This is a genomic window from Streptomyces sp. NPDC052687, from assembly GCF_040678395.1.
Classification (GTDB): Bacteria; Actinomycetota; Actinomycetes; order Streptomycetales; family Streptomycetaceae; genus Streptomyces.
This window is the reverse complement of the sequence record NZ_JBFATR010000038.1, coordinates 1-56,613: the sequence shown is the minus strand read 5'-3', so window position 1 is coordinate 56,613 and position 56,613 is coordinate 1. Positions and strand designations below refer to the sequence as shown.

The 56,613-nt window shown below is 72.6% G+C and carries 50 protein-coding genes (1 of these 50 only partly in view); 17 read left to right on the top strand and 33 right to left on the bottom strand.

The features are described 5' to 3' along the window. Positions 1 to 1,456: the 3' portion of a SpoIIE family protein phosphatase gene (locus AB0K92_RS25340; protein WP_365926418.1), read on the top strand. Its footprint begins 263 nt before the window's first position; the window shows 1,456 of its 1,719 coding nt (coding positions 264–1,719); the start codon falls outside the window, past its left edge; the stop codon is at positions 1,454 to 1,456. Positions 1,457 to 1,571: 115 nt separating this feature from the next. On the opposite strand, the gene AB0K92_RS25335 is transcribed toward AB0K92_RS25340, so the two are convergent. From AB0K92_RS25335 to AB0K92_RS25290, 10 genes are all read right to left on the bottom strand, one after another. Further along, positions 1,572 to 2,801, bottom strand: coding sequence for a cytochrome P450 (locus tag AB0K92_RS25335; protein ID WP_365926416.1), 1,230 nt, complete (start codon positions 2,799 to 2,801; stop codon positions 1,572 to 1,574). Further along, positions 2,785 to 4,020 (bottom strand): cytochrome P450, encoded by a 1,236-nt coding sequence (locus AB0K92_RS25330; RefSeq protein WP_365926414.1) that lies wholly within the window; start codon positions 4,018 to 4,020, stop codon positions 2,785 to 2,787. The genes AB0K92_RS25335 and AB0K92_RS25330 overlap by 17 nt, the downstream gene beginning before the upstream one ends. Beyond that, positions 4,017 to 4,637, bottom strand: a complete 621-nt coding sequence (locus tag AB0K92_RS25325) for an ATP/GTP-binding protein (protein WP_365926412.1) — start codon at positions 4,635 to 4,637, stop codon at positions 4,017 to 4,019. Before AB0K92_RS25325 ends, AB0K92_RS25330 begins: the two co-directional genes overlap by 4 nt. Continuing rightward, positions 4,618 to 4,974 (bottom strand): DUF742 domain-containing protein, encoded by a 357-nt coding sequence (locus AB0K92_RS25320; protein ID WP_165995083.1) that lies wholly within the window; start codon positions 4,972 to 4,974, stop codon positions 4,618 to 4,620. Before AB0K92_RS25320 ends, AB0K92_RS25325 begins: the two co-directional genes overlap by 20 nt. After that, positions 4,971 to 5,375: a roadblock/LC7 domain-containing protein gene (locus tag AB0K92_RS25315; RefSeq protein ID WP_165995085.1), complete on the bottom strand. Its 405-nt coding sequence runs from the start codon at positions 5,373 to 5,375 to the stop codon at positions 4,971 to 4,973. The genes AB0K92_RS25320 and AB0K92_RS25315 overlap by 4 nt, the downstream gene beginning before the upstream one ends. A 141-nt stretch (positions 5,376 to 5,516) precedes the next feature. Then, a complete protein-coding gene (locus AB0K92_RS25310) occupies positions 5,517 to 7,145 on the bottom strand; it encodes an ATP-binding protein (RefSeq protein WP_365926409.1) in 1,629 nt (542 codons plus the stop codon). A gap of 272 nt (positions 7,146 to 7,417) precedes the next feature. Continuing rightward, positions 7,418 to 9,217, bottom strand: coding sequence for a lectin (locus AB0K92_RS25305; RefSeq protein ID WP_365926407.1), 1,800 nt, complete (start codon positions 9,215 to 9,217; stop codon positions 7,418 to 7,420). 16 nt (positions 9,218 to 9,233) lie between these two features. Then, a complete protein-coding gene (locus AB0K92_RS25300; RefSeq protein ID WP_365926405.1) occupies positions 9,234 to 12,035 on the bottom strand; it encodes a lectin in 2,802 nt (933 codons plus the stop codon). A 318-nt stretch (positions 12,036 to 12,353) separates the two neighbouring features. Then, positions 12,354 to 13,370, bottom strand: coding sequence for an SMP-30/gluconolactonase/LRE family protein (locus AB0K92_RS25295; RefSeq protein ID WP_365926403.1), 1,017 nt, complete (start codon positions 13,368 to 13,370; stop codon positions 12,354 to 12,356). A 407-nt stretch (positions 13,371 to 13,777) separates the two neighbouring features. Continuing rightward, a complete protein-coding gene (locus tag AB0K92_RS25290) occupies positions 13,778 to 13,993 on the bottom strand; it encodes a hypothetical protein (protein ID WP_365926401.1) in 216 nt (71 codons plus the stop codon). 317 nt (positions 13,994 to 14,310) lie between these two features. Between AB0K92_RS25290 and AB0K92_RS25285 the strand changes: the two genes are divergently transcribed. Beyond that, positions 14,311 to 15,786 (top strand): DUF6882 domain-containing protein, encoded by a 1,476-nt coding sequence (locus tag AB0K92_RS25285; RefSeq protein ID WP_365926399.1) that lies wholly within the window; start codon positions 14,311 to 14,313, stop codon positions 15,784 to 15,786. Between the two features lie 131 nt (positions 15,787 to 15,917). Here AB0K92_RS25285 and AB0K92_RS25280 read toward each other — a convergent pair whose 3' ends face one another. From AB0K92_RS25280 to AB0K92_RS25270, 3 genes are all read right to left on the bottom strand, one after another. Continuing rightward, positions 15,918 to 16,799, bottom strand: a complete 882-nt coding sequence (locus tag AB0K92_RS25280; RefSeq protein ID WP_365926397.1) for an SDR family oxidoreductase — start codon at positions 16,797 to 16,799, stop codon at positions 15,918 to 15,920. Positions 16,800 to 17,047: 248 nt separating this feature from the next. Then, entirely contained in the window at positions 17,048 to 17,755 is a 708-nt protein-coding gene (locus AB0K92_RS25275) for a phenylalanine--tRNA ligase beta subunit-related protein (RefSeq protein ID WP_365926395.1), read from the bottom strand. A gap of 41 nt (positions 17,756 to 17,796) precedes the next feature. After that, on the bottom strand, positions 17,797 to 18,447 hold the full coding sequence (locus AB0K92_RS25270; protein ID WP_365926393.1) for an FMN-binding negative transcriptional regulator: 651 nt from the start codon (positions 18,445 to 18,447) through the stop codon (positions 17,797 to 17,799). A 202-nt stretch (positions 18,448 to 18,649) separates the two neighbouring features. On the opposite strand from AB0K92_RS25270, the gene AB0K92_RS25265 reads away from it, so the two are divergent. Next, positions 18,650 to 19,228: an XRE family transcriptional regulator gene (locus AB0K92_RS25265; protein ID WP_365926391.1), complete on the top strand. Its 579-nt coding sequence runs from the start codon at positions 18,650 to 18,652 to the stop codon at positions 19,226 to 19,228. A 265-nt stretch (positions 19,229 to 19,493) separates the two neighbouring features. On the opposite strand, the gene AB0K92_RS25260 is transcribed toward AB0K92_RS25265, so the two are convergent. Together AB0K92_RS25260 and AB0K92_RS25255 are read right to left on the bottom strand one after the other, a co-directional pair. Then, entirely contained in the window at positions 19,494 to 19,622 is a 129-nt protein-coding gene (locus AB0K92_RS25260; protein WP_365926389.1) for a hypothetical protein, read from the bottom strand. 109 nt (positions 19,623 to 19,731) lie between these two features. Then, positions 19,732 to 21,213, bottom strand: coding sequence for a phosphatase PAP2 family protein (locus AB0K92_RS25255; RefSeq protein ID WP_365926387.1), 1,482 nt, complete (start codon positions 21,211 to 21,213; stop codon positions 19,732 to 19,734). A 223-nt stretch (positions 21,214 to 21,436) separates the two neighbouring features. Here AB0K92_RS25255 and AB0K92_RS25250 point away from each other — a divergent pair, with 223 nt between their 5' ends. Next, positions 21,437 to 21,871: a VOC family protein gene (locus AB0K92_RS25250; RefSeq protein ID WP_365926385.1), complete on the top strand. Its 435-nt coding sequence runs from the start codon at positions 21,437 to 21,439 to the stop codon at positions 21,869 to 21,871. A 94-nt stretch (positions 21,872 to 21,965) separates the two neighbouring features. Here the strand turns inward: AB0K92_RS25250 and AB0K92_RS25245 are convergent, their stop codons facing one another. From AB0K92_RS25245 to AB0K92_RS25195, 11 genes are all read right to left on the bottom strand, one after another. After that, positions 21,966 to 23,027 (bottom strand): LLM class F420-dependent oxidoreductase, encoded by a 1,062-nt coding sequence (locus AB0K92_RS25245; RefSeq protein ID WP_365926383.1) that lies wholly within the window; start codon positions 23,025 to 23,027, stop codon positions 21,966 to 21,968. A gap of 76 nt (positions 23,028 to 23,103) precedes the next feature. Further along, entirely contained in the window at positions 23,104 to 23,850 is a 747-nt protein-coding gene (fabG, locus tag AB0K92_RS25240) for a 3-oxoacyl-ACP reductase FabG (protein WP_365926381.1), read from the bottom strand. A gap of 100 nt (positions 23,851 to 23,950) precedes the next feature. After that, complete coding sequence (locus AB0K92_RS25235; RefSeq protein WP_365926379.1) at positions 23,951 to 24,220, bottom strand: acyl carrier protein; 270 nt, start codon at positions 24,218 to 24,220, stop codon at positions 23,951 to 23,953. Between the two features lie 57 nt (positions 24,221 to 24,277). Beyond that, on the bottom strand, positions 24,278 to 25,693 hold the full coding sequence (locus tag AB0K92_RS25230; RefSeq protein WP_365926377.1) for a cytochrome P450: 1,416 nt from the start codon (positions 25,691 to 25,693) through the stop codon (positions 24,278 to 24,280). Between the two features lie 82 nt (positions 25,694 to 25,775). Further along, positions 25,776 to 27,026 (bottom strand): beta-ketoacyl-ACP synthase II, encoded by a 1,251-nt coding sequence (gene fabF, locus AB0K92_RS25225; protein WP_365926375.1) that lies wholly within the window; start codon positions 27,024 to 27,026, stop codon positions 25,776 to 25,778. After that, positions 27,023 to 27,502: an SCP2 sterol-binding domain-containing protein gene (locus AB0K92_RS25220; RefSeq protein WP_365926373.1), complete on the bottom strand. Its 480-nt coding sequence runs from the start codon at positions 27,500 to 27,502 to the stop codon at positions 27,023 to 27,025. Before AB0K92_RS25220 ends, fabF begins: the two co-directional genes overlap by 4 nt. After that, positions 27,499 to 29,193: an FAD-dependent oxidoreductase gene (locus AB0K92_RS25215; protein WP_365926371.1), complete on the bottom strand. Its 1,695-nt coding sequence runs from the start codon at positions 29,191 to 29,193 to the stop codon at positions 27,499 to 27,501. The genes AB0K92_RS25220 and AB0K92_RS25215 overlap by 4 nt, the downstream gene beginning before the upstream one ends. Next, positions 29,190 to 30,305 (bottom strand): hypothetical protein, encoded by a 1,116-nt coding sequence (locus AB0K92_RS25210; RefSeq protein WP_365926369.1) that lies wholly within the window; start codon positions 30,303 to 30,305, stop codon positions 29,190 to 29,192. Before AB0K92_RS25210 ends, AB0K92_RS25215 begins: the two co-directional genes overlap by 4 nt. 4 nt (positions 30,306 to 30,309) lie before the next feature. Then, complete coding sequence (locus AB0K92_RS25205) at positions 30,310 to 31,446, bottom strand: 3-oxoacyl-[acyl-carrier-protein] synthase III C-terminal domain-containing protein (RefSeq protein ID WP_365926367.1); 1,137 nt, start codon at positions 31,444 to 31,446, stop codon at positions 30,310 to 30,312. 20 nt (positions 31,447 to 31,466) lie between these two features. Further along, complete coding sequence (locus AB0K92_RS25200) at positions 31,467 to 31,727, bottom strand: acyl carrier protein (RefSeq protein WP_165995125.1); 261 nt, start codon at positions 31,725 to 31,727, stop codon at positions 31,467 to 31,469. Positions 31,728 to 31,941: 214 nt separating this feature from the next. Further along, on the bottom strand, positions 31,942 to 32,766 hold the full coding sequence (locus tag AB0K92_RS25195; protein WP_365926365.1) for a CAP domain-containing protein: 825 nt from the start codon (positions 32,764 to 32,766) through the stop codon (positions 31,942 to 31,944). A 581-nt stretch (positions 32,767 to 33,347) separates the two neighbouring features. Between AB0K92_RS25195 and AB0K92_RS25190 the strand changes: the two genes are divergently transcribed. After that, positions 33,348 to 33,833 (top strand): ATP-binding protein, encoded by a 486-nt coding sequence (locus tag AB0K92_RS25190; RefSeq protein WP_365926363.1) that lies wholly within the window; start codon positions 33,348 to 33,350, stop codon positions 33,831 to 33,833. Between the two features lie 179 nt (positions 33,834 to 34,012). Here the strand turns inward: AB0K92_RS25190 and AB0K92_RS25185 are convergent, their stop codons facing one another. From AB0K92_RS25185 to AB0K92_RS25175, 3 genes are all read right to left on the bottom strand, one after another. Then, complete coding sequence (locus AB0K92_RS25185) at positions 34,013 to 34,801, bottom strand: restriction endonuclease (protein ID WP_365926361.1); 789 nt, start codon at positions 34,799 to 34,801, stop codon at positions 34,013 to 34,015. Positions 34,802 to 34,947: 146 nt separating this feature from the next. Then, complete coding sequence (locus AB0K92_RS25180) at positions 34,948 to 36,537, bottom strand: TROVE domain-containing protein (protein ID WP_365926359.1); 1,590 nt, start codon at positions 36,535 to 36,537, stop codon at positions 34,948 to 34,950. A 481-nt stretch (positions 36,538 to 37,018) separates the two neighbouring features. Further along, positions 37,019 to 37,210: a hypothetical protein gene (locus AB0K92_RS25175; RefSeq protein ID WP_365926357.1), complete on the bottom strand. Its 192-nt coding sequence runs from the start codon at positions 37,208 to 37,210 to the stop codon at positions 37,019 to 37,021. 97 nt (positions 37,211 to 37,307) lie between these two features. Here AB0K92_RS25175 and AB0K92_RS25170 point away from each other — a divergent pair, with 97 nt between their 5' ends. The 11 genes from AB0K92_RS25170 (at position 37,308) to AB0K92_RS25120 (ending at position 50,080) form a co-directional block, all read left to right on the top strand. Beyond that, on the top strand, positions 37,308 to 38,345 hold the full coding sequence (locus AB0K92_RS25170) for a hypothetical protein (protein ID WP_365926355.1): 1,038 nt from the start codon (positions 37,308 to 37,310) through the stop codon (positions 38,343 to 38,345). A gap of 211 nt (positions 38,346 to 38,556) precedes the next feature. Further along, a complete protein-coding gene (locus AB0K92_RS25165; RefSeq protein ID WP_365926353.1) occupies positions 38,557 to 40,875 on the top strand; it encodes a tetratricopeptide repeat protein in 2,319 nt (772 codons plus the stop codon). Positions 40,876 to 40,919: 44 nt separating this feature from the next. Continuing rightward, positions 40,920 to 42,002 carry a cyclophane-forming radical SAM peptide maturase AmcB gene (gene amcB, locus AB0K92_RS25160; protein WP_365926351.1) on the top strand — a complete coding sequence of 361 codons (1,083 nt, stop codon included), beginning with the start codon at positions 40,920 to 40,922 and terminating at the stop codon, positions 42,000 to 42,002. Then, positions 41,968 to 42,186, top strand: coding sequence for a hypothetical protein (locus tag AB0K92_RS25155; RefSeq protein ID WP_165995135.1), 219 nt, complete (start codon positions 41,968 to 41,970; stop codon positions 42,184 to 42,186). Before amcB ends, AB0K92_RS25155 begins: the two co-directional genes overlap by 35 nt. Positions 42,187 to 42,608: 422 nt before the next feature. Beyond that, positions 42,609 to 43,091 (top strand): Asp23/Gls24 family envelope stress response protein, encoded by a 483-nt coding sequence (locus tag AB0K92_RS25150; protein ID WP_365926349.1) that lies wholly within the window; start codon positions 42,609 to 42,611, stop codon positions 43,089 to 43,091. 85 nt (positions 43,092 to 43,176) lie between these two features. Next, positions 43,177 to 43,332, top strand: a complete 156-nt coding sequence (locus AB0K92_RS25145) for a DUF6131 family protein (protein WP_165995137.1) — start codon at positions 43,177 to 43,179, stop codon at positions 43,330 to 43,332. A gap of 128 nt (positions 43,333 to 43,460) precedes the next feature. Then, on the top strand, positions 43,461 to 46,700 hold the full coding sequence (locus AB0K92_RS25140) for a SpoIIE family protein phosphatase (protein ID WP_365926347.1): 3,240 nt from the start codon (positions 43,461 to 43,463) through the stop codon (positions 46,698 to 46,700). Between the two features lie 126 nt (positions 46,701 to 46,826). Continuing rightward, entirely contained in the window at positions 46,827 to 47,936 is a 1,110-nt protein-coding gene (locus tag AB0K92_RS25135; protein WP_365926345.1) for an AI-2E family transporter, read from the top strand. A 388-nt stretch (positions 47,937 to 48,324) separates the two neighbouring features. Next, positions 48,325 to 48,726, top strand: coding sequence for a hypothetical protein (locus AB0K92_RS25130; protein ID WP_365926343.1), 402 nt, complete (start codon positions 48,325 to 48,327; stop codon positions 48,724 to 48,726). A gap of 211 nt (positions 48,727 to 48,937) precedes the next feature. Next, on the top strand, positions 48,938 to 49,576 hold the full coding sequence (locus tag AB0K92_RS25125) for a helix-turn-helix domain-containing protein (RefSeq protein ID WP_365926341.1): 639 nt from the start codon (positions 48,938 to 48,940) through the stop codon (positions 49,574 to 49,576). A 33-nt stretch (positions 49,577 to 49,609) separates the two neighbouring features. Further along, positions 49,610 to 50,080: a DUF3291 domain-containing protein gene (locus AB0K92_RS25120; protein WP_365926339.1), complete on the top strand. Its 471-nt coding sequence runs from the start codon at positions 49,610 to 49,612 to the stop codon at positions 50,078 to 50,080. A 95-nt stretch (positions 50,081 to 50,175) separates the two neighbouring features. Here AB0K92_RS25120 and AB0K92_RS25115 read toward each other — a convergent pair whose 3' ends face one another. Both AB0K92_RS25115 and AB0K92_RS25110 read right to left on the bottom strand, forming a co-directional pair. Then, entirely contained in the window at positions 50,176 to 52,308 is a 2,133-nt protein-coding gene (locus tag AB0K92_RS25115) for a cellulose binding domain-containing protein (RefSeq protein ID WP_365926337.1), read from the bottom strand. 268 nt (positions 52,309 to 52,576) lie between these two features. Continuing rightward, positions 52,577 to 53,638 carry an N-acetylmuramoyl-L-alanine amidase gene (locus tag AB0K92_RS25110; protein ID WP_365926335.1) on the bottom strand — a complete coding sequence of 354 codons (1,062 nt, stop codon included), beginning with the start codon at positions 53,636 to 53,638 and terminating at the stop codon, positions 52,577 to 52,579. Between the two features lie 604 nt (positions 53,639 to 54,242). Between AB0K92_RS25110 and AB0K92_RS25105 the strand changes: the two genes are divergently transcribed. Further along, positions 54,243 to 54,728, top strand: coding sequence for a DUF6083 domain-containing protein (locus AB0K92_RS25105; RefSeq protein ID WP_365926333.1), 486 nt, complete (start codon positions 54,243 to 54,245; stop codon positions 54,726 to 54,728). Positions 54,729 to 54,814: 86 nt separating this feature from the next. On the opposite strand, the gene AB0K92_RS25100 is transcribed toward AB0K92_RS25105, so the two are convergent. Continuing rightward, a complete protein-coding gene (locus AB0K92_RS25100; protein ID WP_365926331.1) occupies positions 54,815 to 56,020 on the bottom strand; it encodes an MFS transporter in 1,206 nt (401 codons plus the stop codon). A gap of 150 nt (positions 56,021 to 56,170) precedes the next feature. After that, positions 56,171 to 56,449, bottom strand: coding sequence for a hypothetical protein (locus AB0K92_RS25095; protein ID WP_365926329.1), 279 nt, complete (start codon positions 56,447 to 56,449; stop codon positions 56,171 to 56,173). Positions 56,450 to 56,613 lie beyond the last annotated feature (164 nt).

Sequence of the window (56,613 nt, the reverse complement as noted above, 5' to 3'; positions counted from 1 at the left end):
CTTCCACACCGGACGCGCCGCCCAGGGCGAGGCGGACCACTTCGCGCGCGGAGACGGCACCGTACTGCCCATCTCCTGGCTGATCACCCCCTACGACCTCGGCGGCGACAAGGGCACGCTCGTCGTCTTCCACACCTGCGACCACCCGCAGGAAACCGGTCGGAGACCGGGCGCGGCGGCCGCGTCGCTGTCGGAGCTGGAACGGCTCGCGCTGCTGGCCGAGACCACCACGCGGCTCACCTCCACCCTGGATGTCGACGAGGCGCTGCGCCGGCTGGTGACGCTCGTGGTGCCCCGGCTGGCGGACTGGGTCGTCGTCGATCTGATCACCGAGCGCGACGAGGTGTGGCGCGCGCTCGTCGTCCACGCCGACGGCGACACGCTGGTGCACCGCGAGGACCTGCAGGGCCCGATGCCGCCGATCCCGGAGCAGTCCCCGATGCCGCTGTCCAAGGCCCTGCGCGGGGTCGCCTCCGCGGTCGCGGGGCCGGAGACCTACCAGCGGGAGCCGGACTCCGGGATCGCCGTCGAGCAGGGCCGCCTGTTCGAGGCGACCGGCATCCACTCGGCGGCCATCGCCCCCATCCGCAGCACCCGCGAGGTCCTCGGCGCGCTCACCCTGGGCCGCGCCGGGCACCCGGAGAAGTTCACGACCGCCGACCTGCCCCTGATCGAGGACATCGCGCGCCGCGCCGGGCTGGCGGTGGACAACGCGCGTCTGTACGAGCGCCAGCGCAAGGTCGCCGAGACCATGCAGAACCACCTGCTGCCCCAGATGCCGCGCGTGCCCGGGCTGCAGATGACGGTCCGCTACCTGCCCGCGCCCGACGCCTCCCAGGTGGGCGGTGACTGGTACGACGCCTTCTCCCTGGCCGACGGCGCCACCGCGCTGGCGGTCGGGGACGTCGTGGGCCACGACCTGGAGGCCGCGGCCGGCATGGCCCAGGTGCGCAACATGCTCCGCGCCTACGCCTGGGCGCTGCGGGAGCCGCCCAGCCGGATCGTCGACCGGCTCGACGAAGCGGTCATGCACATCACCGAGGTCGCCATGGCCACCATGATCCTCGCCCGCATCGAGGAGACGGACCAGGGCCACTGGAAGCTGACCTGGACCAACGCCGGCCATCCCCCGCCGCTGCTGATCAGCCACGACGGCCTGGCCCGCTACCTCACCGACGGTCACGGCATCCTCCTGGGAACCGGGTCCGGCAGACCGCGCACCGACGCGACGGCCCTGCTGCCGCCCGGATCCACCCTCGTGCTGTACACCGACGGCCTGATCGAAGAACCCGGCCACTCCCTCGACGAGGGCCTGTACCGGCTGCGCCGGCACGCCGCCGCCCTCGCCCACCGCCCCCTGACCTCCTTCACCGACCAGCTGCTGCGCCGGGTCCGCCCGGCCGCCAACGACGACGACGTGGCCCTCCTCGCCCTGCGGACACCCGCCCGGCCGTGACCGCGTCGAGGCGAGCCGCGACGGCCCGGCCGTCCCGGTGGATCCGGACCGAGCGGTGGAGGGAGCCGGCGGGGGCGCCCTCCCTCGGGAGGGCGCCCCGGTGGCGCCGCGGGTTCTACTTGCCGGTCAGGCGCACGGGGAGTTCGTACAGGTCGTTCTGGGTGACCACGGGCTTGTTTCTGAGTTCGGCGGCGGGGACGGCGAGGTCGAGGGCGGGGAAGCGCTCGTACAGGGCGGGGAGGGCCACCCCGGCCTCCAGCCGGGAGAGCGCGGCGCCGGGGCAGACGTGGGGGCCGTGGCCGAAGGAGATGTGCCGGGTGGCGGGGGTGCGGGTGATGTCGAACCGTCCGGCGGTGGGCCCGTGGGCCCGCTCGTCCCGGCCGATGGCGCCGTAGGAGACGATGAGCGCGTCACCGGCGGGCAGGACGCGGTCACCGACCGGGATGTCCTCGGTGGCGAAGCGGATGAGGACGTGCGAGGTGGGGGTCGAGTAGCGCAGGGTCTCCTCGATCACCGCGGACCAGTCCGCCGCGCCCGACAGCACCAGGGCGCGCTGGTCCGGGTGGGTGGACAGGTTGACGACCGCGTTGACGATCAGGGAGATGGTCGTCTCGTGCCCGGCGGCGACCATCAGCTGCAGGGTGGAGACGATCTCCTCGTCGGTGAGCCGGTCACCGCCGTCGGACGCGGCGATCAGCGCGCTGGTGAGGTCGTCGCCCGGCCGCTCCCGTTTGCCGGCGACCGTCTCGGCCATGATCGTGGCCAGTTCGGTGAGGGTGGCGACGACCTCGTGCGGCGGGGTCTGCGTGGAGAAGAACTTCTCGAACAGCACCTTCAGCCGGGGCAGCCGGGCCTCGTCGATGCCCATCAGGTCGGCGATCACGTACATCGGCAGCGGGTACGCGAACTCGGCCTTGAGGTCGACCACGTCACCGCCGGCCGGCAGCCGGTCCAGCAGGGTGCGGGTGAGCTGGGTGATGCGCTCCCGCATCTGTTCCACGCGGCGCGGGGTCAGTGCCTGGGCGACCAGGGTGCGCAGGCGGCGGTGGTCGGCGCCGTCCACGGTGAGCATCGACCGGCCGGGGTTGACCAGCCCGATCAGCGGCCAGTCGGCGGGGATCTCACCGCGCTGCCAGGCACCCCAGACGTTGATGTCCTTCACGACGCGGGGATCGGTCAGCAGCTGCTTGGCCTCGGCGTGGTGCGTGACGGCCCACACCGGCACGCCCCCGGGCAGCTCGACCGCGGCGAGCGGGCCCGCCTCGCGCAGCCGCGCGCTCTCGCCGTCGAGGTCGGTGACGAAGGGGTCGAGGGCGATCCGTGTCTGTTCAGTGCCGGTGGTCATACGGCGTGCCTCCAAGGGCAGGGGTCGGGGTGAACCGCACGGGCAGGGCCGTGAGTCCGCGCAGCCAGGGCGAGGGGCGGCGGGTCAGGGCGTCGGCGGGTACCGCCAGATCGATGTCCGGCAGCCGGTCCAGGACGACCTCGATGGCGGTACGGGCGATGACCTCGGCGATCTCCTGGGCGGGGAAGGGGCACCGGTGCTCGCCGTGGCCGAACGAGAAGTGGGCGTGGTTGCCGCCCGTGAGCGCGGCACCGTGGGTGCGCACCTGCGGGTCGTCGTTGGCGCCCTGGAGTCCGAGCAGCAGCAGGTCGCCGGCGCGGATGGGGCGCCCGCCGAGCCGGGTGTCGCGGGACGCCCAGCGGCCGGCCACGTTCTGGGTGGGGGTGTCCTCCCACAGGACTTCGCTCATCGCCTCGGCGACACTGTTGCGGCCGCCGAACAGCGACGCGGCGAACCGGGCGTCGGTGAGCATCAGCCGCAGGGAGTTGCCGATCCAGTCGGCGGTCGGCTGATGGCCGGCCGCCATCATCACCATGAGGTCCTGGGCGATCTCCTCCTCGGTGAAACCGCTGCTGTCGGCGAGCATCCGGGAGACGACGTCACGGTCGGGTGCGGCCTTGCGCGCGGCCAGCAGGGCGGCCATGGAGGCGGCCAGGTGCTGCTGGCCCGCGATCGCCCGCTCCCGGCCGTCGATCATGTCGTTCAGCGCGGTGACCAGCGCGGGCCCCTCCTCCTCGGAGAAGCCGTAGAGCCGGGCGAGCACGCGTACCGGCAGCAGCATGGCGTAGTCGGCGACCAGGTCCGCCTCCCCCTTGGCGCACACCGCGTCGATCAGTTCGTCCGCGAACCGCTCGCAGTGGCCGCGCAGTTCGAACGGATCGACGGCTTCGAGGGCGTCGCTGATCATCGCGGCGCGCTGCCGGTGCCGTTCGCCGACGGTGTAGAGGATGGACGGCTGCTTGCGGCCGATCATGGGCAGCAGCGGCCAGTCGTCGGGGATGTTCTCCCACTGGTTCCACAGGTCGGAGTCGCGGCTGAAGAGCACCGGGTCGCCGGTGACCTGGTGCAGTTCCCGGTAGCCGACGACGAGCCAGGCCGGGATGTCACCGTCGAGCAGCACCGGCACGACCGGCCCGTGCTCGCGGCGCATCTCCCGGTACAGCCCGGCCGGATCGGTCTGGAACCGGGGCCCGCCCAGGGGGACGGGGGTGGTGTTCACGGGACCAGCTCCTGGAAGGACTCGGCGTGCGGGGCGGCGTACCGGCTGCTGATGTGTTCGACGAGGGCGATCAGCACCTGCTTGCTGGACTCCCGGGAGCGGGCGTCGCAGTACAGCAGCGGGACGTGCGGGTCCAGGTCGAGGGCGGCGCGGACCTCGGCCGGCGGGTGCGCGGTGCCGCCGAAGTCGTTGCACGCCACGACGAACGGGGTGCCGTGGTGTTCCAGACGGTCGATGGCGTACCAGGAGTCGTCGATCCGGCGGGTGTCGACGAGGACGACCGCGCCCAGCGTGCCGGAGAAGAGCCGGTCCCACAGGAACCAGAAGCGCTCCTGGCCCGGCGCTCCGAACAGGTACAGCACGTTGCGCGCGTCCAGGGTGATCCGGCCGAAGTCGAAGGCCACGGTGGTGGCGGTCTTGCCGCGCACCTCGCGGATGTCGTCGACCGCCTCACCGGCCTGGGTCATGGTCTCCTCGGTGTTGAGCGGGCGGATCTCGCTCACCGAACGGACCATGGTCGTCTTGCCGACGCCGAAGCCGCCGACGATCACGATCTTCAGACCGTTGTCGGCGGAGGCACCCAGCGGAGTGCGGGCGTCAGAGATTGCGGAGTCCAACGAGCACCTGTTCCAGGATGTCGGGGTCGGGAAGGCCGGAGGAGGCGGCCGTGCGGGGGTGGCGGGCGCTGACGCGGCCCTGGTCGTGCAGGTCGGTGAGCAGGATCTTGGTGATGCTCACCGGGAGGCGCAGTTCCGCGGCGAGTTCGACCACCGCCGTGGGGCGCTCGGCGAGCCGGAGGATCGCCGCGTGCTCGGACTGCATGCCCGGCACCGGGGCGGACTCGGCCACGACCAGTGTCACCAGGTCGAACGGCGAGTCCGGTGCGGTCCGGCTCCGGCCACCGGTGACGGTGTAGAGCCGGTCGGGGGCATCGTCCCGGCCGGGGCGGCTCATGAGGTCCGCGGCTCGGCGCGCAGGTGGTCGCCGAGCTGCTCCACCAGCTCGTTCATGTGGTGACCGACCAGTCCGGGATCGGCGTCCTCGGTGGTGACGACCGCCAGGTGCGCTCCCTCACCGGCCTCGACGATGAACAGGACGCCGCCGTAGAACTCGGTCATGGCCGAGCGGACGCCCCCGGTGCCGTCGCCGAACTCCACGGAGGCCCCTTGGGACAGCGACTGGATGCCGGCGGCGATCGCGGCGAGCTGGTCGGCCTGATCCGTGGAGAGGCCCGAGGTGCGGCACAGCTTCAGGCCGTCGCGGGAGAGCACGAGCGCGTGGCGTGCGCCGGGGGTGCGCTCCAGCAGGCCCTCGATGAGCCAGGAGAGCTTCTCGTCGGTGGTGGTGCCGGTCATGGGGTGGGATTGCCTTCCGGATACGAGGAGTGATCGGGCCCGCCGGTGGGGTCTCGGATGGGTCTTGAAGGGTCTTGATGGGTCTCGGTGGGTCTGAACGGCTCTCGGGTGAGGGATCAGCCCCGTGGCGGACGTTCCGGTCTATGCGGTGGGAGTGTCGGAGCCGGACTCTTGCGCCGGGGGCGGTGCGGGGTTCGGGCCGCCGTCGGGTCCGGGGCGGGGGGCCTCCCCGCGCACCGCCTGGCGGAAGCTCGTGAACCTGGCGGTCCGGGTCCGGATGTCGGTGGGCGCGGCGCTCGTCCGGTCCGGCTGGGACGACTGCCCCGGCCGGGTGAGCTGGGTCCGGGACCGCTCGGCCGCGGCGAGGGTGTGGCCACGGCGGCGCCGGGGCAGCCCGCCGGCCGTGGTGCCGGTGTGCGGCGCCGCCGACCGGTCGGGGTCCGCCGTGGTGGACCCGGCGCCGGGAGCGTCCGTGCCGCCGGTGGTACGTACGCCCCCGGGCGCCGCATCCTGCTCCGAGCCCGCGGAGGTCGTGGAGGCCGGGGAGGCGGCGGACAGGCTCGACGCGGCGCCCTGCGAGGCGGGCAGGGCCGCGCGCGACGCGGTCCTCTCCGACGCGGACAGGGCCGCACCCGACGCGGACACAGCCGCACCCTCCGGCGCCGACGGCCGCGTGTCGGCGACGGTCAGGATCTCCTGCGGGAGCAGCACGAGAACGCCCGTGCCGCCGCGGGCCGACGGCCGGAAGGACACCTTCAGACCGTGCTTGCGGGAGAGCCGGCCCACGACCGCCAGTCCCAGCCGGGTGCCGGTCAGACCGCCGAGTCCGGTGATGTCGCCGGAGACCGCCCGTTCGGCCCGCCGCAGCTGGACATCGCTCATCACGAGCCCGCTGTCCTCCACGGAGACGAGCACACCGGCCGGTACCTCCTCCACGTACACGTGGACCTCGGACGTCGGCGGGGAGAAGTTCGTGGCGTTGTCGAGGAGTTCGGCCAGGACGTGCATCACGCCCTCGGCGGCGTGTCCGGCGACCGCCGTCTCGCTCGTGGAGTGGACGCGCACCCGCCGGTAGCCGCCGATCCGGCCCATGGCGCCCCGCAGGATCGACTCCATGGGGATGGGGCGGGCCCAGCGCCGGCCCGAGCGGGCCCCGGAGAGCACGGCGATGGAGTCGGCGACGCGGCCGGCCTGGGCGGTGCGGTGGTCGAGGTGGAGCAGGTCGTCCAGGACCTCTTCGTCGCTGTGCTTCTCCTCCATGGCGCGCAGGTCGGCGAGGATGCCGTTGGCCAGGGCCTGCAGTCGGGCGGCGGCGTTGGCGGTGGCGGAGATCGCCGTGGCCCGCTCGGTCTCCGCCTGACGGACCCGCTCGGCCAGCCGTGCGTGGTCACCGCGGAGGCGTTCGAGGTCGTCGGCCAGGACGTGCCGTTCCCGCTCCGCCTCCTGGGCGCGGCGCTCCAGTTCGCGGGCGAACTCCGCCTGCATGCGGGTCTTGTCCTGGAGCAGCCGCCCGATGTCGCCGCCGGCGTCGTCCAGTTTGCCGCGCAGCACGCGGCTGGTGATGCGGTACCGGGCGGCGACGGCCACGGCGGCGCCCAGCAGCACGGCGAGCGTCCCCCCGCCGGAGGCGAACAGCACGCGCGCGTCCGGCGGGACGATCGTCACCGCGGTACCGGCCACGAGCGTCATGGTCGGCACGGCGGCGGCCAGGGCGGGCGGCAGCACCGTACGGAGGCCGGGACGTTCACCCGGCGGACTGGGCGCAGTCATGAAGAGCGATCCTCGACCGTGGCCCAGCCGGGATCGGCGGCGTGCTGCCGACCGGTCGTCAACTGGTTACCACTGTGCATGAGTTGGTGACAGAGGCCGTAAGGATTCTGTGTGGTTGCGATCACTTGTGTCAATCGGCGCCCGCAACCGAGATCATTTCTTCGGGAAGACCCCGTTTTTCCCAGCGCGGCCGGCCCTTGCCCCTCACGGCTGCCGTGAGGGGCAAGGGCCTGTCCGTCCGCGGCGGGACGGAGCGTGCGGTGACCGTCGAATCAGGGCAGGGTCCACTTCTGGTTGGGTCCGGTGTGGCAGGTCCACAGATGGACCGCGGTCCCGTCGTTCCACGTACCGCCCGACGCGTCCAGGCACTTGCCCGACTGCGGATTGCGCACCGTACCGTCGGACTGCGCCGCCCACTTCTGCGCACCCGTCCCGTTGCACGTCCACAACTGGATCCGCGTACCGTCCGCGCTGCCCCCGCCGGAGACGTCCAGGCACTTGCCCAGCGCCTTCAGCGAGCCGTCACCACCGACCGTCCACCGCTGCGCGGCCGAACCGTTGCACGTCCACACCTGCACCTTCGTCCCGTCGGCCGTCTGCCCGCCGTCCACGTCCAGACACTTGCCGTTCACCCCCTTCACCTCGCCCGTGCGGGGCGCGGGCTCCTGGCCGCCGCCGCCCTGTCTGACGCGGATGTTGCGGAAGGACACCTCGTCACCGTCGCCGTGGTTCTGGATGCCGATGTGGCCCTGTGCGAGGCTGCGTGCCGGGTCGGTGTTGGTGAAGTCGTTGATCTTGCGGCCGTTGAGGAAGACCTCCAGGCGTTCGCCGGTGACGCGGAGTTCGTAGGTGTTCCACTCCCCCGGCGGGTTCAGCGCGGCGTCGCGCGCGGCGATGTCGGCGGACTTGAAGCCGTAGACGGAGCCCGTGGTGCGGTCGGCCGCGTCGGTGGCGTCGATCTGGATCTCGTAGCCGTTGTTCACCGCGGACCACGGGTCGTCGGAGGCCGGGAAGCCGAGGAAGACTCCGGAGTTGTCGTCGCCGGCCGCCTTCCAGTCGAGTTTGACGGAGTAGTCGCCGGTGAACTCCTTCGCGGAGTACCAGAGCATGCCCAGCCCGCCGTGGGAGGTGAGGCCGCCGTCGGCGAGGGTGAACCCGCCGGGACCGGCCTGTTTCCAGCCGGTGGTGGACGAGCCGTCGAACAGGGACGTGTAGCCGGTCTCGGGACGGCAGTCGGCGTCGGTCATGCCGGCCGCCCAGCGGATGCCGCCGAGGAGGTGGCGGCGGAAGGCGGGCTCGGTGTACGACTCGTCGGTGTGGCCGCCGCCGGTGTAGAAGGCCCGGCCGCCCTGGTAGTCCTTGCACCAGGCGATCGGGTGGTCGCCGGACATGTTCCCGCCCGAGTAGCTGGACTCGTCGAGCGAGGCGAGGACGTGGGCGCTGGTGCGCGGGTTGGTGCGGTAGTTGTACCACTCGTCGGTGCGCTGCCAGGTGCCGCCCAGGTGGGCGGTGGCGTCGTGCGCCCGGTCCTCCACCTTGACGGTGGCGGACTGGATGGCCGGGTGGGAGTGGAAGAGCGCCCCGGCGAGGCCTTCGTAGAAGGGCCAGTCGTACTCGGTGTCGGCGGCGGCGTGGATGCCGACGTATCCGCCGCCGCCCTTGATGTACTGCTCGAAGGCCGTCTGCTGGGCGGCGTTGAGCACGTCGCCCGTCGTCGACAGGAAGACGACCGCCTTGTACTGGGCGAGGTTGCCGGTCGTGAAGGCCTGCGCGTCCTCGGTGGCGTCGACGGTGAAGTTGTTCGCCGTGCCCAGGCCGCGCAGGGCCGCGATGCCGTCGTCGATCGAGGAGTGCCGGAAGCCGGCCGTCTTGGAGAAGACGAGGATCTTGTACGCCGGGTCGGCGGCCGCGCGGCTCTCCGCGGTGGCGGATGGGCTGCCGGTCGCGGGCTGGGCCGCGGCCTGCGGGGTCAGGCAGAGCACGGCGGCGGCGAACAGGCCGAGGGCCGCTCTCAGAGGTGTGCGCGATGCAAGGCGTGCACGGGGTGTACGGGTTGTCCGGGTGGTACGCATCAGGGTCGCCTCCTTTCTACGGCAGGGTCCACTTCTGGTTGGGTCCGGTGTGGCAGGTCCACAGATGGACCGCGGTCCCGTCGTTCCACGTACCGCCCGACGCGTCCAGGCACTTGCCCGACTGCGGATTGCGCACCGTACCGTCGGACTGCGCCGCCCACTTCTGCGCACCCGTCCCGTTGCACGTCCACAACTGGATCCGCGTACCGTCCGCGCTGCCCCCGCCGGAGACGTCCAGGCACTTGCCCAGCGCCTTCAGCGAGCCGTCACCACCGACCGTCCACCGCTGCGCGGCCGAACCGTTGCACGTCCACACCTGCACCTTCGTCCCGTCGGCCGTCTGCCCGCCGTCCACGTCCAGACACTTGCCGTTCACCCCCTTCACCTCACCGGAGCGGGTTCCCCCGCCGGAGGTGGTGAAGGAGAACTCGTCGACGTCGAACAGCGAGCCGCTGCCGCCCTTGAAGACGAGGTGCAGGGTCGTCGAGCCGCCGGGCTGGTTGGCCAGGTCGGCCGACACGTCCTGGAAGGTCTCCCAGCCGCCGGTCACCGGTACGGTCGCGGTGCCGAGCAGGGTGCCGGCCGGCGATCCGGCGCGTACCTCGATGGTGCCGCCGACGCCCGCGGAGGAGACCCGGGCGGTGAACCTGGTGGCGTTGTCGAGGGCGTACGGCGTGAAGGAGATCCAGTCGCCGTTGTCGATGTGGCCGACGGTCCGGCCGCCGTGCGCGGGGGTGTGGGTGACGACCTGGACACCGGCGGAGCCGCCGTAGTGCTCGGCCTGCCGGTGGCTGGGCTGGGTGATGTGCTGGTCGTGCGTGGTCAGCGCGGGCTGGCCGTTCGCGCCCTTGTCGGTGTACTCGGCGTCGATGACGCCGAAGATGTTGGCGTTGGGGTCGTGCTCGCCGTCCGCCAGGGTCTGGAGCGTGCCCTCGCAGCCGGTGGTGGAGGTCTGCGGGTGGCCGTGGCTGTCGTGTCCGACGATGAAGGTCACCTTCACCTTGGAGCAGTCGACCGTGCCGTCCTCGGGGTCGGTGACCGTCACCTTGAAGGGGATGGCGGCGCCGAAGTCGTAGATCCGTCCGTCCACGGGCAGGTCGAGCCTGACCGTCGGGGCGGTGTTGCCGACGGTGATCTGCACCGACGCCGTCGCGGACTTGCCGGTCGGGTCGGTGACCTTCAGGGTGGCCGTGTACCGGCCGTTGGCGGTGTAGGTGTGCGTGGGGTTGGCGGCGGTGGAGGTGGTGCCGTCGCCGAAGGTCCACGCGTAGCCGAGGGCGCCGCCGTCGGGGTCGGAGCTGCCGGCCGAGGAGAACGCGACGGTCAGGGGCGCCTTCCCGGAGGTGACGTCGGCCTTGGCCTGCGCGAGCGGCGCGAGACCGCCGGTGACGTGCTCGATGCGGTACAGGGCGGAGTTCTCGTCGCCGCTGAAGTAGCCGGTGCCGTAGTCGAGGACGTACAGGGCACCGTCCGGGCCGAAGGCCATGTCCATCACCTGGGTGCCGCTCCAGGGGAAGGAGTTGATGGACTGCACGGTGCCGTCGCCGCCGGACTCGATCCGCTTGATCCAGCGGCGGCCGAACTCGCCGGCGAAGAAGTCGCCGTCGAACTCCTGCGGGAACTTCACCTCGGAGGCCGAGGCGGCGTCGTAGCGGTAGACCGGGCCGCCCATCGGGGACTCCGACCCGGAGCCGAACTCGGGGACGGATCCGCCGTCGTACGGGATCCAGGCGGGCTGCGCGGGAGGCAGGTCGGTCAGGCCGGTGTTGCGGGGCGACGTGTTCTTCGGGGCCGCGCAGCTGAACGCGGACCCCGAGGCGCCGGTGGCGAAGTCGTAGTCGACGTAGGCGTCGTTGTCGCCGGTGCAGTACGGCCAGCCGTAGTTGCCCGCCTTGGTGATCCGGTTGAACTCCACCTGCCCGGCGGGTCCGCGGGTGGGGCTCGCGACGCCGGAGTCGGGTCCGTAGTCGCCGAGGTAGACGATGCCCGTGGCCTTGTCGACGCTCATCCGGAACGGGTTGCGGAAGCCCATGGCGTAGATCTCGGGGCGGGTCTTCGCGGTGCCCGGCGGGAAGAGGTTGCCGCTCGGGATCGAGTACGACCCGTCGGCGTTGACCTTGATCCGCAGGACCTTGCCGCGCAGGTCGTTGGTGTTGCCCGAGGAACGCTGGGCGTCGAAGGCGGGATTGCGGCTCGCACGCTCGTCGATCGGGGTGAAGCCGTCCGAGGCGAACGGGTTGGTGTCGTCGCCGGTGGACAGGTACAGGTTGCCGGCCGCGTCGAAGTCGATGTCGCCGCCGACGTGGCAGCAGGTGCCCCGTGAGGCGGGCACGTCGAGGATCTTCTTCTCGCTGGCGAGGTCCAGGGTGCCGTCCGTCTTCAGGACGAACCGGGACAGCCGGTTGACCCCGTCGAAGGGGGCGAAGTCGGCGGCGGTGCCGTCGGCCGGGGCGTCACCGCCGGGCGTGCTGAGCTTCGGCGCGTAGTAGAGGTAGACGTACCGGTTGGACGAGAAGCCGGGGTCCACGGCGACGCCTTGCAGGCCCTCCTCGTCGTGGCTGTAGACGTCGAGCTTGCCCACGACGCTGGTGGTGCCCGCGGCGTTCGTCAGCCGGAGGGTGCCGTCCCGCGAGGTGTGCAGGACCGAGCGGTCCGGCAGCACGGCCAGGGTCATGGGTTCGCCGGTCTCGGCCACGCCCTTGGCGAGCGTGACTTGCTGGAACTCCGGGGCGGCGGGCGCCTCGGCCCGCCCGGCCGGGGCCGCGGGCGCGGCGGTTGCGGGGGACGCCGGAAGGAGGAAGCCGAGGGCGCAGGCCACGGCGGTCAGTAAGTGGCGGACACGTCTGTGTCCATACGGTCTCGTGCGCACAGAGGTCTCCCGATGTGGGGTGGGATGACGGCAGGCCTCAGCGGACTGCCAAGACGTTCATGGGCCTGTTCACAGGCGCGCGCCGTCGCGCCGTCGAGACCGGCCGACGCTCTATGACCGGTTCATTTCAAGGAAGTTAGCGGGCTTCGTCGAACGGCGTAACCCGTTCGACGCAAGTTCTCGATACTTTTTCCACGACAGAGACAAAGTGGTGAAGCATCGCGGGGCGTCGCACCACGCCGGGGTGTGACGCCCCGCCGGCCCGTCTCAGGAGGCCGGGGGCAGGGGAGCGAGCACGACGATGTCGTCCTCGTGGAGGCTGGCGGCGACCACCGTGCCGCCGTGCTCGGCGACGCTGGTCACGAAGCCGTACGCGCAGTCGTCCGACCGCAGGTCGTGGACGACCCGGCCGTCGAGGTCGAAGGCCATGACCCACGCGAGGGACGCGGGCCTGGGGCGCACGGCCTGCGGCAGGTTCCACAACAGGGTCCGCCACAGGCCCGGCCGGGGCAGCAGGCTGTCCAGCAGGGCGTTGCGGGGAGCGGCGAGCGACACCCACAGGAGCCCGCCGGCGCCGAGGCTCATGTTGTCGGGCAGGCCGGCCAGGTTCTCGGCGAACGGCTCGACCGTCCCGGCTCCGGGGCCGGTGAGCCAGTAGCGGCGCACCCGGTATCCGGCGGTCTCGGCGACGAGCAGATGCGAGGCGTCCGGGGCGAGCACCAGTCCGTTGGCGAACTTGAGGTCGTCGAGCAGCACCGTGACGGTGCCGTCGGTGTCCCGGCGGACGAGCATCCCGGTGCAGGAGTGTTCGAGGATGTCGCCGAGGTAGTGGTCGAGGTCCCAGCGGCGGGTGGAGACGGTGAACCAGATGGTCCCGTCGGGGCCTCGCACCACGTTGCTGGCGAAGGTGAGCGGGCGGCCCGCGAGGGAGTCGACGAGGGTGTGGACCGATCCGTCGGCGCCGATGCGCAGCAGTCCCCGGTCGTGGTCGCAGACCAGGACGCCGCCGTCGGGGCAGGGTTCCAGCCCCAGTGGCCGGCCCCCGGTGCCGGCCAGCACGGTACGGGCGCCGGTGGTCGGGTTCATGCGCACCACGCTGCCGTCACCGAGACCGGTGAGCAGGGCTCCCCGGCGGTCGAAGACCACGTCTTCGGGACCGTGGCCACCGGTCGGCAGGCGACGGGCCACCACGAACCGGCGGGTGGCGTGGGTGCGGCCCTGGTCGGCCGGGGCCGGGGGCGGGGTCCAGCGGCGAGGTGAGATCAGGCGGCGGGTCGAGGTCACGGCGGGCTCCCTGCTCGGGCGTCGGTGCGGTGGACGGGGCCGGCGCCGCACCGCCACGTCCACACGGTCCGCGCCGGCCGCGCGCTCACCGCTCCCCTACCCGCGGTCGGCGCGCAGTGACGCTGCCGCGGCGTCAGGCTGCTCCGCCGCGGGCTCGGGGCAGCCCCGCCGCGGACTCAGGGCAGCCCGCCGCGGACTCGGGCGGCGGACTCGGGCGACGGACCGCGGGGGGCGTGCGTCCGCGGCGGCTTCGGTGACGCTTCAGGGCGATACGTCCGTCCGCACGCGTCGCCGCGCGGACTGCTCCCCCGGCAGCCGTTCGGGCCGTCTCAGCAGCGTCCGGTCAGCTTCAGTGCCGCGTTCAGCGGGCCGCATTGTGCGGTATGCCGGGTCTCCGGCCGCTCGGACTACTCATCGGCCCCGCCTCCGATGGCCCGGTACAGGGCGGTCAGAGCCGCGCACACTCCCACGGTGCCCCCGAACGTGGAACCGGCGCGCTGGAAGACATCGGGCCAGTTGGCTCCCGCGGACCGCGTTCCCCAGGCGACGGCCAGGGCGACCAGGGCGGACAACACCACCACGAGACCGGTCGCCAGCAAACGGACCACCCTTGCGTTACCCATCTTTCACCCCTCTACCGCTCGGCTACCCACTCCCTTGGAAAGGTGATCTGCATCCGATGGAAACAACGACTGAATTCCGGACAGAATATCAATTCCGCCCATAACTCCGCGATGGAACACGTACGTACAATCGCGCCCTTTTATGATCCGGCCAAGGCAAAGGCCCTCCGGCCGAAAGCCGGTGGAGTTCCCTTTTTCTCAGGCCCGAGTGCGCCGCAGGGCTGGAACCGCGGGGCGCCGTGCGGGAGTCATCAGGGCGTACGCAGCGCGGCCGCTCGATCGCGGAGGCCCGCCCGACCGCCTACCGGAAAGCGTTCATGACCGTCTCCTTCAGTGACCAGCTCCTCGCTCTCGCCCGGCCGAACCTCGCCTGGGTGTGCGAGCAGCTCGACCTCTTCGACTCCCTGGTGCCCGCCGGGGTGGTGTCCTTCGACCGGGACGAACCGTCCGTGACACGCTCGGGCATCACCTTGCGCGCCCACGCCATCGGCACCTACGCCCTGGACGGCACCTGGATGTGGGCGTGGGCCAACGAGTCGTACCGGGACAGCGCGATCGCGGCACGTTCGCTGGAGCTGCGTGAGCTGGGTGAGCGGGAGGGTGTGCCGGAGCTGACCGAGCCGATGCCGGATCTCAACCACTTCCCCGACCCCCGGCTGGCGGCCGATCACCTGCTGCTGATGTGCATGGGTCTGCTCGACGCCCGGGGCGGGGTGATCTGCGCGGTGAACGAACGCGGCCGGCTCTTCATGGTCGTCGACGACCCCGCCGTACCGCGGGCCGAGCCGCGCGCCGCCCGGCTCGCCACGGCCCTGCGCAACGGCGTCGCGCTGCTGCCGGGTTCCGCGCTGCAGCCGGTGCGGGGCTGGTTCGCACGGCACGGGATCGAGCCGGCGTACGGGCCCGGCCGGGTGGAGGGCGTGCTGGACGGGGGCGACCGGGTCGTCGTGACCCTGGACGGCGAGGGGGTCACCGGTGTCGAGGTCACCGGACCGGACGGGGGCGCGCCCGCCTGCGGCGCGGCCGGGGAACAGGAGTTGGAGGGGGCGCGCCGCTCCCCCGACGCGCCGCACCGGACGTTCCCGCGGCCGCTGCTGGCCGTGGCGGCGCGGGAGATGGCCTTCTCGATCCTGCGGACGCGGGCGATTGTCCAGTACGCGGACGACCACCTCGACTTCGCCGGTCGCGCGCCGCTGTGGGACGAGCGGGCCGGGGAGCTGCGGTTCCCCGGCGGGGGCCTGAAGGCGCGCCGTCTCGGCTCCTACGACACCGAGGAGGGCTGGTTCCGGTGGGCGCCGGGGACGGAGGACGTCCGGGAGCGGTTCCGGGAGGCGGCCGGGCTCGGCCGGACGGAGGCCGGGAACCTGCCCGAACTGTCGGGCGAGCAGCTGGATCTGCGGGTGTACGGGCCGCGGGAGGCGGTCGCGGTCGCACTGGCCCGCACGGCGGCGAACGTGGCGGGCCACACCTTCACCTCGCTCGGGAACGACTTCTTCGCCGTCACCGACGAGCGCCTGGGCGACACCGGGATCACCGACCTCGACGGGGCCGTCACGGACATCCGCGGGGGCGCGAGCTGGCTCCAGGGCCTGGTGGAGCAGTCGACCCGTGCCGAGACCATGCGGTCGCTCGCCCAGTCGTACTTCGAGCGCGTCGGGTTGCAGGTGTGGCACTACGGGCAGCCGGACTTCATCAGCGGCGTGATCGGGGTGTACGAGGTGCGGGTCCACTTCGCGCCGGACGGGACCATCACCGAGGTCACGCCCGGCATGCTGATGGGAGCGCCCATGTGAGGCGCCCCCGTCCCCGTCGCTCCCCTGAGCGACGGGCCGCGGTCACCGAGGGCCGGGCGGCACACCGATGGTCGCGGTGCGCCGCCCGGCGGCGGTGCGGACCGGCCGTGCTTCGGCTCGGCCTTGGCGTGCTACGGGAGCGGTGTACCGCCCGTCGCGTTGACGATCTCCGCGGTGATGTACGACGCCTCCTGCGAGGCGAGGAAGACGTACGCGGGGGCCATCTCGGCGGGCTGGGCGGGGCGTCCGATCGGCGCCTGCTTGCCGAACTCCTGGGTGTCCGGCATGGTCGCCGGGATCAGCGGTGTCCACACCGGGCCCGGTGCGACGGCGTTGACCCGGATCCCCCGCTCGATCACCATCTGCGCCAGTCCCTGGGTGAAGTTGACGATCGCGCCCTTCGTCATGGCGTAGTCCAGCAGATGCGGACTGGGCTTGTACGCCTGCACCGACGTCGAGTTGATGATGCTGCCGCCCTCCGGCATGTGCCGCAGGGCGAACTTGCACAGCCAGAACATGCCGTACAGGTTGGTCCGCACCACCCGGTCGAACTGCTCGGTGGAGATCGCCTCGATGCCGTCGGGCTGCGACATCTGGTAGGCCGCGTTGTTCACCAGGATGTCGATCCGGCCGAACTCCTGAACGGCGCGGTCCACCAGGGACCGGCAGTTCTCCTCCTCGCGTACGTCGCAGGAGACGGCCACGGCCTGTCGCCCGGCCTCCTCGACCAGCCGTACGGTCTCGGCGGCGTCGTCCTTCTCGTCCTCCAGGTAGGTGAAGAGGACGTCTGCCCCCTCACGGGCGAACGCCAGCGCGACCGCCCGTCCGATGCCCGAGTCGCCGCCGGTGATCACGGCCTTGCGGTCCGTCAGCCGGCCGCTGCCCCGGTACGACTCCTCCCCGTGGTCCGGGGGCGGGTCCATGGGCCCGGTCCAGCCGGGGTGCGGCTGGTTCTGGCCGGGGAAGTCCGGCTGCGGGTGCTGTTCGGTGGGGTCCTGCTGGTGCTCGGTCACGTGGTCAGCCTCCTTGTCGGCAGGTACGACCGGTGCGGTGCCCGGTGCTCTGCGGCCTGCGGCACGGGTACCCACGACAGCGCGATGTCGATCAGGTTCGCCGAGGCCGGTGCGCCGGGTCCGTCCTGTGCCGCCCGGCGCGTGGTGAAGCCAATCACCGCGGGCACGCTTCGCGAGGACCGCCACGCTGGCCGGCGCGGCCGGCCGAGTGAACGGCGCAGTCAGCGGCGAGTGGGCGGCGGATCGCCTCACACCGTGGCTTCGGGCCGCTCCGCGGTGAGGTGGACCACGTGCGTCCGGGCGGCGTGCGGGGTGAGCAGGCCGCGCAGTTCCCCGGCCGCCGTCTTCAGGAGGTGGCCGTCGTGGGAGGCGCGGAGGGTCTCGAGGACGAAGGTGACGCGGGCGGAGTCCTCGGTGACGCGGGTGCGGTGGGCGTCGCGGTGGTTCCAGTGGCGGGTCAGGACGCCGTCGGTGTCGGCGTAGACGACCTCGCCGGGCTTGGGGGTCTCCACGGTGCCGGGTTCGCCGAGCGGTGTGAACTCCTCGCTGCCGTCCGCGTACCGGATGACGACGTCACCGGCGACGTGGTCGAGGTCGAAGGCGCCGGCCGGCAGGCCGTGGCGGACGGAGACGGTGTTGTAGGCGTCGACCGCGGGGTTGACGCGCGGCAGGGTGCCCTTCTTCGCCAGTCTCCGGCCGAGGGCGTCGACGCTGGGACGGATGCGGCGGGGGTTGGTGCCGAAGGAACGGTAGGCGGTGTGCCAGGCCTCGATCCGCGGATCGGTCTCGTCCGCGGGCTGCCAGGTCCCGTCGGCGAGCTGCCGCTCCAGGTCCGCCACGGCGGCGGCGGTCTCCGGCCAGGGCCCGTGGCCGTCGAGGCCGGTGGCGGTGACGAGGGCGATGAGGGTGTCGGGGAAGGCGTCGGCGACGGCGGGGCTGAGACGGAACGTGGTCATGGCTGGGGCTTCCAGGTCTGTCGGGCGGTCGTGGGGCGTGGTCAGGGCTGCTTGTAGGGGCCGATGCGGTCCATGCGGCGGCGCTGCTGGGCCGCGGCGGCGAGGTCCAGGCCCTGGGCGCGTTCTGTCAGGTGGTCCGCGACGGCGGTGCGGTGTCCGACCGGCTTGTGGTCGTCGTACTTGAACTTGGCCCGCACCTCGGTGACGTCCAGGTACAGGCCTCGGATACCGGACAGCATGCGCCCGTAAGGGGGTTGGCCGACGACGATGCCGGCGTGGTCGCCGGCGGGCTGGAAGTGCGCCATCTGGACGCGCAGGAGTTCCGCCTTGGCCTCGGGGTCGTCGACGATCGTGGCGCGGCAGGTGAACTGGACGGCGGTGTAGTAACTGGTGGGGACGCCGTCGGCGGGCGGGGTGTCCGGCTGGGCGCGCCAGGGGCCGGGGACGAAGGTGTAGTCGCCGAAGACGGTGAACAGGACCTTCGGGTCGTTCTCGAGCGCCTTCCAGACGGGGTTCGGCCGGGCGAGGTGGATCAGGAGCCGGCCGCTGCCGCCGGCGAAGTGGGTGGGCACGGCCACGGGCGGCCGGCCTGCCGGGCCGTTGACGCTGAGAAGGCCGAAATCGTGACCGCCGGCGATCCAGGACTGCCATTCGGCTTCGTCCAGACTCGCGTCCCAGGGGTGGATCAGCATGGGGAACTCCTTGCGCGGCGGGGCAGAGCGGGGCGGAGGCGGCGGCCGGGGCGACGCTGGAGGCGGCACGGTGCGTACACCCCTTACGATGTCACTGGAACGACCAGACCGTACATCGAACCGACCAGCCCGTGTCAACCGAACGACCGCGCGGTGCAATGGAGTGGGTCGGGGATCACTCAGGAACGAGGACGGTGATCAGGTGGCCGAGACAGAGGCGGCCCTGCGCACACTCGCGCACAACGTCAGAACCGCCCGCACCCGCGCGGGCCTGTCCCTCGACGAACTCGGCCGACGCGCCGGTGTCAGCAAGGGGGCCCTGGTCGCCCTGGAGAAGGCCCAGGGAAACCCGAACTTCGCCACGCTCGTCCGGCTCGCCGACACCCTCGGCGTCTCCGTGTCCGCCCTCCTGGAAGGGCCGCCCGAGGAGCGCGTCCGCGTCGTGACCGCCGACGCCGTCAAGCCGCTGTGGGTGGGCGAGCGGGGCAGCGAGGCCCGGCTCATGCTGACCACCTCGGGCACCGCGCCCGTCGAGGTCTGGCGCTGGCGGCTTCAGCCCGGCGAGGAATACCCCAGCCACCCCCACCAGGCGGGAGTCGTCGAAACCGTCAGCGTCACCTCGGGGCGGATGGTCCTCGTCGCCGACGGCATCGAGCACCCCCTGCACGCCGGACAGACCGCCACGTTCGACGCCACGGTCCCTCACACCTACCGCGGGGCGGGCGAGCGGACCTGCCACCTCGTCATGACCGTCCACCTGCCACCCGGCCCCACACCCTGACCACCACTCCGGTGACCCTGGTGGCCACCACGGCCGACGGCGCGGCCGGCCGATGCCGGTCCCGGAGCCGGCGGCGTGCTTCAGGGGCGGTACGACACAGCGCGGCGCATCGGAATGGTGTCCGCGCGGTAGTCGAGCTGGATTCGGCCCGGCGGGCCGGTCGTCTCGAGGGGCAGGCTGGACGGGTGTTCCTCGGACGCGACCGGGCCGATCTCCCGCGCGCCTCGGTCGACGACGCGCTCCCAGGCGGCCCGCTGTGCGTCGGTCAGCCGCAGGGGTGGCAGGTCGGCGCGTCGGCGTCGGCGTCGGCGTCGAGATCGGCGTCGAGGTGGTCGAGGGTCTCGTGGAGTGTCAGGCCGGGGCGTACCCGCACCAGGGTGATGTCGTCGGTCACCCGGTGAATCTGCGCAACACACGGAGACGGCTGTGAGATTCGGCGGGAGCGGTCACGCGCGGGGCCCGCAGCCGGTGCTGTCCGGCTGCGGGCCCCTCGGTGTCGGGTGTCACAGGAGGGTGATGGGCTTCTGGTCGTCCGTGGCCGGCGCCGCCGGCGGTTCGGGGACCGGTGGCGGGGGCGTCGGTGCCTCGGTGGGCGTCTGCCGGGCAGCGGGGACTCGCTCGGCCGGGACGGGCGCGGCTTCCGGTTCCCGCGGGGCCGCGGTGCGTACGTAGCCGTAGATCACCGAGGCCATCGCCAGCAGGAGGAGCGGGCCGTACAGCCACGGGTGCCTGGCCATCTGCGTCGGGAGGTAGTAATACGACGCCAGGAGCGCGGCGAAGACGGTCGTACCGTACGCGACCAGCTGGAGTCCCGGCCGGTCCCAGCCGCGGTCGAACGAGCGCAGGGCCGCCTCGATGGTGAGGACGAAGACGACTCCGGCGACGAGGTCGGCGCCGTAGTGGTAGCCGAACCCGAGGGTGGCGCACAGCGTGGCCACCAGCCAGAAGGTGCCTGCGTGGCGCAGGACGCGCGGACCGCGGCGGGTGTGGAGGAAGATCGCGGTGGCCCAGGCGGTGTGGAGGCTGGGCATGCAGTTGCGCGGGGTGATCTCGTCGAAGGGGATGGGGTGGGGGGTGGTGAGCGGCGGTGGTGTGGCCGGCCAGATCTCGGCCACCGCCCACTGGCGGGTGGGCCAGGTGTCCGACCAGATGCTGACCGAGGCCCAGTGTTCGGTGCCGGTGCCGTAGGCGAAGATCGGCCCGACGACGGGGTAGATCATGTACACGGCAGGGCCGAGGAGGCCGATCATCAGGAAGCTGCGCACCAGGTGGTGGCGGGGGAAGCGGCGCGCGGTCGCGACGTGGCGCAGCTGGTAGAGGGCGACGATGACGGCGGCGACGGGGAGCTGGCCGTAGACGAAGTCGAGGAGGTTGTAGCCGAAGGCTCCGGTGGCCTCGACGATCCGGCCCGCCACCCAGGACGGGTTGCCCAGCGCCTGGTCGGCGGTCGCCACGTACGGGTCGAGGACGTCGGGGCGGGTCTCGGCGGTGATCAGCAGCCAGGTGTCGCCCGTCTTGCGGCCGGTGATCAGGAGCAGGCCCAGGCCGACGCCCTTGAGCAGCAGGGCGCGCTCGGGGCCGGTGCGGCGGGTGAGGGCGATGGCCGCGCAGCCCAGCATCACCCACAGCGCGCCGTTGCCGAAGGGGTGGCCTCCGGTGACCTCGGTGTCGGTGGCCCAGCGGACAAAGAGGAAGGTGAGGTCGACGCCGATCGCGGCGGCCAGGGCGAGGAACCGCTGCCGCCAGGTGAGGACCACCATCATCAGCGCCATGCTGGCGTACAGCAGACCACCCGATTTGGGCGGGTATATCACCTCTCGCACTTGGTTGGTGATCGGCCCGGGTACGCCGTAGCGGCGGGCGGCGATCTCCAGGGCGACGAGAAATCCGAGGGTGACCACACCGGCGGCGACCCACAGGAGGGTGCGGGGTCGCCGCGGGGCGGGGAAGGTGTTTCTGCCCTGTCTGCGCGAAAACACCCGCATTGCTCTGGATATCAATTCTTCGGCCAATTTTTTTCCGTTGGGTGAGGGGCAATTGGGGTGTCCTCGCAGGCCCGAACATGTTAACGGAGCGGTGCGTGGAGCGACCCGGCGCGTTACGGTCAACGGTTCGGGCCACCGGGAAAGACGCTTCCTGGCCCTGGAAGGTGCCGTGGTGGGGGAAATCGGAATGCGGCCTGACCGGCTCCCCTGCTACGGTGCGCCGATGTCATCGGTCAGGAAGTTCCAAGTCACCTTCGACTGCGCGGAACCCGAGCGTCTCGCTCGCTTCTGGTGCGAGGTGCTGGGGTACGACCCGGCGCCGCCACCGCGGGGGTTCGCCAGCTGGGACGCATTCGACCGCACTCTGCCGCCCGAGCAGCGGGGAGGGTCGTCCGCCTGCGTCGACCCCTCGGGTGAGGGGCCGCGGCTCTACTTCCAGCGCGTCCCCGAGGGCAAGGTCGTCAAGAACCGGGTCCATCTCTGCGTGCGGGTCGGCACCGGGCTGGTGGGGGAAGAGCGCCTCGCCGCACTCCGGGCCGAGTGCGCGCGGCTGGAGGCGCTCGGCGCCAGGTGCGAGCGCGTGCTGCTCGCCGACGAGCACAACGAGTCGTGCATCGTGATGCAGGACATCGAGGGCAACGAGTTCTGTCTCGACTGAGCGTCGGCGCGCGAGGACCCGGCGTTGGCGCGGCCGGTTCCGCGCCCGTGTCCGCGCCCGTTCCGGGGCGCGTTTCCGGGCGCGTGGCCGGGCCTCAGTCGCCCACTCCGGCCTTGTCCAGGGCCTCCGCCAGGGTGCGCAGCGTCGCGATGCCTTGTTCGGCGTGGTCCGCGAAGATCATGGCCGAGAGGGTTGTGACTCCGGCTTCGGCGTAGGCCTGGAGCCGGTCGGCGATGCGGTCGGTGGGACCGAGCAGGGCGGTGCGGTCGAGGAATTCCCGCGGTACGGCCTCGGAGGCCGCTCGCAGTTCCCCGGCCAGGTAGAGCCGCTGCACCTGTTCGGCCTCGCCGGGGAAGCCGGTGCGGGCCATCAGCCGGTTGTAGAAGTTGTGCTCGCGTGAGCCCATCCCGCCCACGTAGTGGGTGGTGAACGCGCGCACCCGGTCGGCGCAGTCGGCGAGATCGTCCCCGGTCGCGACCGGCACCGCCGCCACCACGTCGAAGCCCCGCAGATCCGCCCCCGTGCGCTCCCGTCCGGCGCGCAGTTCCGTCAGGAACTCCTGTCCGGACTCGGGCTGGAAGAAGACGGAGAGCCAGCCGTCCGCGATCTCGCCCGCCAGGCGGACGTTGGCCGGGCCGATGGCCGCCAGGTAGACCGGCACCTGCCTGCGCCGGGGGCGCATGCCCAGCTGGAGGGCCTTGCCGGGGCCGTCGGGGAGCGGCAGGCGGTAGTGCTCCCCGTCGTAGGTGACGGTCTTGCGCTGCAGGACCATCCGGACGATGTCGACGTACTCGCGGGTGCGTGCCAGCGGTTTCCCGAACCGGGAGCCGTGCCAGCCCTCGGCGACCTGCGGCCCGGACACGCCGAGTCCGAGGCGGAAGCGGCCGTCGGAGAGCAGGTCGAGGGTCGCGGCGGTCATCGCCGTCATGGCGGGGGTGCGGGCGGGGATCTGCATCGCCGCGGTGCCCAGGTCGATGCGCGAGGTCTGCGCGGCGAGCCAGCCGAGCAGCGAGACGGAGTCCGAGCTGAACGCCTCGGCGGTCCAGGCCACCGAGAAGCCCAGGCGCTCGGCCTCGCGGACGTACCGGGCGGATTCCTGCGGGCGGGCTCCGGCGCCCAGGGGGCCGAGGTAGCGGAGGTTGAGTCCGAGTCTCACCGGTCCGGGTGTCCTTCCTCTGTGGTCGAAGAGCGATCGAGGACTACCGAGACTGCCGGATCGCGCGGCGGCGTGCTCAGACGACCAGGCCGCCGTCCACGCCCAGTACCTGGCCGGAGATGTAGCGGGCGCGGTCGGAGACGAGGAAGGAGACCAGGTCGGCGACGTCGTCGGGGGTGCCGAGGCGGCCGAGCGGAACGCGGTCGAGGATGTCCTTCCGGGTCGCCTCGGTCAGGCCGGCGGTCATGTCGGTCTCGATGAGGCCGGGCGCCACGACGTTGGCGCGCACCCCGTACTTCCCGCACTCCTTGGCCAGGGACTTGGTGAAGCCGATGATCGCCGCCTTGGAGGCCGCGTAGTTGGCCTGCGTGGCGTTGCCGTGGACCCCGGCGATGGACGACAGCGTCACCACACAGCCGGCGCGGCGCTTCATGAACGAGAAGATGACCGAGCGGCACATGTGGTAGGTGCCGTCGAGGTTGGTCGCCATCACCTCGCTCCACTCCTCGCCGGTCATTCTCACCAGGGGATTGTCCCGTACGACTCCCGCGGAGGTCACGACGGCGTCGACCGGGCCGAGCCGGCTCTCCGCGGCGTCGGCGAACGCCCGCACCTCCTCCAGAGACCTCACGTCCACGCGGTGGGGGACGACACGGGCTCCGGTGCCGGCGACCGACCTGACGACCTCGTCGGCCGCGGCGGCGTCCGAGCGGTAGCAGAACGCGACATCGAATCCGTCGTGCGCCAGGCGGGACACGACGGCGCGGCCGATGCCGCGGGAGCCGCCCGAGACGAGCGCCACCGGGCGCTGGGTGTCTGGCATGTCTTTCTCCTGAGGGGCCATGGCGAGCGGGGGTGGTGAGGGTGCGGCCGGCCGTGCGCCCACCGGGGGGCAGGGGGCCGGCCGCTGTGCCGCGGGTGCCTCAGGACGCGGCCCGGGCGGCGCGCTTGTCCCCGATCAGCCGGTGGACCTGGGTGAGCGACGAGACCCGCTTGAAGTCGTCCTCCTTCAGCTTGACGCCGTAGTGCCGCTCCAGCCGGGCGACGATCGCCAGCGCCATCAGGGAGTCGACCTCCAGCTCCTGCACGAAGTCGGCGTCGTCCGTGACCTCCTCCACGTCCAGTTCGAGGACGTCGGCGATGAGGAAGCGCAGGTCTTCTTTGTCGAGTGCGATCCGGGTGTGGGTGGACATGTGCGGGTGTTCCCTTCGCAGGTGGGTGTCGGTGATGTCGGCCTCGCGGGGGGGCGCTCAGCGGCGCCTGGCGGTCACCGGCAGGCCGTGGCGCGGCCGGACCGTGATGCGGGCCAGGTGGTCGACCGTGAATCCGGGAACGGGCTCGAACTCCCAGTCGCGGCCCAGGGTGGCCAGCGCCATGACGCCCTCCATCCGCGAGAAGGCGGTACCGATGCACTGCCGCGGGCCGCCGCCGAAGGGGAGGTAGGCGAGGCGCGGCCGTCCGGGTGCCACCGCGTGACCGGTGAGCTCGTCCGCCGCGTCGGCGGGGTGCGGGTCCTTGAGCCAGCGCTGCGGGGCGAAGCGCTCGGGCTGCGGCCACCACTGGGGATCGCGGTGGATCACCCACGGAACGATCCCGACGAAGCTGTCCTTGGGGATGCGGTAGCCGTGGAGTTCGAAGTCCTCCAGGGACCGGCGGGCCATGCCCATGATCGGCGGGTAGAGGCGCATCGCCTCGGAGAACACCGCGTCGGTCCAGGTGAGGCGGGGCAGGTCGGCGATGGTGGGCAGCCGGTCACCGAGCACCTCGTCGATCTCCTCGTGCATCCGCTCCCGCGCCTCGGGGTGGTTGCCGAGCAGGTGGTAGGACCAGGTGAGCGCGTTGGCCGTGGTCTCGTGGCCGACCATGAGCATGCTGATCGCCTCGTCGCGCACCTGGCGGTCCTCCATCGGCTCCCCGGTGTCGGCGTCCCGCGCCGCGAGCAGCATGGAGAGCAGGTCGGCGCCCTGTCCGTCGCCCTGCCTGCGCTCCGCCATGAGGCGGTAGACGATGGCGTCGAGCCGGTCCCGGCCCGCGAAGAAGCGCTTGTTGCCGGGCAGCGGCAGCTTCGCCAGATAGCGGGCGAAGGGCAGGGAGTCCCAGCGCATCGGGCCCTCGTCGCGCGGGATGGCGGTGCGGACGGTGCGGGCCACATCGCTGTCGAGCGAGACGTCGAAGATCGTACGGGCCACGACGGCGAGGGTCAGCTCGGTCATCTCGACCGACAGGTCGAGCCGGTCCCCGTCCTTCCAGCCGGCCTGGATGTCGTCCGACAGCTCGGCGAAGGCACGGCCGTAGCCGGCGATGCGCTCGTGGTGGAACATCGGCTGGATCAGCCTGCGCTGCTTGCGGTGGAGGTCGCCGTCGCTGGTGATCAGGCTGTTGCCGAAGATCACCGACAGCGGGGCCTCCCACGTGCCGCGTCCGGCGCCCATGGTGGCCTTGGTGAAGTGGCGGTGCGAGGTCACCAGGACCTCGTGGACCGCCTCCGGGTCGCTGACCAGGAACATGTCCCGCATGCCGAGCGGGACGCGGACCACAGGACCGTACTGGTCGCGCAGACCGGTGAAGTAGTCCATGGGATCGCCGGACATCGTGAGCAGCGCGCGCAGCCGGCCGGTCGGACCGGGCGCGGCCGTGGCCAGGGGCCGGGTGGAGAGCTGGGTCATCGAGGTGCCTTCCTGGGATGTGGTCACGGGAGACCCCGCGGGCTCGGCCCGGCTCGGCGTGAGCCCGTGCACAGGGGCGGGGTCACTCCCTGACGAAGCGTTGGAGGGCGAGCGCGACGTTCTGCCCGCCGAAGGCGAAGGAGTTGGACAGGGCCGCCCGGACCTCGTACGGCCGGGCGGTGTTCGGCACGTAGTCGAGGTCGCACTCGGGGTCGGCCGCGTCCTGGTTGATGGTGGGCGGGATGACGCCGCGGTCGATGGACAGGGCGCAGAACGCCGTCTCGGTCGCGCCGGACGCGCCCAGCAGATGGCCGGTCATCGACTTGGTGGAGCTGACGGCCAGGTTCCCGCTGTGGCTGCCGAAGGCGGACTTGATCGCCTTCGTCTCGGCGGCGTCGGAGAACGGGGTCGAGGTGCCGTGGGCGTTGACGTGGTCGATCTCGTCGGGCTTGAGGCCGGCCTCGCACAGCGCGGCGAGCATGGCGCGGGCGGCGCCCCGCCCGGTGGGATCGGGGGCGGTGACGTGGTACGCGTCGCTGGTCTGGCCGTAGCCGCAGATCTCGGCGTAGACGTACGCGCCCCGTGCCTCGGCCGACTCCGCGGTCTCCAGGAGCAGCATGGCGGCCCCCTCCCCCATGACGAAGCCGTCCCGGTCCGCGGTGAACGGGCGGGAGGCCCGCTGGGGTTCGTCGTTGCGGCGGGACAGCGCGCGCAGGTTCGCGAAGCCCGCGACGAGCGGTGAGGCGATGCAGGCCTCGGAGCCGCCGGCCAGCGCGGCCCCGGCGTAGCCGTCGCGGACCAGGCGGTAGGCCTGCCCGATCGCGTCGGCCGAGGAGGCGCAGGCGGTGACCGGGGCGGCGCCGGGGCCGCGGAAGCCGAAGCGCTGGGCGACGGTGCCCGCGCCCATGTTGACGATGGAGCTGGGCACGAAGAACGGGGAGACCATGTGGGGCGCCGTCGCGTCCTTCAGCACCCCCGCCCGCATGGTGCCGGCGCCGCCGATGGCGCTGCCGATCACGGTGGCGGCGCCGTCCCGGTCGATGCCGTCGAGGCCCGCGCGCTCCACCGCGAGTTCGGCCGCGGCGATCGCGAAGTGGCAGAACCGGTCGAGGCGTCTGACCTCCTTGCTGGTCAGCCAGTCGGCAGGGTCGAAGTCCGTCACCTCGGCGGCGATGCGCACCGGCAGCCGCCCGGCGTCGAAGGCCTGGATCGGTCCCACTCCGGAGGTTCCGGCGAGCAGCCGCGTCCAGACCGTCTCGGTGCCGGTGCCGAGCGGGTTGACCATGCCGATGCCCGTCACCACCACCCGGTGTCGCCCCGGCAGGGTGGTCATCCGGGCTCACCCGGCTCGGCGAGCCCGAAGAGGGACTCCATGCGCATCGCGAGGTGCACGTCACCCTGGATGTGCAGGCGGCCCTTGAGCAGCAGGTCCAGGCCCTGGGCGGCGGCGGAGGCCATCTCCACGAAGCTGACCGCGTCGAGGGCGAGGGTGACCGCCGGGGCGCCCGAGGTCCCTGTCTCGCGTACGTCGCAGGAGTCCGCGGTCAGGACGAGGTCGTACGCGAGGGTGCCGGCCGGGGGCCTCGCGATCTCCCAGCGGATGGTCCGCGGTCCGCCCGTGAGGCCGCCGGTGTAGCGTTCGGGCATCTGCTCGAAGACCGTGCGCAGCACGTCCGCGCCGTCCGGGGTGGCCAGCCAGGCCGCCAGGTCCTCGCGGGGCAGCCCGGTGAGGGCGGCGCGGACTTCGGAGAGGACGCCGGAGCGCAGTCCCTCGACTCGCTCCGGGGAGAGGACGGGTCCGGCGGTCATGAGGTGCCTTCCGCTCGTGCGGGTGCCAGCCCGCTGTGGGCTATCCGGTCGACGGCCTGCCGCAGTTCCCGCCGTGGTGCCCGTCCGGGCAGCCGGGCGAGGACGTGGCCGTCGGGCCGTACGAGAACCGCTTCCGGCCCGTGCAGGGCGTACGTGTCGGCGAAGGCCCCGTCGGCGTCGCGCAGGCCCGGCCCGTCCGAGGTGATCACCGCCGCGGTGAGGGGCAGGCCGACGACGGTCGGGGTCTCCTGGGCCACTTGCTCCCAGACGGCCCCCTCGGCCCCGGTGAGCAGCGCGAAGCCGGTGCGGGTCAGGTCGATCGCGGAGATCCGGTCGCCGGCCTGGTCGAGCCAGGCGTGCGGGGCCCGGTGGCCGGCCCGGGCGGTCGGCCGGTAGGTCACGATGTCCTGGACCACCGGCTCGCCGGGGCCCGGCTCATAGGTGAACCCCAGTGTCTGCCCTTCGAAGTCGAAGTGGGGCCGGTGCTCTTCGATGTTGCGGGCGAACTCCGCCGGGTCGCCGTCGGACTGGAGCAGCGCCCGCTTCTGGAGGGCGTTGCGCTCACTGTGCCGGGCGTTGAACTCTGCGACCGGGCGCCGCTCACGCTCGTAGGAGTCGAGCAGCGTGTCGGAGGCGCCGCCGCGCAGTACCGCGGCCAGCTTCCAGGCCAGGTTGTGCGCGTCCTGGATGCCGGTGTTCATGCCGAAGCCCCCGGTGGGCGGGAAGGTGTGGGCGGCGTCCCCGGCGGCGAGGACCCGGCCGTCGGCGCTGTGCCAGGAGGCGAGTCCGGTGGAGCCCATCACCCAGTTCCGTACGGAGTGGATGCGCAGCCCCGCGATCGCCTCGCCCGACTCGCCGATGGCGGCCTCGATCAGCTTGTGGTGATCGACTCCCTGCTCGAAGTAGGTGTGTTCCTCGTCGGCGGTGAGGGCGGGGATCTCCAGGAGCCATTCGCCGCGCTTGGGGTCCACGGTGACGAGGACGCCGCGCACGGTGTCGTTGAGCACCCAGTACAGGGCGCTCTCCCGGCCGGCCGTCCAGGGCGAGAGGTCGGCGCTGAAGTGGATGTCGAGGAGCCTGCCGAGCGGTGGGGCCGCGGTCCGCCGCAGGCCCACCGCCTCGCGCAGGGACCCGTGCAGCCCCTCGGCCAGGACGGCGTAGCGGGCGTCGACGACGGTGGGGTGCTCGCCCCCGGCCGTCACCGTGACCCCGGACGGCGTGCGGATCAGTTCCTCGGCCCTGACGCCGCGGATCACCCGCGCGTTCTCGGGGAGCCGGTCGACGAGCAGCGCTTCCACCCGGTTCTGCGAGCAGATGACGGGGAGGGCCGGGCTGTTGACCGCGCGCTGCATCAGGGCGTCCGCCGAGGCGATGATGTCGAGGGCGGCGAGTTCGGTGCCGGCGAGCTGGGTGCACCAGGTGATGCGCGCCGTGTTCTCCAGGGGTACGCCGGCCCGGCGGACCTCGGCGTCGACGCCCAGGTGCCTGAGCAGTTCCATGGTGCGGGAGTTGATCACCGTGGCGCGCGGATGGCCGGACGGTGAGGTGCGCTGTTCGAGGACGACCGTGCGGACGCCGAGTGCGGCGAGGAAGTGGGCCGCGGCGAGGCCGGTGGGCCCGCCGCCGATCACCACGACATCGGTCTCCACCCGCGTGGCGGTCTCCGGCGGCTGCGGTGGGGACGTGGTCATCGGCGCACCTCCCCGAGCCGGGCGACGACCGGTGCCAGGCGCCGGGCCACCGCGGCGTCGAAGCCGGCCTTGAACAGGACGCGGGCGATGACGACGGTGGGCAGCCCGGCCAGGATGGCGCCGGTCAGCCAGAGCACGAACACCCAGGTGAGCGCGGTGCGCCGGACCTCGCCGGGCCGGCCGGCGGCCCGGATGGCCCGGCCCCAGACCCGGAAGGCTTTCCCGGCCAGGAGGTCGGCCGCGGCCAGCGGGGCGTGCACGGGGGCCGCGTCATGGGCGGCGAGGACGTCGCGGACCCGGTCGGCCAGGGTCTCCTCGAGGTCGGTGCGGGACGCGGGGTCGGGCCGGTCCTGGGAGAGTTCGGTCTGCGCCGGGGCGGGGCCGGCTGGCGGCGGGGCGAGTACGGCTGGTTGTGGGGCGAGTTCGGTCTGCGCCGGGGCGGGACCGGCTGGGCTTGAGGCGAGTACGGCTGGCGCTGGGGCGAGTTCGGTCGGCGGTGGGGCGAGTTCGGCGATGCGCTCGCCGAGGAGGGCGAGCCGGTCCAGCTCGTCCGTGCCGACTCCGGCGCGCGGGAACCCCCAAGAGGCCTCTCGCTTGCCGGCGAGCAGCCAGCGCAGTGTGGTGACGAAGGTGATCCCGGCGGAGGCGGTGTCCACCGCGGAGATCGTGCCCAGGTAGCGGCCGCCCGCCGCCTGGATGAGCCGCCGCACTTCGATGGCGGCCGAGTACCACATGTTCCGGCAGGCCACCAGGCCGACGACGGCACGCCCGTCGAACGCCTTGGGCCGGTCCCTGATGAGCGCGCGCATGGGCAGCGCCGGAGCCAGGTACCAGACAGGGAAGGCGAAGACGACCAGGTCCGCGTCGTCGTCCTCGGCCACCGGCGGCCGGGCGGTGATCTCGGGTGCCCCGTCGGGGTCGACGGAGGCGGGGAAGACACCGAAGAAGCGGCGTAAGGGCCAGGGGAAGGGGAAGGCCTGGCGCGGTCTGATCTCGACCTTGCGGATGTCCCACCCCGCCTTCTCCAGCGGGTCGGTGACGGCGGAGACGGCTTCGAGGAGCTGACCGGTCTGCGAGTACCAGTAGACCGTCACTCGGGGCTGTGCGCCCATGGTGTCAGACCTCCCCGGCGGAGACGGCGGTCAGATGTGCGAAGGACACCGCGAACCGACCGGACTCGGGGACCATCACCAGCAGCTTGTCGCCGGCGGACACCAGGCCTTCGCTGAGCATCTCCTCGAGGATCACGTAGATGCTGGCGGAGCCCATGTTCCCGACCCGGGGCAGATTGCTGTACCACTTCTCGGGGGACGGCCCCTTGACCTTCTTCTTGTCGATCTCCTTGAGCACCATGGACTTCATGCGCTCGCTGGAGTAGTGCGCGGGGAACCAGGTGAGCTCGTCCGGGTCGAAGCGGCCCTCGTCGAGCAGTCGCTGGTACTCCTTGACCCCGATGCGTACGAGGTGTGGCAGCAGGCCCAGGTTCTGGCGCAGCGCCAGCGCGCCGTCGGCGGCGGCTTCGGCGGCGGAGGCGTAGTCCCACCAGGTCTGCTCCGCCGAGTTGTCCGCCGAGCCCAGGTACATGCAGGTCTTCTCGGTGTTGGCGTAGGAGGTGAGCGTGATCCAGTCGATCCGCAGGCTCACTCCGTCGGCCGCCGGGCGGTCCTGCACCACGGCGGCGCCGGCTCCGTCCGAGAGCATGTAGCGCAGGAACGCCATCTCCATGGCGATGGCGCCGTCCTCCGAGACGGGCCGGACGTCGGCGAACCGGTCGCTCCTCATGAAACGCGAGGCCAGTTCGGACGCGGAGGCGATCGCGTTCTTCTTCTCCCCGGCCGCCACCTGGAGGTAGGCGTTCTTCAGCGCCATCATCCCGGAGCTGCAGATGCCGTGGGTGGTGACGATCTCGCAGGGCGGGCTGCCCAGTTCGCCGTGGATGCCGCTGGCGATGCCGGGCGCGACGAGATCCGGGACGGCGGTGGCCGCCGCGATGAGGTCGATGTCGTCCAGGGTGATGTCCGAGCGGTCCACCGCCTGGCGAATGGCCGCGACCGCCATGTCGGTGTTGGAGAACAGCGTCTTCTGCTGCTTGTCGATGGCGTAGTGCCGTGACTTGATCCCGCAGTTGGCGAGGATCTGCTCGCGCAGCTCGGAACTCGCCCGGCCCACGCTGCCGATGTAGTCCTCGATCTCCTCGTTGGGCACCGGTTCGCCGGGCAGGAAACGTCCCATGGCGGTGATATAGGCAGGCATTGCAGAATCTCCCCCGTGCTCTAGGCGGTTGCCTTGGCTTCGACCTTCGAGACGGCGAAGTCCAGGACGTCGCCGACGGTGCGGAGCGAACCGATGCGCTCGTCGTCCATCGAGATGCCGTACGCACCCTGAAGGGTCTGCGCCATGGCGACGAGGTCGAGTGAGTCGATGCCGATGTCGTCGTAGAGATCGGATGTCACGGAGAGGTCGTCCGGGTCGGCATCGCACTTGGCCACCAGGAATTCCGCGATATCCGTGTACAGGTCGGTCCTCAGAGACATGTTCACCTCCCGTGCCCCACCCCCTGTGCGGCACGCATTTCACTCTGGCTCACGCCGCGGGAGGGGGGCATCAGAGAGGTTCACGGGGCCGCTCTGAATATTTCCCGGCCCTTAGGGGCCGGCCGGGAGGGGGGTGGCTGCCTGGCACCACCACCCCGTCACCGTGTGGCCGTGTGGCCGTGTGGCCGGAGTGGCCGGGGCTACCGGGCCGGGCTCACCGGGCGGTTCCGAAGTCCTGCGTCCAGTAGTTGCCGGGCTGGGCGAGGCCGACGCCGATCTCCTTGAAACCGCAGTTCAGGATGTTGGCCTTGTGTCCGGGGCTGGACATCCAGCCCGCCATGACCTGCTCGGGAGTGGAGTAGCCGTAGGCGACGTTCTCGCCGTAGGTGCTCCAGTTGTAGCCGGCGCGCGTGATGCGGTCGCCCGGGGAGGATCCGTCGGAGCCGGTGTGCGACATGGTGCGGTGGCTCGCCATGTCCTCGCTGTGCGCCTGCGCGGCCTTGGTCAGGATCGCGTTCGACTTCACGGGCGAGCAGCCGGCCTTGGCGCGCTCGGCGTTGACGAGTTCCACGACGCGCGCGACGGCCCCGGACGCCGTGGGCGTGGACTGCGGGGTGGGGGCGGTGGAGGGGGTCGCCGAGGCGGTGGGCTTGGGGGTGCTGGGGGCGGCGCTGGTCTTCGAAGCGCTGGGGGCGGCGCTGATCTTCGGAGCGCTGGGGGCGGCGGTCGCGGTGGACTTCGGCGCCGTGGGGCGGGTGGTGCTCGCGGAGGGGGCCGGGGACTGCGACGGCGTGGCGGTGGGCTCGCCGTCGTGCTGGTGGCCCGTCCAGCGGCCGTCCCGGTCGCTGTCCTTCCGCCAGGTGTCGCCGGCGTGGTTCCACTCGCCGGCCGTGGTCCTCGCGGCGCTGCGGAGCGCGTTCTCCTCACTGCTCTGCCAGTCGCCGCAAGCCACGGCCACCGACGGAACGGCCACAGCGCCCATGGCGACGACGCCGATCAGTATTCGCCGGTTGTGCCTCTTCTTGCGATGCTTGCCCATGCGAGACCTCACTCGGTATTCGCGGAGCGCCCCCGGTGCGGTGACCGGGCCGCTCACGCTTGCGCCGACTCCGCTCCTGAGCTGCGGAGACGTCCTGCGGGTCGTCATTCTTAGGAGGGCTGCTTCGCTAGGGCAAAGGACCGTTCTCCTATCCGACGTCGTAGTCACGGCCGCCCTTGCCTGGCGTGCGACGGTGTGCTGGCGCCGCCGCCGCGGCCGTACCGCCGTCCGGACGCCCCGTCAGAAGCCTTTCTGCGCCCGTTGGCGACTGGGAATCACGGGGGTGCACCGCGTCCGCCCCGACCGGCGCGGACCAGGTCGGCATCAAGACGGACAAGTCCCTTATGTCGCACCGAGCGGTATCTACTATCGGACGGGGTCATTACCCCGGAGTCATGTGACGGATGTCACGGAACCATCTGTCTCGCCGCCCGGAACCGCCCGCCCTCTCGGCCGTCGCCGCCGCGGCACTCCTTGGCCGGTCACCCCGACGACTTCTGTTTCCGATGTCCGACGTACGTATGAAAGGTATGTGAATCGGGCGACGGGGCAGACGCAGGGTCAGGAACGGGGAGTGTGCGATGAACGCAGCGGAATCAGTCCCGGACGGTCAAGGCGTCACCTTCGGCGCCGCGCCGATACAGCTCACGGTCGCCCTCGACGGCGACGGATCCTGCATCGCCGAGGCGCGTCGGCACGCGGTCTGCTTCCTCACGCGGGTCCAGGCCGAGCACGGTCTGCCCGTCTCGGCCCGTGCGATGGACCTGACCCAGCTGGTGGTGAGCGAACTGGTCACCAACGCCCGCAAGTACGCGCCCGGCCCGGTCCTCATGGAACTGCGCGTGGCCGGGGACCTGGTGGAAGTGACCGTCTGGGACAGCGATCCGGTCCTGCCGATCGCCCGCGCCGCCGATCCGGGGCGGGTGGGCCAGCACGGCCTGGAGATCGTCATGGCCGTCGCTCAGGGCTTCCAGGTGCAGCGCGAGCCGGTCGGCAAACGCGTCACCGCCCGCATCGCGCTGCCCGACGACCCCGGCGGAGCGCCCTCCGGCCGCCGGCCCCAGTAGGACACCGCACCGGGGGTCGGCGCGTCCGGCATCGGCGATCGCCCCGGCCGCGATGGCCGGACCGGTAGGACTCGACCGTGACGGCCCGCCCGTGACGGCTCGACCGCGACGGCTCCGCCCCGGTGGCTCGACCGGCTCAGAGGCGCAGGCACGCGGATCACGCACGCGGTGCGCGGTACTCAGAGGGCGGCCTGGTCGGTGTCGACGGCCGGTCCGGGCGCCCAGGGCGGTGCCAGCAGGCCGCCGCTCCAGGCGCGCAGAAGCTCGTGGTTCACGCACACGATGCCGCACTGCGCGGCGTATTCCTCGGCCGGTGCGGTGAAGTCGCTGGTCGTGACGATGACGGCCACATCGGCCTCGTGAACGGTGTAACAGGTGCCGCCGAAGCGCTGGAGTTCCTGCGAGCCGACCTTGTTGTCGTCCCCGTACCTCTTGCACTGGATGACGACGCGCCGCCCGTCGGGGGCGAGCGCCAGCACGTCGGCGCCCAGGTCACCCGCCCCGCCCACCACGCGTACCTGGGAGCAGCCGTCCCGTATGCACAGGTCCGCTATGGCCTGTTCGAAGTCGTCGGCGCTCAGGGCGGCGTAGTCGAGGACGACGGTCGCCTCGCCGCCGCCGGACACGTCGACGCGGCGGTCCTCCTCCACGGCCTCGAGCGTGGCCGCCGTGGCTTCCTCCAGCGCTTCGGTGGTACGGCGTGCGAGGCGTGACACCGTCATGCCTCTCCTCTTGCGCCACCAGGCCGGCAACAGCGCGACGGCTAGCAGGGACAGGACGACCACCCAGGCGGGCCTGCGTTCGGCCACGTCCATGGCCGTACGGGCCAGCAGCCCCACGATGACCAGGAGCAGAGCGGTCAGGCCGAAGAAGACGGCGGTCGCTCGCAGGTCGAAGGGGCGCTCACGGTAGGAAAAGCGCCTGGGGCGCTCGGACAGGGCCACCGACCTCAGTCCTCCCTCGAACATCGGAACGAACCAACCACTCCCGGCGTGTGCCCGCGATCTGATCGTTTACCGCCGAACGGGTGAACTCGGCTCACGACGCCGCCAGGTGGCGTGCCGTCAGGTGGCGTGCCGTCAGGTCGCGGGCGGGCCCGGCTTCCCGTCCCGTCTCACGTCCATGGCCACGCGGTAGCGCGGCCCGCCTCGATGAGGCCGACCATCCGGAACGCGGCGTCCGTGAGGCCGCCGAAGGTGTGGCGGTGGGGGCCTGTCGGGCCGTGGGCGGGCTGATAGCCCGCCAGGTTCCAGGTGTAGACCGGGATGCGGGGCGGGACCGGTTCCGCCGGCCCACCGGGGCCGTAGGGCGCGGTCTGCTCGTCGGTGACGATCAGGACGCGGTCGTGGTCGCGGTAGTGGGTCCGTACCGCGTGCGCGGTGTGGGTGCCGCCGAGGCTGTGGAACCGTTTCAGCACCTCCAGCACCGGCTCACCCGGCTCGAACGGCACCGCCGCGCTGCGCCAGCCGTACTCCACCAGGTCCGCCCGCTCGGCGCGCAGGGCCAGCGCGGTGCCGAACACGGCGGCGGCGTCCGCCCGGGTCAGCTCGGAGCGCTCGGAGACGGTGTCCCAGAACATGGAGTCGGAGCGGTCGACCAGGATCAGCGTCCGGCCCGTCAGGGACGGGACGTTGGCCAGGGAGTGCCCCAGTGCGCGCTCCAGCGCGGCCGCCCAGCGCGGCGAGGGCGCGTGCTGGTGGGCGGCCAGGTAGCGGAAGGGGAACTGCCGGGACCGGGCGACCTCGGCGGGGTCCGCCAGGCGCGCGGCGACCTGGGCGGCGATCTCGTCCGAGACCCCCGCCTCGTCGAAGTTGCGCAGGTTCCGCAGCAGCGCCATCGGTCCCATCGAGGGGATGACGGCCTCCCACACGGCGGCGTCCATCGGCCCGTGCAGCCAGCCCGCCAGCGCCTCCCACGTCATGCCCGCCGCGGCCAGCCGCTCGGCGCCGCCCGGCCCGGTCACCACGGCGCGCCGCTCCTCGACGGCCGTCTCCATCAGCGCCCGGTGGGCGGTGAGCACGGGGTCGGAGGCCGGCGGAACCGCCCGCTCGGGGTGGTGGCGCCGGTCCAGGGCGTACCGGAACAGCGCACCCTGCCAGGGCTTGTCCGGATCGGGCGAGGCATGCACCAGGTTGAGGACGTCGCCGAAGCGCCAGCCCTTGGAGGCGGTGTCGTACTTGAGCAGGGAGCGGGAGGTGTAGAGCCTGCGCACGGCGTCGGCGATGCCCCGCTTGACGGGCTGCGGCACGTTCCGCCCGTACACCGTCATCCAGTAGGCGAGCAGTTCGCCGGGCTCGTCGGCGCGTTGCAGCACCGAGTCGATCACGGACCGGTTGGAGGGGCCTTCGGACACCCCGGCCGCCAGGCGGGCGCGCACGTACGTGGCAGCGCCGACCAGGGACGCCGTGCGCATGTTGCCCTCGGCGCGGAGCCAGCGCAGCAGGCCGGCCGTCCAGGCGGGGTCCTCGACGGCGAGCCGGCCGACGAGCCGCCTGTACCGGTCGTCTCGGTCCTCACCGCTCTCGTAGAAGGTCTGCTGGGTGACGAAGTTCGCGACCGCGAGGAGGAAGAGCTCCTCGCGCGGCTCCCGGACGAAGGCCGGACCGCCCTCGTACGTGAGCGACGCCGGCCGGGCGGGCGCGTGGTGGAGCCGGGGTGGAGGCAGGGAGCGGGCGGCCGCCGAGACGGGCGGGGCCACGAGCATCTCGGACCAGATCTTGGAGACGCGTGGAGCGTGACGAGGCAGCGAATCCCCCGGATGCGAAGGCGAAAGAACGGATGGGCCCCGGCCGGCACGTCCGGCGGGGCGGAGTCGCCCGCGCCTTCCGAGATCGGAAGTGGCGGCGGCGTCACTTGTTGTCGAAGGAAGTAGCCGCAGCCGAGCGCATCGGAAGGCGCGGTCGCGCCGCCAACGTACAAGGGCCGTCGGGGCACGCACCAGCGAATAAACCCCGTCCCCCGGGCGCGGCCGGCTGACCGGCACGGCGACCTCGTGCAGGGACCGCACGCCATGGACCGCAGGGCAAGGACCGCAGGCCAAGGACCGCAGGGCAAGGGCCGCAGGCCAAGGACCGCAGGGCAAGGGCCGCAGGCCAAGGACCGCAGGGCAAGGACCGCAGGGCAAGGGCCGCAGGCCAAGGACCGCAGGGCAGGCGCCGGTCCGGGGGCGCGCAGCGTGCGGACGCCTACTGGCCTCCGCCCGGCGAGGGCCCGCCCTCGCGTGCGGTGAGCAGCCGCCGGATACGGGCCCGGACCTCGGGTGGGAGATCGCGCAGCCCGCCCAGCACCCGGGCCCGGACGGCGTCCTCTTCGCCGGGCGGCAGCTCCGGGGCGCGCCGGCCCGGGGTTCCGCTCGGCGGGTGACCATGGTGGTCCACGCCCACCACGCTCCGCCCCACGCCCCGGCCCTAGGAGCCCCCTGCCCCGAGGAGCCCTCGGCCCGAGGAGCCCCCCTGCCCGAGGAGGACTCAGCCCATGCCCCGCACCACCCCGCCCCGCCCCCTCGACGTGGCAGCGGTCTTGCCGGAACTGACCGCCCTGCGCCGCACCGCGACCCGGCTGCACCCGCGGCGCGGCACGCCCACGGTCCGCGACAGCTCGGTAGGGGGACCGATGCTGTGGCCGGCCGACGAGCCCTGGCCCGTGTGCGCTCACGCGCACAAACGCGGCAGCGGTCATCGGTACGCCGAGGTGTTGCGCGCGCGGGAAATACTGGAGCGGGCCTGGCGGCGTGATCCGCGATCCGGCCCGAACGCCGGAGAGGCCGACGAGCTCTCCCGCCTCAAGCGTGGCCGGCACGCACCGCACCTGGCCGACACCGACCCCATCCCCCTGATCGGCGTGGCCCAGCTGTACCGGCGGGACGTACCCGGTCTGCCCGACACGGGAGCGGGCGACCTGCTCCAGGTGTTCTGGTGCCCCTTCGAACGGCATGGGGAGAGCGGCCACGAGATGCACGTCGAACTCAGGTGGCGACACTCGCGGGGCATCGGCAGGCCGCTCGCGGAGCAGCCGTTTCCCGAGGTCGTCGGCCGCCCGGAACTCGTCCCGTCACCGTGCGTTCTCCACCCCGAAGTAGTCGTCGAGTACCCGTGGTTCGAAGACCTTCCCGAGGATCTGCGGCAGCGCATCGAAGCGATCGAAGCGTGGGAGACGCCGCGGGAGGACGGCCACGACCAGACCGGGGAGGAGGGCGAGGGCGGGGTCGAGCGGTACGTCTTCGACCTGTCCACGGCCCCCGGCTGGAAGGTCGGCGGCTGCATCGCCTGGAACCTCACCGGACCCACGCGCCTGACCTGCCCGGTGTGCGCGGCGCGGCTGACCCCGCTCCTCACCGTGGACCGGCGCGAATGGGACTCCGGCACCACCGGCTGGATACCCGAGCAGGACCGGGACGCCGTCCACGTCATGGATGCCAACGTGCCGACGGGCGTCTCACCGGGCCGGGGCCGGCTGATCATCGCCGTGTGCCCCCGCGACCCGCACCACCCGTTCCGCCTGGTCACCCAATGAGAGCGCCGGGTGCACTCGATGAGAGCGCCGAGTGCTTGCTCGCCCACACCGTGCGGCAGGCACCGCATACCTGTCGGGGCGTCACGATTCAGGGCACGATGGTCGTGTGAGCCGGGACACGTACGGTGGGGATCGGATCGACTTCAGTAACGGGACATTCCGGGGTGAGGCGATCGGGAAGAAGGTGGAGCACCACCACCACTACGGACCCATGCCGCGCGTAGAGGACGCGCTTCCGCCGTCGGCGGTCGGGTTCACCGGGCGGGAGGAGGAACTCGCCTCGCTGCTGGCGGCGTTGGCACCCGCCGGTGCCGGACGGGCCGCGGTCCCGGTCCTCGCGGTGGCCGGGCTGGGGGGTGTGGGGAAGACCGCGCTGGCGGTGCGCGCCGCTCACGTGGCGCGGGAGCGTGGCTGGTTCCCGGGCGGCGCGCTGTTCGTCGACTGTCACGGCTACGACGAGACACCCGCCGGGCCCGAACAGCTGCTGGAGGCCCTGCTGCGTGCCCTGGGGGTGGCGGCCGCGCATGTGCCGGGCACGCTGGACGAGCGGGCGGGGCTGTACCGCTCGGTGCTGGCCGAGCGGGGTCGCACGAGCGGCCCGGTGCTGGTCGTGGTGGACAACGCCTCGCATCCGGGGCAGGTCAGGCCACTGCTGCCCGGCCACACCGCGCACCGGGTACTGGTCACCTCGCGTGACACCATGCCCCAGCTCGGCGCCCACCTGTTCCGTCTGGACGTACTCCGGCCGGAGGCGGCGCGGGACGTCCTGCACCGCGCGCTGCACACGGCCGGTCCCGGTGACCGACGCGTCGCGGACGATCCCGACGCGACCGGGCGGCTGTGCGAACTGTGCGGGCGGCTGCCCCTGGCTCTGCAGATCGCCGCCGCCCTGCTGGTCGCCGATCCGGGGAAGCCGGTGGCGGAACTCGTGTCGGAACTGGTCGGATCCACCACACTGCTCGATCACCTGGACGACGGCGAGCGAGGCGTGCGGGCCGCCTTCGACCTGTCGTACCGCCGCCTGGATCCGCGGGCCGCCCGGCTTTTCCGGCTCCTGGCGCTCGCGCCGGGATCGGAGACGAGCGACGAAGCGATCACCGTGCTCTCCGGAGCCCGAGCTGGAGACGAGGCCGGAGCCGGAGACGAGGCCGGAGCTGGAGACGACGCCGGAGCCGGGGACGAGGCCGGAGCCGGGGACGAGGCCGGGGACGAGGCCGGAGCCGGGGACGGATCGCGACTGACCTCGGAATCGGGCCCGGAACCGGCAGCCGGTGCCGTGCCCCGCCGGGAGCTGAACGTGCTGGTCCACGCGCACCTGGTCGCACCCGGCAGTGTGCGGGGCTGCTGGACCCTGCACGACCTGGTCCGGGCCTACGCGCTGGACCAGGTGTGCCGGCAGGAGTCGCTGCGGGAGGAGGGCAGGAGGGCGCGGGCCCGGCTCCTCGCCCACTACCAGCGGCGGGCCGAGGCGGCCGACTGGTTCCTGCAGGCCCGGGCCGGCCGGGCCCCGACGTCCGGCTTCGGCGGACACGAGGACGCGCTGCGCTGGCTCGACCGCGAGCGCACCGGCCTCGTCTCCGCCGCGCTGAGGGCGGCCGACCCCGCCCACGCCCGGGACGGACTGGAGCTGGCACTGCGCCTGCACGGATACCTCAACTGGCGGCGGTACTTCGACGACGCCGTGACCGTCTTCCGGTGTGCCGCGCGGACGGCGGACGCGCTGCGCGACGGCCTCAGCGCGGGCAAGGCGTGGAACCGTCTCGGTCTGGCACTGCGCAACAACCGCAGAATCGAGGAGGCCGTCGCGGCGCACACGCGAGCCTGCGAGATCCACCGCACGCGCGGCGACCGGCTCGAGGAGGGCCTCTCCTGGGACATGCTGGGGATCGCCCTGACCGAGGCGCGCGCCTACGACGAGGCGCTCGCGGCCCATGACCGCGCCCGTGAGCTGGTGCGCGCGTGCGGGGAGCCCCAGGCGGAGGCGTCGGCCTGGAACAACCTCGGGCGCACCCTGTTCCTGCTAGGCCGCTTCGACGAGTCGATCGTCGCCCTGAGCCGGGCCCGCGACATGTTCCACGCGGTCGGCGACCGGTTGCGCGAGACCACCGCGACGAACAATCTCGGGCGCTCCTTCCGGGAGACGGGGCGCCTGGAGGAGGCCCTCGCGGCGCACACCGCCGCCCGGGCGGTCTTCGAGGAGCTGGGCACCCGTGAACGTCTCGCCACGGCGTGGAACGACTCCGGGACCGCCCTGGCCGCGCTGGGCCGGTACGGCGAGGCCGTCGACGCGCATCTGACCGCCGTACGGGAGTACGAGGACCTGCGCGACCGGCATCGGCAGGCGCAGGCGGACAACGACCTGGGGATCACCCTCCGGCGTGCCGGCCGCCACGCGGAGGCACGCGACGCGCATGTCGAAGCCCTGCGCCTGTTCCGGGAGCTCGCCGACCCGCACGGGGAGAGGGAGACGCTCGAACTTCTCGGCGCCGTGGAGCGCGGCGAACGGCTCGGGACCGCGGAGCACCGGTGAGGCGGCCACCGCACCGGGCGCGGCTGGCGAGGACCAGTTCCCTGGTGCTGCTCCAGCCGACCCCGCTGTGCAACCTCGACTGCCGTTACTGCTACCTGCCCTCCCGAGGGCTCGCCCGCGTCATGTCCCACGAGGTCGCCGACGCCGTCGCGGACACCGTCGGCGCCTGGTCGGAGCACCACCCGGTGACGGTGCTGTGGCACGGTGGCGAGCCGCTCACCGCGGGCGTGTCCCGCCTGCGGGGGCTGCTGGACCGCTTTCCCCCCGGCCGCGAGCACCCCGTGCGGCACTCCGTGCAGACCAATGCCTCGCTCATCGACGAGGCCTGGTGCCGGCTGTTCGCGGAGCGGCGGATCAAGGTCTCCGTCAGTGTCGACGGTCCGGGCCCCGGTTCCGCACGGCGCGACCGCGCGGGGCGGGACGCCACCGGCCGCGCGCTGCGCGGCATCGCGCTGCTCAGGGAACACGGCATCGCGTTCGGTGCCATCGCCGTCGTGAGCGACCCCTCCCCGCACAAGGCGGCCGAGCTGCATGAGTGGTTCGCCGCTCTCGGCTGCCGGGTGCTGGGAGTCAACCTGGTGGAACGCAAGGGCGTGAACGCCTCGGCCGTCCACGACGACGAGAGCGTCGCGGAGTTCTGGGCCACGCTGGCCGCCCGCGGGCGCGCCGACCGCTCCCTGTCCCTGCGCGACCTCGAGCACGCCTGGCGGTACGTCAGGGCGGAGCTGGCCGGCGTGGCCGGGCGGTGGGCCGATCAGCCGCTCGATCCGCTGCCGATGGTCACCTGGGACGGGCAGGTGGTCGTCCTCAGTCCGGACCTCGCGGGTTTCTCCTCCGCGCGCCACGGGCCGTTCACGGTCGGCGACGTACGGGAGCGCGGGCTGGCCGGCTGCCTGGCCCGCGCCGAGGAGACGCCCTGGGTCGCCGAGGCCCTCGACGGGGTCGACGCCTGTCGCGCCGGGTGCGGCCTGTTCGCGTACTGCCGTGGCGGGCAGGCTGCCAACAAGCATTTCGAGACCGGCCGGCTGGACGCCACCGAGACCGTCTTCTGCCGGAACAGCAGGAAGCTCCTCATGGAGGGACTGATACGCGATGCGGAACGAGTCGCCGGAACCGGCCCGTGCTGAGGACCGCGTACGGTCCCCGGGCGCCGGCCTGTTCGCCCTGTTCCCGCTGCCGGACGCCGAGGTCTGCGAGGAGTGCGGCGACACCGCGTGCGCGCACGCCTCCACGCTCTACTCGGGTGCCACCGAACCTCCGATCCGGGGCCACCTCGATGACACCGTGACCGGACAGGACGGGCTGGAGTGACCTGACACCGGGGCATGCGGACGGCCACGCCCCGCCCGGCCGATGCACGCCTGCGCGAACGTCGTCGTACGCGCGGCCGCGCGCCGCCCTTCCGCCCCGGGACCGCGCTCTCGAGCATGAGCCCAGGAAGGGGCCGGGACCAGGTCCGGGGCCTTCCGGCCGGCACGGGCGAACGCATGCGGGCCGACGGAGTTACCGTTAAGGAACCGGGAGTTTTCCGTACGCCGCCTCCCAGGCCGACGTCGGTCCCGGCGCACCACGCAACCGGGCCGCGCACGCTGGCCCGGGGACAGGGGACGCGACATGACGGCGCCCATCGATCCGCCCGGCCGGAGCCGGACGATCCCCCTTCACGACGAGAGCCGCCCGCTGCCTGCGCCGGGTGTCGCGCGGTGTCCGGCCGATCGACCGAGGTGATCGCCATGACGGAGAACAGCACCGGCATCGGCCTGGGCAACCGGTCCGACACCGGCGTGAGCGCGCTGCAGGGGCGCACCGGGGCCGGCGCTCCGGCGGAGACCCGGGGGAAGACCAGCATCGCGGACGGTGTGGTGGCCAAGATCGCGGGCCTGGCCGCCCGCGAGGTGCCGGGCGTCCACAGCCTCGGCGGAGGCATGACCCGCGCTCTGGGAGCCATGCGCGACCGCGTGCCCGGCGGGAGCGGGGGTGTCACCCGGGGCGTGAGCGTGGAGGTCGGGGAGCGGCAGGCCGCCGTCGACCTGGACATGGTCGTCGAGTACGGGGTCTCGATCGTCGACGTGGCCGGTGACGTGCGCTCCAACGTGATCGACGCGGTGGAGCGGATGACGGGCCTGGAGGTCGTCGAGGTGAACATCGCCGTGGGCGACGTGCACCTCCCCGACGAGGAGGAGGAGACCGCACCGGACGAGGGGCGTGTGAGGTGAGCCGCCAGGGTGCGCACCGGGCCCCGCCCGCCTCGTCGATCACCGCTGTCAGTGGGGGAAACCACAGCCCGCAAAGGGAGACATCATGATCATCTTGGGCGTCATTCTGCTCATTGTCGGCTTCGTGACCGGCATCTCGATCCTGTGGACCATAGGCATAGTCCTGGTGGTCATCGGCGCGATCCTGTGGATCCTCGGCGGCATGGGGCACGCCGTCGCCGGCCGCCGCCACTATTGGTGAACGACCACGTCCGGGCCCGCGGCCGTGGAGCGTTCGCTCCCCGCCGCGGGCTGCGCGCCGGTGTGCGCGGGACTCGTGAGCGGCCCACCCCGGAGCAGATGTCCGATTTGCCCGACTATCCTGGTTCTGTGGAGCCGTACCCCCCTCCCTCGGGCAGCGGTCGCGACGACGGGGCGCCGCCGGAGCCCGGCGTGCGCCCGGAAATTCTCGCTTCCTGGCAGCGCTCGCAGTCTCTCGGCATCGACCGGGAGCGGGCCGACCTGCCCATCGAGAGCGACCTGGATCCCGACTCCCGGCTGATCAGGGCCGCGACGCCGGTCCTGGACCACCTCTACGAACGGTTCTCCGGCGTCCCGGTGACCGTGGCGCTGGCCGACTCCCGGGCGAACATCGTCGACCGGTGGGGCGACCCGGCGGGGCTGAGGCTGATGGACGCCGCCTCCCTGGTGCCGGGCGCCAATGTCGATGAGCGGTTCATGGGGACCAGCAGCGTCAGCATGGTGCTGAGCACCAGGGCGCCGTTCGTGGTCGTCGGTCACGAACACTTCCTGCACGAGCTGAAGGAGCTCACCTGTATGGCCGCGCCGGTGCGCGACCCGGTGGGCGGCACCGTGCGCGGTGCGGTCAACCTGTCCGTGCCACGCGAGCTGGCCAACCCCACGATGGCCCTGGTGCTGCAGGACGCCACCGAGCGCATCGAGGAACGTCTGCTGGAGCTGAGCACGGCCCGTGAGCGCCAGCTCATGCACTCCTTCCGCCAGGCCAGGGAGCGCGGCGGACACGCCCGGCTGAAGGTCGGTTCGGGAGAGCTGTCCCGGTCCGGCGGACCGGCGCCCCGGCTGACCCCGCAGGAGCGGCTGATCCTGCTGGAGCGTGCCGTCGAGCTGATCTCCTCCACGGACGAGACGTTCGCCGAGGTGCCCCTCGCGGGCAGCCGCACGGCCGTACTGCGCCGCCGGGAGCTGCACCACGGCGACGCGGAGGGCGCGGCGGTCGAGGTCAGCTTCGAGGACACCCGTGCCAGGGGTTCAGCGGGCGGGGGCACACGGCCGGGGACGGATGCGGGTGCGGGACCGGGCACCGGGCAGCCGGGCCGGGCCACCGCCACCGCTCCCGACGGGCGGCATGTGCCCCTCCTCGGACGTCCCGCCGAGGCGGCCGGGACGAAGGTTTTCGGTACGACGGCGGGACCGCCGGCCGCGGAAGCGCAGGCCACCCATCCGCCCGCCGAGCGCCCGCACGCCGCCGAGCCGCAGACCGCGCATCCGCACACCGCCGAGCCACACACCGCACACCCGCCCACCACCGAACCAGAAGGGCACACCGCACAAGGGCACACCCCGCAAGCGCACACCGCAGAAGGGCAGACCCCGCAGGCACACACCCCGGAGGCCCATGCACCGGCACAACCGGCTGCCGGGGAGTCCGCGGACGCGGAAGCCTCCCTCGCCGCTCCTGCCGACGCCTGGCTGCTGCTCGTCGGTGAGCCCGGCGTCGGCCGGCTCGCCGCCGAGGCGCGCGGGCGGCTGTCCCTGCTGAACGAGGCGGGCGCCCGGCTCGGCACCACCCTGGACATGCGGCGCACCGCCGAGGAACTGGCGGAGATCGCCGTGCCGCGCTTCGCCGACCTGGTCGTCGTCGACCTGGTGGAAGGCGTCCTGGCGGGCGAGGAGCCACCGCGCGGACGGCTGGGCCCGGACGTGGCGCTGCGCCGGGTGGCCGCCCGGACGGACATGGGCCCCCGCCCCTCCCCCACTGCGCTCGGCTCCCCCACTCCGCCCACCTCCCCGTACGCCCCCGGCACCCCGGCCTCCCCCCACACCGCGGCCTCCCCCAACGCCCGAATCGCTTCCGGCACCGCGGTGGACGGCGTGGACGAGCCCGTCGGCTACCCCGCCGGCACGCCCCAGGCCCGGTGCCTGGAGACGGGTGTGCCGGTCACGGACTCGGTGGTGACCGCCGCCCTGGCCGGGCACCCGGCCGAACAGGTGCACCCCGTCGACCTGCTGGGCGAGGGCGAGCACTCGTTCCTGTGCGCTCCGCTGTCCGCGCGCGGGTCGGTCCTGGGCCTGGCGGGGTTCTACCGCCGCGGCAGGTCGAGGCCGTTCGAGCAGGACGACCTGACGCTGGCGGGCGAGCTGGCGGCGCGTGCCGCGATCAGCGTGGACAACGCGCGCCGCTACCGCCGGGAGCACCAGGCCTCGCTCACCCTGCAACGCAGCCTGCTGCCGCGCGCCCTTCCCCGGCTGACCGCGGTCGACCTCGCTTCCCGTTATCTGCCCGCGGACGTCAGGGCCGGTGTGGGCGGGGACTGGTTCGACGTGATCCCGCTGTCCGGGATGCGCGTGGCGCTGGTCGTCGGGGACGTGCCCGGCAACGGCCTCCAGGCGGCGGCCACCATGGGCCGGCTGCGTACGGCGGTGCGGACGCTGGCCGGGCTCGACCTGCTGCCCGAGGAGGTACTGGCGCACCTGGACGACCTGGTCAGCCGTACCCCCGGTGATTCGGCGGACGAGCTGGACCCGGCGACCGGGGCGACCTGCCTGTACGCGATCTTCGACCCGGTGTCCTGCCGGTGCACGGCCGCACGGGCCGGCCATCCGCCGCCCGCTGTGCTGACACCGGACGGGACGGCGCGGCTGATGGACCTTCCGGTCGGTCCCCCGCTCGGGCTCGGCGGGATCCAGCCGTACGAGTCCGCCGGCGTCGACCTGCCCGACGGCAGCCTGCTGACGATGTACACCGACGGCCTGCTCAAGGAGGGCCGCGGGTACGGCGACACCGACGCGCGCACCGGCCGGCTGCTGGCCTCGCTGAGTCAGGCGGGTCCGGAGCTGGAGGACATCTGCGACCGGGTCGCCGGCACCCTCCCGCCGGGCGGTCCGTACGATGACGTGGCTCTGCTGCTGGCCCGGGTGCACGCGTTGCCCGAGGACCGCGTGGCGTCGTGGGAGTTCCCGTCGGAGCCCTCCGCCGTGGCGCGGGCGCGGGAGGTCACGCGTGCCCAACTCGCCGCCTGGGGCATGTCGGAGCTGGACTTCAACACCGGACTGGTGGTCAGCGAGCTGGTCACCAACGCCGTGCGGTACGGCGGTCAGGGGCCGGTGGGCCTGCGGCTGCTGCGCGACGACTCGCTGATCTGCGAGGTCTCGGACCGCAGCAACACCTCCCCGCGGATCCGGCGGGCGGCCACGACCGAGGAGGGCGGGCGCGGCCTGTTCCTCGTCGCGCAGTTCACCAAGAGCTGGGGCGCCCGCTTCATGCCGCAGGGCAAGACGGTGTGGGCCGAGCAGATTCCGCAGCCGGAGCAGGCCGCGCCGGAGCCGGACGAGCAGACGCTGCTGGACATGTTCGACGACCTCGACTGAGCCGTGCGAAGTGCCTGCCATGCCGTGCCGTGCCGTGCCGTGCCGCAAGTGCATGCCGGTGGCCGGATGTTGTCGTACCGGCGGCGCTGAAAGAGTACGAGGGCGGTCCCCCATAGGGTTACCGTCATGTCTGCTTCCCTGAGTTCCACGAAAACCGCCGCAGCGTTGCGCGCATCGGCACGCGTCTCCCTCGACCTGCTGCTGGTCGCCTTGGCCACCTCGGTCGTCCTCTGGCTTCTGGGGCGGATGTGGTCGGTTGTCTGGCCTCTGATAGTGGGCTTGCTCCTCACCACGCTGACCTGGCCGATGGCTCGTTTCCTGCGTCGGCGGGGGTGGCCTCCGGCCCTGGCCGCGTCGGCGGTGACCGTGGCGTTCCTGGTCGTGCTGGTGGGCATCGTGACGCTGATCGCGGTGCCGGTCGCCTCCCAGTCCGGCCAGCTGGCCGACGGCGCGGTCTCCGGCATCCAGAGAATCCGTGAGTGGGTCGCCGGGCCGCCCCTGAACATCGGCGACGAGCAGATCACCGACGGCTTCGACAAGGCCGTGGCCCGCGTCCAGGACAGCGTCGGCAGCCTGCTCACCGCCGTGGTCTCGGGGGTCAGCACGGTGGTCAACGGCCTGGTCACCGGCGTCCTCGCGCTTTTCCTGATGTTCTTCTTCCTCAAGGACGGGCCCCGGTTCCTGCCCTGGCTGACCCGTCAGCTTCCCGGCCGGCTGGCCACGGACATCCCGGTCGTCGCCGAACGCAGCTGGGAGACCCTCGGCGCGTTCGTGCGGTCACAGGCGTTCGTGGGTCTGCTGGACGCCGTGCTCATCGGGATCGGCCTGTGGATCCTGAAGGTTCCGCTGGTCCTGCCGCTCGCGGTGCTGACCTTCGTGTCCGCTTTCGTCCCGATCGTCGGCGCCCTCTTCGCGGGTCTGGTCGCGGTCCTCATCGCCCTGGTCTCGAACGGCCTGACGGACGCCCTGATCGTGCTGGCCATCATCGTGGTGGTGCAGCAGCTGGAGGGCAACGTCTTCCAGCCCATGATCCAGAGCCGCGGGCTCGGCCTGCACGCCGCGGTGGTCCTCCTCGCGGTCACCCTGGGAGGCAGCCTGGCCGGCATCGTGGGCAGCCTGCTGGCGGTACCGGTGGCCGCGCTGATCGCCGTGGTCTGGAACTACGTACGCGAACAGCTGCGGGACCCGGACCCGGAGCCCGACGAGTCGCCGTCCGGGGCAGCCGTACCTTCGTAGATGTGCTCCCGACGCGGTCACCGGCCGACGACCGGTGACCGCTCGGGCGGCGAAAATCAGACCGATGCCCCTGCGGCCGTCCTTTCACTACGTGACATGACGTGCCGGCTGGTCGAGGCCTGCCACCTGCTCGTCGCCGCGCGGCGTGTCCGGGGCGCTTGTAACTGTTCAACCGTCACCTCAGTCCCCCAGCCGCCCAGTTCGCTCATCCTCGCAGGTGGCGGCCGATCCGGTGGCTGACGCGACCCGCCTGACCGGAAGACCGACTGCCGTGTTGCACCATCCGGGACCCCAGTCGATTCTTTCGGTTTGTGAAGGCAGAACGCCACAACGGACGGCATATGCCTTCAGAAATCGACGTGTTGCTCAACGGAAAAGGTGCCCCACCATGCTGACCTTCGGACGACTTCGGAAGCGCGCCCGCGCGGGAGCGGCCGCGGCGCTCCTCCTCTCGGCCGTGACGGCCGGCACGGCCTCCGCCTTCACCGCGGCCTCCGCCTCCACCGCGACCTCCGCGACCTCCTCCTCCGCGGCCGAGCCCGCGCCTTCCTGCGTCACCCTGCACCAGAGCTGGCGGTACACCCAGGCCGGGAACGGCTGCGGCGCCGCGATGACCGTCAAGGTCGTCTACCAGGACGGAGCCGAGGGGCTGTGCCGCACGGCGGCACCCCACGAGATCGTGACCCTCGGGGACGGGTACGCCGGCCCGCACGGGCAGGCCCGGTACATCGCCCTCTGCGACCAGACACAGAGCGGCACCGGCTTCGCTCCGGAGCCCGGGGACGCCTGAGCCAGTGGGTAGTCGTACCGCACGAACCCGTTGAAGCCCGCCACCTTGTCGTACGCCTCGTCCGGTACGGCGGAGCGGTAGAACGCCCTGTGACCACGCGCCGGCACTTCCCAGGCGGCGCGGTCCTCCTCGCGAAGCGAACCTGCGTGGACCATGGTCGCGGTCCCGGCACGCGGCGCGCCCGGCCGACCATTGGTCATAGAGTCGGTGCGTGACTGACGAAGACTCCACGTTCGACGTACTGGGTGTGCTGAGCGATCCGGTGCGGCGCCGGCTCTACCGGCATGTCGCCGCCGCTCCGGAGGAGGTGAGCCGCGACGCGGCCGCCGAGGCGGCCGGCGTCTCCCGGTCGCTCGCCGCCTTCCATCTGGACAAGCTGGTCGAGGCGGGGCTGCTGGCGGTGTCCTTCCGGCGGCTGTCCGGGCGCAGCGGGCCCGGGGCGGGGCGGCCGGCGAAGGTGTACCGGCGCGCCGAGGGCGAGCACGCCGTGTCGGTTCCGCCGCGGTCGTACGACGCCGCGGCCCGGCTGCTCGCCGAGGTCCTGGAGAACGCCGGGCTGGACCGGGAGTTGCAGGCCGCGGCGAAGGCGGCGGGCGCGGCGCAGCCGGACGGGGGCGCCGGCGACGTGGAGGCGGCGCTGCGCGCTCGCGGTTACGAGCCCTTCCGGGACGGCGAGACGCTACGGCTGCGCAACTGCCCGTTCCACGCGCTGGCTTCGGAGTTTCCCGCGCTGATCTGCGGGATGAACCTGGCGCTCATCGAGGGTCTGGCGCCCGAGGAGTGGTCGCCGGCGATGGACCCGTGTCCGGGCGGCTGCTGCGTCTCACTCTCTAAAAACAAAACTGATTGACTATAGAGACGGGGCCGGGCCATGCTGTGCCCCATGACTGAGTCCCATCTGGCGCAGGTCAACATCGGCCGCATCATCGCCCCGCTGGACAGCCCCGAGCTGGCCGACTTCGTCGCCCAGCAGCCCGAGATCAACGCGCTCGCCGACCGCAGCCCCGGCTTCGTCTGGCGGCTCGTCGACGACGACGGCGCGGACGCGACCGGCATCCGCCCCGACGGGAACGACGCCTTCCTCCTGATCAACTGCTCGGTCTGGGAGTCCGTGGAAGCCCTGCGGAACTTCACCTACCACAGCGGCCATCTGCGGGTGCTGAGCCGCCGCCGCGAGTGGTTCCACCGCATGACCGAGGCCCACCAGGCCCTGTGGTGGATCCCGGCCGGCCACCGGCCGACCGTCGCCGAGGCGATGGAACGCGTCGCCCTGCTCCGCGAACACGGCCCCGGCCCGCAGGCGTTCACCTTCCGCGACCCCTACCCGGCCCCGACGGGCGCGGCGCTGCTCTGACCGCAGCCCGCGGGCTGCGGTCGGCCCGCCCGGGCCCCGGCAGGGGACGGGTCCTGTGCTGGAACCCGGACGGGATCAGGACGGTCCGGGGTGTCTCAACCGCCGGAGCAGACCGCGCCGTTGAGGCGGAAGACCGTCGGCTCGGGGTTGGGGCCGTCGTTGGCGCCGACGAAGCCGAAGGAGGCGGACGAGGCGCCGTCGGGGGCGAGCGGGCCGGCGCCTTCGGGGGCGGTGACGCGCACGTGGCGGCCGGTCTGGTGGAACGTGGCGTTCCAGCCGGAGGACACCGACTGCCGGTCGGTCGGCCAGTCCCAGTCCACGGTCCAGCCGGTGATCGGGGCGCCGGAGAGGTTCCGGACGGTCACAGTCGCCACGAAGCCGTTGCCCCAGCTGGTGTCACGGTGGTACGTCACCGCGCACGGGGCGTCCGCCGGGGTGCCGGTGGTGAACGTCAGCGGGTCGGACGGGGCGGAGAGGCGGCCCGCGGCGTCGGCGGCCAGCACGTTGACCGTGTGGGTGCTGCCCGCGGGCAGGTTGCGCAGCGTGACGGACGTGCCGGTGGTCTCACCGACCACGCGGGTGTGCGCGCCCTCGCGTGCCTGGACCAGGTAGCGCGCGGCACCCTGTGCGCCCGCCCAGGACAGGCGCGCGGAGGTGTCGGTCACCGACTCGAGCTTCGGGGTGCCCGGGGTCGCGGCACCGGAGGCGGCCGGGCCGGTTCCCGCTCGCGGCGTCAGGGTGACGGTGAGCATCCCGTACGGCTCCACGGTGACGCGGGAGGCGGACGTGCCGTCGCCGTCCACGTCGGTGATGTCGGTGTCCCCGCGCGCGTAGCGGCTCAGCTCCGGCGCGGCGCCGGACGGGGTGAAGCCCGCGTACTCAAGGTCGACGGTCCGGGCGGTGTCCGCGTTCTTGTTGATGAGCAGGACGCTCAGGCGCCCGTCGCGCCGCTGGACGGCGTGTGCGGAGACGTCCCGCGCCGAGGAGGCGGTGGCGACCATGGTGTCGCCGGCGGTGCCCAATTCGCGGGTCATCTTCATGCCGTAGTACGGGTGGAACGGGGTGTTCGCCGGCGGTTGGCAGACGTCTCCCGTGCAGGCACCGCTGGAGAGCATGCCCATGTCGCCGTAGTCGGTCTCGCCGTCGACGGTGGTGATCTGTCCGGGGCCGTTGTGGGTGTTCCACCAGTCGACGGTGAAGACACCGTTCTCCAGCGCCGTCATGAAGGCGTCGGCGGCGAACAGGGCGTTGGGGCGGGCGGTGAGGCGGGCACCGCCGGTGTTGGTGTTGATCTCGGTGAGGGCGATGCCGATGCGCGGCGAGTCGGCGCCCGCGTACCGGTCCAGCTGGTTGCGGACCTCGCGCAGTTCGCCGGGCAGCCTGGTCAGCCGGGTCATGGCGGCCTCGGCGGTGGTGTCGGCGCCGCCCGCGTACCAGTGGACGCTCACGAAGTCGATGACGTCGGTGACCTGGGAGAGCACGGTGTGGTTCCAGTCGCCCGCGTCGCCTTCGCCGACGACGCCGTCCGGCCAGTGCCCCGGAGTGGTGAGCACCGCGCCGATCTTGATGGTCGGGTCGACGGCCTTCATGGCCTTGGCGTAGGCGCGGACCTGGCGGGCGTACTCGCGGGGGCTCTTGTCCTCGTGCTCGTCGTGCTCCCAGCCGCTGCCGTAGTGGCCGTTGCCGTAGATCTCGTTGCCGATCTCCCAGTACTTCGCGTCGTAGTCCTTGGTGACGTTCGCGTACCGGACCCAGCCGGCCGCCTCCTCGGGCGTGCCGGAGCCGTAGTTGGCGATGAGGATCGGCTGCGCCCCGGTGGCGCGGACCGTGCCCATGAAGGCGTCGAAGCCGGTGCCCGGGGCCACGTATCCGCCGGGCGCGGTGTGCGTCTCCCAGTGGTAGATGTCGGCGTACGAGCCGCCCGGGTAGCGCATCGCCCCGACATCGGCGGCCTTCATCAGGGTGGCGACCTCGGGATCGTTCATGTGGGCGTCCCAGATGGCGGCGTTGACGCCGCGGGCGACGTCGGAGAGCCGGCCCAGTGCCGCCTGGGTGTTGACCCGGACGGTGGCGTCCGCGGCGGCGGCCTGCGGCGCGGCGGAGGCGGGGCCGGTGCCCGCGAGCGGGGACAGCAGGGCCGCCGCCGCGGCGAGGACGGTCGCGGTGCGCGCGAGCGGGCGGGGGCGGCCGGTGCGGGCGGGCCGGCCGGGTCTGTGCGGTAAGGACATGGGAGTCTCCCTGGAAGCCGGGGCGCGGGCAGCGGTGAGGCCGGTGGCACGGAGAGCGGTGCGTGCGTACGTGGATGCGTGCGTGCGGGGCGGCGGCGCATGGAGGCCCCGCCGCATGGGAGCGCTCCCATGATGGGAGTGGTGTGATGTTCTGTCAACGCGCGCGGACGACGGTCCGCGCCCGGTACCCCAGCCTGAGCCGGAGCACCGGGCGCGGTGTGTCAGGGGTGCGTGCGTGGGACGGGCCGGGCGGGCTCGCCGGGCCGCCTCACTCCTTCCACACCAGGGCGGTCAGTACGGCCGTCTCGACCGTGACCGGAGTGTCCTGGGTGTTGAGGAGCCGTACCCGCATCCCGCGTCCGGGTCCGATGCGCTTCACCAGGGGCAGGACGCCGAAGGTGTCGCCGCTGGTGCCGACCAGCTCGTGGATGGGGTGGTCCTGGACCAGTTCGTCGCCCTCGAACTCCGACATGCGCACCTGAACGCTCCGGCCCGCCCCGAGGCCGGAGACGCGCAGGCTCAGGGAGCCGGAGAAGCGGCAGGCACCGCGGGCCCACACGCTGCCGCCGGTGGCGTGGTCCCCGGTCTCGTCGGTCCACTCCCGGGGGAACTCGACGGAGTTCCAGCCGCCCGGGCCGAGGGTGTAGGGCGCGGCGATGCCGAGGTTGACGTACTGGGGCATGGGGTCGTCGTCTCCTTCCCAGCGGCCCGCCGGGAGTGCCAGGCAGGCCGCGAGGTCGCTGCGGAAGTCCTTCATGTCGAAGCCGCGGGGGTCGGGCTTCCAGTCGCTCCACTCCAGATGGCCGATGGCGCTCTTCGCGCTCCAGCCGTGGGCCCGGCAGATGGCGGCGGCGGCCCTGACCATGGCCAGGTACTGGGCGCGGGGCCAGGGGTCGGTGCCGTCGCCCTTGTTCTCGCACTCGAAGCCGTAGAAGTGGGCGTTGCCGTCGACGGATCCCGCGCTGCCCTGGTGCTCGTTCGTGGGGGGCGGATAGGCGCCGTACGACTCGTTCCTGACGGCGGTGAGGACGTCGGGGTCTCCCCCGCCGGCGTGGTTGGCGCGGCCGTTGCCGGTGAGGTGGACGGTGCCGTCCTTGGTGATGCAGCCGGTGGAGAGCGGGCCCGGAAGGTTCGCGTGGCCACCGTAGATCAGGTCGACGACGTCGGCGCCGGGGCGCGTGGCGGTGTGGTGGATCATGACGCCGTGGACGGGGCCCCAGGCGCCGACATGGTTGCGGTTGTTGGTGCGCCACGAGCGGACCTCGCGGACGGCGCAGCCCTCGGCCCGCAGCGCCGAGAGCAGCCGGTCGGCACTGAGCGGGGAGGCCATCACCCACGCTCCGACCGCGCCGGGAGGACGGGCGCGTGAACAGGGGGGCGACAGGTGCGGGAGGGACTGTCGCCGCTGTCCGGAAATGACCTCATGTCACCGTTGCGGGGGGAGTTCCCGGCCAGGGCCGATAAGACCGGAGTCAGGTGACTGTCACCCTTATGGGTGAAAATATCGTCGACGCCTGTGCGGCGGCGCTGCGGGGTGTGGGAACGGGTGGGTCGGTGGACGTCCAGTTTCCGCTGGTGGAGGACGCCGTCGCCAGGGTGGGGCCCCATGATCAGTCTCCGATCGGGTGTGGTCGGGCCTAGCGCGGTGGAACGCTGATGACTGCGATACCGAGACGTGTCAGGAGCGTCCAGACTGATTCCGGCCGCTCGTCGGACGGCCTCGACGCGCAAGATCCGGGCCCGCGCCCTGCCTCTCCCCTCCCCTCCCCTCCGCTCCGCACCGCACCGCACCGGGCGTCCGACCCGCACCCTCCGCCGCGCGCGAACGCCCCGCGCCCCTTCCGCGCGCCCCGCCCGCGCGCTGTGCCCGCGTGCCCCCGGCACGCCCGGTTCGCGCCCTACCCGAACCGGGCGCGACGACGGACGCTCGATCCATGGGGCATACACCGCACCCGAGCATCGTCCCGCTGCCCGGTCCCGACGCCCACCGGCACGCGCCCGCAGTGCCGCCGCCGTGGGAGAAGGCCGACCGCGCGCAAGCCGCCCTCGACGGCGCGACCGGGCCCGAACCCCCCGGCCCGCCGCGCTGCCCGCACTGCGGCCTCACCGGCGAGCGCCGCCCCACCTACACCGGGCAGCACGTCCTCCTCGAACCCCGGCTGATCGTGCCGTCCCATCTCGTCCCCGGCGGGCACCGCTGGCACGTCGACCGGACCGGCGTCGCCTGGAACAGCGGCCTCAACGAGCCCCGGACCGGGGAGACCTGCCGGATTCCGCACCAGCTGGCCTGCCCGGGGCTCACCCTGGACGAGCTGAAGCCCTGGCGGTGGCTGACCTCGGTCCGCGACCACAACGCCGCCCTGGCGCGGCAGCGGGCGGACGCGGAAGGGTTCCCGGAGACCTGGCCGGACGCGGGGTGAGCCCCGTGTGACGCGCGCCGCCCGTCCCGGCACGGCGAGAGGGCGCGCCAGGCGTCGCGAGGCAGGCGCGACCCAGCGGACGTTCTCTAGCGGGCGCCGCTGGTCTCCGCCGCCGGTACCGGGCGGCGCAGCAGGTAGACGCCCGCGGCCGACACCACCAGGGCCATGCAGGCGATGAAGACGAGCCCGGCGCCTTCGAGGCCGATCGGGCCGACCAGGAGGCCGACGCCGATGACGGGCACCGAGATACCCGTGTAGGCGACCACGAACAGCGCCGAGATGACCGCCGCGCGCCGGTCGGCGTCGGAGGCCTGGGCCACGGCGGACACGGCGCCGCGGAAGGCGAGTCCCTGGCCGACGCCGCCGACGAGCGCGCTGAGGACGACCAGGGGCAGCAGGTTCCAGTGCAGGGCGCCCGCCAGCAGGGCGAGGCCGCCGAGCAGGGCGGCGCAGCCGAGGGGCAGTGAGCGGGCCGTGCCGGCCCGGCCGACGGCCAGTTGCCCCGCGGTGGAGGCGAAGAAGGCGAGCGCGACGACCAGCCCGCTGACCGCGCGGTTGTGCACGTCGAGGGAGTGCGCGAGGAAGGACGGGCTGACGGAGGTGAAGACGCCGAAGAGGGCGAAGCCCACGAAGGAGGCGGCGGCCGCCGGTCCGAACACCGCCCGCACGCGCGGGGGCAGGCCGGGCCGTCGGGGGCGTACGGCGCTGACGGGCCGCCGTTCCCGCACGGTCTCGGTGAGCCGCAGCAGGACGGCGACCGAGCAGGCCACCAGGGCGAGGTGGACGACGAACGGCAGGTACAGCGGCCAGGGGGCGTACTGCGCGAGCACCCCGGCGAGCAGGGGACCGCAGCCCAGTCCGCCCATGTTGGCGGCGGTGGCCACGAAGGTGGCCCGTGAGGCGCCGCCGCGCGGGGCCAGTTCCATCACGTACGCCGTGGCGGCCCCGGTGAACAGGCCCGCGGACAGCCCCGACAGCAGCCGTCCCGCGTACAGCCAGCCCAGCGCGGTGGCGCACAGGAAGCAGACGGCGCTGGCGGCCGCGAAGCCGAGGCCCCACAGCAGCACCGGGCGCCGGCCCACGATGTCCGAGGCGTTGCCGGCCAGCAGCAGGATGCCGATGACTCCGACGGCGTAGACCGCGTAGACGACGGTGACCGTGAGTTCGGAGAAGGCGAACTTGTCCTGGTAGAGGCCGTAGAGGGGGGTCGGCAGGGTGGTGCCGGCCATGCACACGGCGAAGACCGCCCCGCTGAACAGGCACTGGCGCCAGCCTTGACGATCACCGTCCATACCGCCGACCGTAACCTCGACCACCTCCCCGCACGGTGTGGCACGCCGAACGTACGTCCTTCACCCGCGTGTACGGCCGTACGGTGGTCATCGCCCCGTCCGCACGGCGTACGGCGGTCGTCGCCCGCGTGCGGGGCCGTACGGCGGCGGTCAGCGGCCGGTGCCGGCCGAGGCGGCGCGGACGAGGCCGTCCAGCCAGGCCTGGTGGCCGTTGAGCATCGGGTTCGGGAGCTGCCGGGCCAGTTCGGTGGCGGGGCGGCCGCGTTGTGTCTCCTGGGTGAGGACGCGGACCCGGCCGCCGGGCACGTCCTCGACCAGCCAGGCGTGCAGCACCTCCAGCCGCTCCTCGGGGCCGCCGTCCTGCCGTGCCGGAGCACTCGCCCGGCGGCCCTCGCGGCGGCGACCGCACCCCGGACCCGGTGCCCGCACGGCGCATCCGGTGCCCGCACCCGGTGCCCGCGCGCGCCGCCCGGACCCGGCGGCTAGGCCGTTTCCTTGGGATCATCGGATCGTTGGTCTGGGTGTGTCGTTGACTGACGCCCAGTGGGCACGCATTGAGCCGTTGCTGCCGGACCGGACCCCTCGGCGGGGTG

Excerpts from the sequence above, each read along its gene's own strand:
- AB0K92_RS25130 (WP_365926343.1), top strand. The coding sequence starts at position 48,325 with ATGCTGACCTTCGGACGACTTCGGAAGCGCGCCCGCGCGGGAGCGGCC.
- AB0K92_RS25270 (WP_365926393.1), bottom strand. The coding sequence starts at position 18,447 with ATGCTGATCCACCCCTGGGACGCGAGTCTGGACGAAGCCGAATGGCAG.
- AB0K92_RS25135 (WP_365926345.1), top strand. The coding sequence starts at position 46,827 with ATGTCTGCTTCCCTGAGTTCCACGAAAACCGCCGCAGCGTTGCGCGCA.
- AB0K92_RS25290 (WP_365926401.1), bottom strand. The coding sequence starts at position 13,993 with ATGGGTAACGCAAGGGTGGTCCGTTTGCTGGCGACCGGTCTCGTGGTG.
- AB0K92_RS25105 (WP_365926333.1), top strand. The coding sequence starts at position 54,243 with ATGGGGCATACACCGCACCCGAGCATCGTCCCGCTGCCCGGTCCCGAC.
- AB0K92_RS25190 (WP_365926363.1), top strand. The coding sequence starts at position 33,348 with ATGAACGCAGCGGAATCAGTCCCGGACGGTCAAGGCGTCACCTTCGGC.
- AB0K92_RS25310 (WP_365926409.1), bottom strand. The coding sequence starts at position 7,145 with ATGACTGCGCCCAGTCCGCCGGGTGAACGTCCCGGCCTCCGTACGGTG.
- AB0K92_RS25215 (WP_365926371.1), bottom strand. The coding sequence starts at position 29,193 with ATGACCACGTCCCCACCGCAGCCGCCGGAGACCGCCACGCGGGTGGAG.
- AB0K92_RS25335 (WP_365926416.1), bottom strand. The coding sequence starts at position 2,801 with ATGACCACCGGCACTGAACAGACACGGATCGCCCTCGACCCCTTCGTC.
- AB0K92_RS25110 (WP_365926335.1), bottom strand. The coding sequence starts at position 53,638 with ATGGCCTCCCCGCTCAGTGCCGACCGGCTGCTCTCGGCGCTGCGGGCC.
- AB0K92_RS25145 (WP_165995137.1), top strand. The coding sequence starts at position 43,177 with ATGATCATCTTGGGCGTCATTCTGCTCATTGTCGGCTTCGTGACCGGC.
- AB0K92_RS25230 (WP_365926377.1), bottom strand. The coding sequence starts at position 25,693 with ATGACCCAGCTCTCCACCCGGCCCCTGGCCACGGCCGCGCCCGGTCCG.
- AB0K92_RS25150 (WP_365926349.1), top strand. The coding sequence starts at position 42,609 with ATGACGGAGAACAGCACCGGCATCGGCCTGGGCAACCGGTCCGACACC.
- fabG (WP_365926381.1), bottom strand. The coding sequence starts at position 23,850 with ATGCCAGACACCCAGCGCCCGGTGGCGCTCGTCTCGGGCGGCTCCCGC.
- fabF (WP_365926375.1), bottom strand. The coding sequence starts at position 27,026 with ATGACCACCCTGCCGGGGCGACACCGGGTGGTGGTGACGGGCATCGGC.
- AB0K92_RS25305 (WP_365926407.1), bottom strand. The coding sequence starts at position 9,217 with ATGCGTACCACCCGGACAACCCGTACACCCCGTGCACGCCTTGCATCG.
- AB0K92_RS25120 (WP_365926339.1), top strand. The coding sequence starts at position 49,610 with ATGACTGAGTCCCATCTGGCGCAGGTCAACATCGGCCGCATCATCGCC.
- AB0K92_RS25115 (WP_365926337.1), bottom strand. The coding sequence starts at position 52,308 with ATGTCCTTACCGCACAGACCCGGCCGGCCCGCCCGCACCGGCCGCCCC.
- AB0K92_RS25180 (WP_365926359.1), bottom strand. The coding sequence starts at position 36,537 with ATGCTCGTGGCCCCGCCCGTCTCGGCGGCCGCCCGCTCCCTGCCTCCA.
- AB0K92_RS25285 (WP_365926399.1), top strand. The coding sequence starts at position 14,311 with ATGACCGTCTCCTTCAGTGACCAGCTCCTCGCTCTCGCCCGGCCGAAC.
- AB0K92_RS25320 (WP_165995083.1), bottom strand. The coding sequence starts at position 4,974 with ATGAGCCGCCCCGGCCGGGACGATGCCCCCGACCGGCTCTACACCGTC.
- AB0K92_RS25155 (WP_165995135.1), top strand. The coding sequence starts at position 41,968 with ATGCGGAACGAGTCGCCGGAACCGGCCCGTGCTGAGGACCGCGTACGG.
- AB0K92_RS25250 (WP_365926385.1), top strand. The coding sequence starts at position 21,437 with ATGTCATCGGTCAGGAAGTTCCAAGTCACCTTCGACTGCGCGGAACCC.
- AB0K92_RS25205 (WP_365926367.1), bottom strand. The coding sequence starts at position 31,446 with ATGCCTGCCTATATCACCGCCATGGGACGTTTCCTGCCCGGCGAACCG.
- AB0K92_RS25195 (WP_365926365.1), bottom strand. The coding sequence starts at position 32,766 with ATGGGCAAGCATCGCAAGAAGAGGCACAACCGGCGAATACTGATCGGC.
- AB0K92_RS25200 (WP_165995125.1), bottom strand. The coding sequence starts at position 31,727 with ATGTCTCTGAGGACCGACCTGTACACGGATATCGCGGAATTCCTGGTG.
- AB0K92_RS25100 (WP_365926331.1), bottom strand. The coding sequence starts at position 56,020 with ATGGACGGTGATCGTCAAGGCTGGCGCCAGTGCCTGTTCAGCGGGGCG.
- AB0K92_RS25220 (WP_365926373.1), bottom strand. The coding sequence starts at position 27,502 with ATGACCGCCGGACCCGTCCTCTCCCCGGAGCGAGTCGAGGGACTGCGC.
- AB0K92_RS25235 (WP_365926379.1), bottom strand. The coding sequence starts at position 24,220 with ATGTCCACCCACACCCGGATCGCACTCGACAAAGAAGACCTGCGCTTC.
- AB0K92_RS25185 (WP_365926361.1), bottom strand. The coding sequence starts at position 34,801 with ATGTTCGAGGGAGGACTGAGGTCGGTGGCCCTGTCCGAGCGCCCCAGG.
- AB0K92_RS25170 (WP_365926355.1), top strand. The coding sequence starts at position 37,308 with ATGCCCCGCACCACCCCGCCCCGCCCCCTCGACGTGGCAGCGGTCTTG.
- AB0K92_RS25165 (WP_365926353.1), top strand. The coding sequence starts at position 38,557 with ATGCCGCGCGTAGAGGACGCGCTTCCGCCGTCGGCGGTCGGGTTCACC.
- AB0K92_RS25255 (WP_365926387.1), bottom strand. The coding sequence starts at position 21,213 with ATGCGGGTGTTTTCGCGCAGACAGGGCAGAAACACCTTCCCCGCCCCG.
- AB0K92_RS25315 (WP_165995085.1), bottom strand. The coding sequence starts at position 5,375 with ATGACCGGCACCACCACCGACGAGAAGCTCTCCTGGCTCATCGAGGGC.
- AB0K92_RS25210 (WP_365926369.1), bottom strand. The coding sequence starts at position 30,305 with ATGGGCGCACAGCCCCGAGTGACGGTCTACTGGTACTCGCAGACCGGT.
- AB0K92_RS25275 (WP_365926395.1), bottom strand. The coding sequence starts at position 17,755 with ATGACCACGTTCCGTCTCAGCCCCGCCGTCGCCGACGCCTTCCCCGAC.